The organism is Pseudomonas syringae group sp. J309-1 (genome assembly GCF_032582135.1).
GTDB lineage: Bacteria > Pseudomonadota > Gammaproteobacteria > Pseudomonadales > Pseudomonadaceae > Aquipseudomonas > Aquipseudomonas quasicaspiana.
On sequence record NZ_JAWHNU010000045.1, the window covers coordinates 1 to 57,671 of the forward strand.

Consider the following 57,671-nt stretch of genomic DNA (forward strand, 5'->3'; position numbering starts at 1 on the left):
AAACGGCAAAATGCCCCGAACAGGTCGAGGCATTTTTTTGGTTATGCGGTGAGGCTTGGGTTTTCACACAGTCTGCACAGGAATAGCATTTCAATCCGCTTTACAGCTGCTGCATCATCTTGCGCACACCCGCCACATGCCGACGGCTGACGATCAAGGCATCGCCATTGAGGCCTTTGAGGAACAACTGGAAATGCCCCAGAGGCGTGCGTTGCAGACGCTCGATACGTTCACGGGCAACGAGTGCGTTGCGATGGATACGCACAAAACGGTCGCCGAATTCATCTTCGAGTGCCTTCAAAGGCTCATCCAGAAGGACTTCGCCCCCTTCATGGCGCAAGGTGACGTACTTGTGATCAGCGATGAAATAGATCACATGATCCAGCGGGATCAACTCGATACCTTTACGGGTCCGTGCACTGATGTGGCTGCGTGGTCCGTTGCCGCTTTCTGCCGCAGGTCGCGTCATGGCCGCCAACTGCACGCGGTTTGGGCGCTCGGCTTTTCTCAGGGCATCAATCAAATGCTCAGGCCGCACAGGTTTAACCAGGTAGCCGACCGCGCTGACCTGGAAAGCTTCAAGGGCAAATTCGTCGTGCGCAGTACAAAAGACGACAGCAGGCGGGGTTTCCCGCTCGCACAATCTGGCAGCGACTTGCAGGCCATCAATGCCTGGCATGCGGATATCCAGCAAAACGATATCCGGCTTTTGGCTTTCAATCAGCGCCAAGGCTTCTTCGCCATTGGACGCACCGGGTTCCAGAACCCGATAACCCTCAATTTCACTGACCATCCGGCTAAGCCGTTCGCGGGCCAGGGGTTCGTCATCAACGATCAGGACATTCATATAGCTCTGGCTTCCTGCGTGAGTCTCGCACAAGGATAGCGTAGACAGGTGTAGTGACGACCGTCACGGCGCTCCACGCTCAGACTGGCGTGCGGACCAAAAAGTGCCGTGAGGCGCGCACCGATATTTACCAGTGCTTGCTGAGTGCCGTTGGAAGTCTGCCGACTGGCAACTTCGTCATAGGGATTGCTTACACACAATATGAACTCCCCCCTTTCATAATCTGCTTCTACCTTTACGACACCTCCATCGACCCGAGGTGCAATCCCATAAAGCAAAGCGTTTTCGAGTAGTGGCTGCAAGGTTAGCTGGGGAATTGGAAGGTCGTCTGGAATTCCACTGATCACCCAGTCCAACTGTAGACGCTCGCCAAGACGATATTGCTCAATCGATAAATATCGTTTTGCCAACTCAAGCTCATCGCGCCAGGTGACAAGGCTTCCCGGCTTGGCCAGGCTGGCCCGAAAAAGGTCGGAAAGATCCAGCACCGCCTGCTCGGCCTTGACCGGATTGGTCGCCACGAGGCTCGCGATGCTGTTCAGGGTATTAAACAGAAAATGCGGCCGGATACGCGCTTGCAGCGATTCGATGCGCGCACGCAACTCGCCCTGCTGCTGCTTGCGCCACTGACTCTGCAAATAAAAGTAGCGCAGCATCAGGGCCGACATGATCAGCGCGATAAGGCCATAACGTACGTAGCGCTCGACCATCACGCCAAACGTCACTCTGCCGGTCAGTTGGCAAACGTCGGTGACTGCCGTGCAGAGCAGGGTAATCGCCACAACCAGCAAACAACCGAATACCCCCGCACGCCCCGCAGGCAAGCGTGCCAGCCACGGTCGAAGCCCGCACAACAAAGCCGCTGACAAGAGCACAATCCACTGCACGAACAACGACATGAGCGCCAGCCGCACCCAATCAAAGCCCGGACGCATGGGTTCGACCAGCACCAACACCAGAACCAATAATTCGGCGAGCAGGACCAGTACCAACAGCGCTTGCGGAAGGCACAGCTCAGGGAGGAAAAACTCTTTGCCAGGCCCTTTGGGCGAGGGTTGTTTCAATAAGCTATTTCGCATCAGCCCAGTCTCGACTGTGCGGGGCTGTGCGGCAAGCTGCCCGCAAATAAAAAAATGCCAACCTGTTATGATCGCGAGTGCCCGGCGAGCAGACGCGGGCATGTCATTCTTCAGCAGATCACGAGCGAATCCATGAGCACCGACAAGACCAACCAGTCCTGGGGCGGCCGCTTCAGTGAACCCGTCGACGCCTTCGTCGCGCGCTTCACGGCCTCCGTCACCTTCGACCAACGCCTTTATCGCCACGACATCATGGGCTCCATCGCCCACGCGACGATGCTGGCCAAGGTCGGCGTTCTCACCGATGCCGAACGCGACACCATCATTGACGGCTTGAAGACTATCCAGACCGAGATCGAAGCGGGCAGCTTCGAGTGGCGCGTCGATCTGGAAGACGTGCACATGAATATCGAGGCGCGTCTGACTGACCGCATCGGCATCACCGGTAAAAAACTGCACACAGGTCGCAGCCGTAACGACCAGGTGGCAACTGATATCCGCCTGTGGCTGCGTGACGAGATCGACCTGATCCTGTCGGAAATCACTCGCCTGCAACAGGGCCTGCTGGGTCAGGCAGAGCGTGAGTCCGACACCATCATGCCGGGCTTCACCCATTTGCAGACCGCGCAACCGGTCACATTCGGTCACCATATGCTGGCGTGGTTTGAGATGCTCAGTCGCGATTACGAGCGTCTGGTCGACTGCCGCAAGCGCCTGAACCGCATGCCGTTGGGCAGCGCAGCACTGGCCGGTACGACTTACCCGATTGATCGCGAACTGACCTGCAAACTGCTGGGCTTTGACGTCGTCGGCGGTAACTCGCTGGACAGCGTTTCGGATCGTGACTTCGCCATCGAATTCTGCTCGGCCGCCAGCATCGCGATGATGCATTTGTCACGCTTTTCGGAAGAGCTGGTGCTGTGGACCAGCGCCCAGTTCCAGTTCATCGATCTGCCGGATCGTTTCTGCACTGGCAGCTCGATCATGCCGCAGAAGAAAAACCCTGACGTACCGGAACTGGTGCGTGGCAAAAGCGGCCGCGTATTCGGCGCCCTGATGGGCCTGCTGACCTTGATGAAAGGCCAGCCACTGGCCTACAACAAGGACAATCAGGAAGACAAGGAACCGTTGTTCGACGCCGCCGACACGCTGCGCGATTCGTTGCGTGCCTTTGCCGACATGATCCCTGCGATCAAGCCCAAGCACGCCATCATGCGTGAAGCTGCGCTGCGCGGTTTCTCCACGGCGACAGACCTGGCGGACTACCTGGTACGTCGTGGCCTGCCGTTCCGTGATTGCCACGAAATCGTCGGCCATGCGGTGAAATATGGCGTTGAAAGCGGCAAGGACCTGGCTGAAATGAGCCTGGAAGAACTGCGCAAATTCAGCGATCAGATCGAGCAGGACGTGTTTGCCGTACTGACCCTGGAAGGCTCGGTCAACGCCCGTGATCACATCGGCGGCACCGCTCCGGCACAGGTCAAGGCTGCAGTGGTTCGCGGACAGGCGTTACTCGCTGCGCGTTAATCACCTCTCCTTTGTGGGAGCTGAGCTTGCTCGCGATTGGAACGCCGCGGTTTGAAGTAATACCGCGTTATCGTTCATCGCGGGCAGGCCTCGCTCCCACAGGACCGCGGCTAACCATCACATTTATCCGCTCCGACTAAAAATCCTCAAGGAAACACCCCATGACCGACACTCTCGACAACGATGAAGAAGAATTCGCTGAATCGACCCTGGTTCAGGCTATCGAAAATCAGATTGAAAGCGACAACCCTCCTGCCGCCAAAGCGACGTTCAACAAGCTGACGCTGGTGGGCTATGAGCGTGAAGAAATCCTGCAGTTGATGGCCCATGTTCTGGCTATCGAAATTGACGCACTGCTGGAAGAAGACCGCCCATTCAACACCGAATGGTATGAAACCGCCTTGCGTGCCTTGCCTGAGTTACCGCCAGAGGCATGAGCTGACGCGCGCACCGGCCAACTGACGGCCGGTGGCGAAACCTCAGAAAATCAGGCTCGGCAAAATCCCCAGACCAGGTCTACACTGCAAATGCCTCGCTGCCACTAGAACGACGAGGCTTCCACGCCGAGCCGACTTTAACGGTCATCCAGAACCGACGAGCGCAGCACAGACACGTTGATTCCAGGATTCCGCCAGCCAGTGAGGCGTATTACTAGAAAAAGTCTGGAGCACCTATGTCGTATACCCCTGAGCTGGTTGCCGAACTGGAAATCCTCGCACTCTTCAATCTGGGCAATACCCTTGAAGGACTCAAAGTCCATCACGTGGCCGCTCCGACTGCTGTTGCGGCTGCTAAAAGACTCTTCGAAAAAGGCCTGACCACTCAGGTCGATGGCGGATACCTGACCAGTCTCGGACTGGAAGCCGCCGAACATGCCCAGTCCCTGCTGACTATTCTGAACGTTGCCAAACAAGCCGCTTGATCTCCGCCAAGGCCCGCATTCCAAAAAAGGTCTGACGGGCCCTTCATTTATGAAAATCTGCGCCGATAGTAAAAAGTTGGCGCCAGAACAATAAACGGACTGAAAGCTTCAGGCTCTCACGTCGTCCTGCCCGCCGTCTGACTCACTACTTCCACGCCGCCCCTTTCGAGCCCGGCATCCGGTTTGAGTTGCAATGACGCGTAATTCCGAAATCCGTCCTGACCTGGATGAAGGCATCGACCGTAAGGTGCTTTCCCAGCTCCGTAACCGTTTCCTGACCCTGAACAGCGGGCGGCTTGCGCGTGCCCTCGAGGGGCTGTCCACTCGCCAGCAAACCGTATTGAATTTGCTGCCGCTGTTTTTTCACGTTAACCATCCGCTACTGCCCGGTTATGTTTCCGGCAGCACGCCTGCGGGTGTGTCCCAGTACGAGCCCAGTAGCCTGGCGCTGGCCGAAGCCCAACGCCTGACCCGGTCGTTCTCGTACAAAGCCCGGCGTGGCAATGCGCGCAACCCCATTCACGGTCTGTTTCTGATGGGCAGCCTGGGTACCTTCGCGCAAGCTGAAGAAAGCGACATGGATGTCTGGGTTTGTCATGACTCAGAGCTGAACGCAGACGAAGCCGCCGAGCTGCACAAGAAGTGTCAGGCGCTGGAAGTGTGGGCCGCCACTCAGGGTGCAGAAGCGCACTTTTTCCTGATCGACCTGCAGCGTTTCGCTGCAGGTGAGCGCGATACGCAGCTCAGTTCGGACAACTGCGGCAGCACGCAGCACTACCTGTTGCTGGACGAGTTCTACCGCACCGCCATCTGGCTCGCGGGTCGCACGCCCATGTGGTGGCTGGTGCCGAGCTATGAAGAACAGCGCTACGCCGAGTACACCCATACGCTGCTGTCGAAACGCTTTATCCGCGATGATGAAGTGCTCGACCTGGGCCATATGGCGCTTATTCCGCCCGGAGAGTTTCTCGGTGCCGGCCTGTGGCAATTGTTCAAGGGCATCGAGTCACCCTATAAGTCGGTGCTCAAACTGCTGTTGACTGAGGTGTATGCCAGCGAACACCCCAAGGTCCGCTGCCTGAGCCTGCGCTTCAAGAAAGCGGTGTTCGCCAATCGGGTGGATCTGGATGAGCTGGATCCATACATGGTCGTGTATCGGCGTATTGAGGAGTATCTGATCCAGCGCGGCGAACTGGAACGACTGGAGCTGGTACGCCGCAGCCTGTATTTGAAAGTGAATAAAAAACTGACCGGGACTGCGCGGCTGCGCAACACCAGCTGGCAGCGGCAGTTACTGGAACGACTGACGCGGGAGTGGGGCTGGGACGAACGCCAATTACTCCTGCTCGACAGCCGCAGTCAGTGGAAGGTGCGCCAGGTCGCCCATGAGCGCCGCGCACTGGTCAACGAACTCAACTACAGCTATCGCTTTCTGACCCAGCTCGCCCGCCAGCAAAACGTCGCCAGCTCGGCCAACGCCCGGGACCTGAATATACTCGGCCGCAGGTTGTACGCCGCATTCGAGCGCAAGGCAGGCAAAGTCGAGTTCATCAATCCGGGCATCGCTCCCGATCTGGCGGAAGACACGCTGACGCTGGTGCAGTCACCCAATAAGCGCGAGCCGGGTAAAACTCAGTGGGCTCTGTATAACGGCAGTCTGGGCGCTCATGAATGGATCGACTTCTCGCCAATCAAGCGCAGCCGCGAGTTGCTGGAACTGTTGACCTGGTGCCATCGCAACAATGTGATCGACACCACCACGCGGCTGGCACTGCATCCGGGCAGCAGCGACCTGAGCGAATTCGAGCTGTTCAATCTACTCGGGGCGCTGCAACAGCAGATCCCTGTTCCGCTCCAGGTGGTCAGCGAAGAACGCGTGCTGAGCCCTGCGGTACCCAGCGAGATTCTGTTGCTGGTCAACGTCGGGATTGATCCGCTCAGTCACCATCGTGATCTGAACATCCTGATGACCACTGAGCGAACCGATTCGCTGAGTTATGCCGGGGTCAGGGAAAACCTCGTACTGACTCTGGATCAGATCACGCTGAACAGCTGGAACGAAATCCTCGTCAGCCGCTATGACGGCGCTCATGCGCTGCTTGACTGCCTGAGCGAGCTACTCAGTAATTTGCCCGAGGGCGCGGCGCAACCTGTGGTGAGTGTGCGTTGCTTCTGCCACAACCGCGCTCCCGCCATCGCCCAGCGGGTTGAAGAGCTGGTGGCCACCGCGCAACTGCTGCACGCCGCACGCCTGAACCATCGCTACCTGATCCAGGTGCAACAGCAATACCACGTACTGGAAATGGTGCCGACCCAGCCAGTCACTCATGTGGTGATCAATAGTCTTTCGGGACTGTTCGAATATCTGGGTGAAGAGCTACCGCGCTACAGCCCTCTGCACCTGGATCCGCACGCCCTGAGCGATCACGATCTGGCGCTGATCCTTCCCCATGGCCAGCCCGAATGCATTCAAGTGTTTTACAGGGTCAACGAAAATGAGGCCGATCTCTACGCACTCGATGAACACAATGCGCTCTGGCATCAGCGCCTGCCTTATCACGATGAGTTGAGCCTGTTGCAGCCCCTGCAGCGTTTCTTCCAGGCGTTGGTTTATCGCCGTACCGGGATGCTGCCTGTGGGCGATACCACGGCGGTCGCTTTCCTCGAAACGCTTTATTACCAGGTCTTGCCATCTGGCGCAGGGCGAGCCCGACGCATCGAACCACGCAGTGCGCCAACTGCCGCAAGCAAGCCGTTCTACGACGTGCAGGCGATTGTCGAACAGGCATCACCCGGTCAGGTCAGCGTGACGCTGTACTGCGATAACAACGAGTTCTCCGAGCTGGAGCATGGTGATCAGTTGTTCAGCGTCGTGGCCCGACAGATTCTTGAGCGACGCACCGAGCCCGAACGCTATCGCTGCTACATCACCGACCTGGACCTTTCCGGCTTACTGGACGACGCTCGCGGACAAACCATCCTGTACCTGCGCTACAAGGCGCAGCTGGAAAAATCACTCAACGACGCCATGGCACAGGCCTGAACATGTATCGCCTGAAGCACCGCATTCCCGAATGAATTCGGTCCTACCGGTCCTGCGTGAGTTTGAGATCACTAGCAACCTGTGGGAGCCGGGCTTGCCCGCGATTCAGGCGCCGCAGTATGTCCGTTAACCGCGTTGTTCTTATCGCGGGCAGCCCGGCTCCTACACGGCATTTATGCGTTGTTCGACGATACCGGCTCAGCGCCCGGGATCGCTTCCTTGCTGCGCGCGTGCAGCAGGGAATTCCAGTAGCGCTCACCTTTGGCATCGTCATACATGCCTTCCCAACGCGAGATGACCAGTACAGCCAACGCGTTGCCGATCACGTTCAATGCGGTACGCGCCATGTCCATGATGCGGTCGACACCGGCAATGAATGCCAGACCTTCCAGCGGAATACCCACACTGCCCAGCGTCGCAAGCAGCACCACAAAGGAAACGCCTGGCACGCCAGCGATACCTTTGGAGGTCACCATCAATGTCAGAACCAGCATCAACTGTTGGCCGATGGACAGATCAATGCCGTACAACTGAGCAATGAACAACGCCGCGATGCTTTGATAAAGGGTCGAACCGTCGAGGTTGAACGAGTAACCGGTCGGTACCACAAAGCTGCAGATCGCCTTCGGCGCGCCATAGGCCTCCATCTTTCTGATCACGTTCGGCAGGGCGGTTTCGGAGCTGGCGGTGGAGTAGGCAAGGATCAGCTCGTCTTTGAAGATGCGCATCAGCTTGATCACCGAGAAACCGAACAGACGAGCAATCAGGCCAAGCACCACGAACGCGAAGAAGGCGATGGCGAAGTAAACCAGAATCACCAGCTTGGCCAATGGCAGCAGTGAGGCGAAACCGAATTTAGCGACGGTCACAGCGATCAGGGCAAATACACCAATGGGCGCATAGTTCATGATCATGTGAGTGACCTTGAACATGGTTTCCGACACGCCTTGGAATACCTTCAGCACCGGCTCACGCACCTCAGCGTCCAGGCTCGCCAGACCGAGACCGAACATCACCGAAAAGAAGATGATCGGCAACATATCGCCACGGGCAAGGGCCGCAAAGATATTGGAAGGGATCAGGTTCAGGAGCGTGGAGATGAAAGCATGGTCATGCTGCACTTCTGCCGTGGTCGCCATGTACTTCGAGATGTCGTCAGTACCCAGGCTGCTCATGTCGATACCGGTGCCGGGATGGAAAACGTTGGCCAGCACCAGCCCAACCAGAATCGCGATGGTCGTGACGACTTCGAAGTAGAGGATGGTCTTGAGACCAATACGCCCCAGCTTCTTGGCATCGCCAACACCGGCGATCCCTACGACCAACGAGGCAACCACAATCGGTACGACGATCATTTTGATCAGGCGGATAAAGATATCGCCCGCCGGTTGAAGGATGTTACTGATCCACCAGGCCTTCTCTGCACTGAAGTGGTTAAGTAGCGCGCCCAGCGCAATCCCGAGTGTCAGACCGATAAGGATCTGCCATGCCAGGCTCAGCTTTGCCTTCTTCATGTCGTTACCTTTTTTCAAGTGGCTCGCACTTCTCTAAGCACACATGCACGACTTTGCTGATCCACAGCAGCGGCGAGACATCGGTTACCGTTCAGAGCAGTGCCGAGTAGATGCAGCAAGCGAGCATCCGGCTCTTTAGCTGACGAAAAAAGGCGCAACTATTCCCACGCATGGGCGCGACGTCTAATGCCGTAAACGACTACCCCATGCCGAATCGGCATAATGCAAGCGACAGAAAACATGCCTGAAAACGACCAGAACGTACCGCGAATCGGCTCAAAGGTGGCTAATTCGCCCTCTACAGGCCATTCAGAAATTTAAAACAGGAAATCAGCAGGTAAACGGAGGGGATGAAAAGCAGACAATTCGTACAAGATTTGTCGGATGCTCGGACATGCATCTAATGCAAGTTGAAATGATAAAACGCAACGCAAGACAGCCGACCGTTTCCCGAACATTCGAGATTACAATCATGGAATTGCGTCGCGGTTCTTCCTGACCCGGCCCTCGTCGGAAGCACTCCCTGTACTCCTAGGTCACTCCGATCCAAACGATCAAAGCGTCCCGGCCCCCTGGTCATACGCGGTTCTTCTCGAACCGCGTAGCTAAAGAGCACCCCGAACATGAATGCTCTCTGTTCTCGAATACCGTGAATCAGTACCAGTTCGGATCCTTGCGGAGCTGTTCCTGGAGCATGCCTTGCATTCCCTCATCCGGTTCACCCAGATAACGGTAAGTTGCGTGACGTGTCGGCGACTTGTCCGAAGGCAGGCCAGCTGGCACATCTACCAACAATGCATAGGCTTCATCTTTGTCGAGGCTGAACGCCACGAGTAGACGCTGGCTCTTGCAGGTTTCAGCTTTTTCACACAAAGCACCGACCAGATACGGCTTCTTGTCTTCGGTCACAGCGGTCATCTGCTGCTCGCTGGCACCGGAGAGATTGATCACCCAGTCGGGTAAACGCTCCTCCTTCTTGATTACTGAACTCCAGGTAGACCGGTACTCGGGGTCAGATCCCAATAACTGATTGACCCGAGACTGGCCGTCATTGGCAGCCATCGCCATTGCGCTGCCGCCCATTAACAGGGCGGCTGCGATTGAGTGCAGAGACGTGCGCATGTTTAACCTCGGCCGCGACGGCCAAAGAAGAACGAGACCACGAACATAACCAGGAATACGACGAAAAGGATCTTCGCGATACCGGTTGCGGTGCCGGCAATACCACCGAAACCAAGAACGGCGGCGACGATGGCGATGATCAGAAACGTGATTGCCCAACTCAACATGATGACTCTCCTTATCTGCTTTTAATGGATGCTGCTTTTACTGCTGCGGGTCAAAAAACCCAGGTTTGCTGGTGCGGTACTTCACTTGCAGGCGTTTTACGATCAACCGGCGTGAGACTCAGCGCGGTATCGCGAGCCATCGACGCACTGGCGTTGCTGTACGTCTGGCTGTTGTAAGTCTGGCTGTAAGTGAATGGCTGTTTGATTTGTGCAGCTTCGCGGGAATTTTCCCAATGCTGAAACTGCTGGATTGCAATCAGAGTGATCATCAGCGCCAGGCTGGCGAACAAGCCCTGCTGAATATGCAGAGGCGAAATACGCAATTGAGTAAGACGCTGGCGGTTCATCTGGTTGCTCCTGACACCACGTTGGGCTGTCAAACTTGATCTTGTTGCCGGGGTTTTCACGGCTTCTATAAACAAGATATTGCAGCCTGCATGCCAGCTTTCAATTCAATCAAATAACCTTATAAATCAATAACTTAAAAACGCTAAAATAATTATGCTGGTAGCATCCTGCACGATCAGCCCTGCCGGGTCGTGCAGGATGCACGAACGTACTAGCCCAATTGATCAGCCGGTCGTGCGGGCCATCACTTTCAGGGCATCCGCATTCACGCCTTTAACGCCACGGATATTTCGCGCGATCTCGACGGCGAGTTCTTTTTCCGCATAGTTGGCAACGATGCCGTTAAGGCTGACCAGACCGCTTTTGGTGTCGACCTTGATGTTCAGGCCATCCAGATTACGGCTGTAGATCAGGCTGGATTTGACTTTGCTGGTAATCCACACATCACTGATGTCTTCAGTCGGGCTTGTCGCCTGCGGATCAACCCGTGAGGCAATGGAGTCCGCAGCACTGATGCTGATCAAATTATTGACGCTGACCACACCATCGGTGTTGGTCGCAAGGTTACCGGCCACTTCCTTGGCTTCCGGGCTTTGCGCACGACCTTTAAGCGTCACGACACCGTCTTTGGCGTCCACATCAATGTTGAGTGCTTCAGTGACGCTGCTCCAAAGCAGCTTGGACTTCACAGTCGCAGTCAACGTGGCGTCTTCGAATCGCTGCGCCATATTGGCCTTGGTGCCCGGCTCAGCAGCGACATTGGGGTCGATCTCCAGTTGATTGTCGACCTTGTCGATGCCCTTGGTGTCCAGCGCAATGCGTTCGGCCAGTTCACGATCAACCTGGTTTTCTACCTTGCCCTTGAGGACAGCCGTTCCTTGCTCGACGCTGACGTCGATTTTGAACGGACTCAAATGTTTGTTGAGGGCGAATGCGGTCCAGATCGAACCTTCCTGACGCGCTTCGGCGAGCTGGCTGGGCAAATCGCCCTGAGCAGCACTGGCCATCAAAGGGTTCAGGCCCAGCACGGTGATTGTGGCTGTGGCCAGAGCGAGCTTTTTCAGCGGGTGCATGGCAGTTCTCCATCTTCATAGCTGTGTAAGGGTTTCGAGCCAGTCCTCCGGAGATACGTCTCAATTCAGAGGCTTGCCTGTGTCTGATCAGCAAATGACAAGGAAGTGCGGAACGGGATTCGAGCGGCACGCCGTCGTGAATCGCAAATAGCCGCCGCGCAGCATGCAGGAATCGGCAAAACTGGCTCCGTGCAACGTGAAATGCAACTGAAGCCCGCAAGCTTGGCGCGAGGTATACACAGAGATTATTTCTTATAAAAATCAGATATTTATCTCAAAACCACACAGATAACTACCATCCCCCTCGCATAATCAATCAGAATCAACCATGCAACTTGCCCGATTATTCCGACACTAACGCAAGACAATTCATTAAGGAGCGTAGGAAAAATGGAAGCAGCCACTGAGAATCAGGGCCGTATTCTGCTTGTGGATGACGAATCCGCGATCCTTCGCACGTTCCGTTATTGCCTGGAAGATGAGGGCTACAGTGTCGCCACCGCCAACAGCGCATCCCAAGCGGAAACGTTGCTGCAGCGCCAGGTCTTCGACCTGTGCTTTCTGGACTTGCGGTTGGGCGAAGACAACGGCCTCGATGTACTGGCGCAAATGCGCGTTCAAGCCCCGTGGATGCGGGTGGTGATCGTCACCGCTCACTCGGCGGTCGATACAGCAGTCGATGCAATTCAGGCCGGCGCGGCTGACTATCTGGTCAAACCGTGCAGCCCGGATCAACTCCGTCTGGCCACCGCCAAACAGCTGGAAGTTCGCCAGTTGTCAGCCCGGCTGGAAGTACTGGAAGGCGAAATTCGCAAACCCAAGGACGGCCTGGATTCCCACAGCCCTTCGATGATGGCGATTCTGGAGACAGCTCGTCAGGTGGCGACTACTGACGCCAACATTCTTATTCTGGGCGAGTCAGGCACCGGCAAGGGCGAACTGGCCCGCGCTATTCATGGCTGGAGCAAGCGCAACAAGAAATCCTGCGTGACCATCAACTGTCCATCGCTGACGGCCGAGCTGATGGAGAGCGAGCTGTTTGGTCACAGCCGCGGCGCGTTTACGGGCGCGAGCGAGAGCACTTTGGGTCGCGTCAACCAGGCCGACGGGGGGACGCTTTTTCTCGACGAGATCGGCGATTTTCCCCTCACATTGCAGCCAAAACTGCTTCGCTTCATTCAGGACAAAGAATACGAGCGAGTCGGCGATCCGGTGACTCGCCGTGCCGATGTCCGTATTCTTGCGGCCACCAACCTGAACCTTGAAGACATGGTGCGCAATGGTCGCTTCCGTGAAGACCTGCTGTACCGTCTGAACGTGATCACCCTGAATCTCCCCGCGCTGCGCGAGCGTACGGAAGACATCCTGACTCTGGCGGATCGCTTCCTGGCGCGCTTCGTCAAGGATTACGCACGCCCGGCCAGGGGGTTCAGCGATGAAGCCAAAGCCGCGCTGTTGAACTACCGCTGGCCAGGCAACATTCGTGAGCTGCGCAACGTCATCGAACGCGCCAGCATCATTTGCCCGCAAGAGCGGGTTGAAGTGGCTCACCTGGGCATGGCTGAGCAACCCACCAGCAACGCGCCGCGAGTCGGTGCTGCGCTGAGCCTGGATGAACTGGAGAAAGCCCACATCGGCGCAGTCCTCGCGACCAGCGACACCCTCGATCAGGCCGCCAAGACATTGGGCATCGATGCTTCCACGCTGTATCGAAAACGCAAGCAGTACAACCTATGACTAACCCGGCATGAAACTGGCGATGAAGTTACGCACCAGGCTTTTCTTCAGCATTTCGGCGTTGATAACGGTAGCGTTGTTGGGGTTGGTGCTTGGTCTGGTCAGCGTGATGCAGATGGCGAGCTCGCAGGAGTCGTTGATCCAGCAGAATTTCGTGACCCTGGATACCGGGCTGAAGCTGCGGCAAAACCTGGGCGATCAGCTGGTCATGATGCTGAATGAGACGCCCAATGCTGAGCGTCTGGGCAAACTGCAGGATCAATTCCGGGTATTGCTGGAGCAGGGCGTCGAGAACGATGAACGCAACAACGTCGACAATGGCTTCCACGAAGCCAGGGCGGATTATCAGAAATTCGTCGACGCTTACGAAGCATCCCGCCAGTCCGCACGTTCGATGCGCGACAACACGGAACTGACTGAGGCGTTCAACAACCTGCGCAATAACTTGCTGGTCGCCCACCGCCAATCGCTGGACAACATCAGCAAGGTGGAAATCCATTCCCGCGAACGGGCGTTATGGGTTGCAGGTCTGCTTGGGTTGGTAGGCATTGCAGTGCTGTGCATCGGGTTCATTACCGCTCACGGGATCGCTCGTCGCTTCGGCGCCCCCATCGAGGCCTTGGCCAAAGCTGCGGACAGCATCGGCAAGGGCAACTTCGAGGTGACCCTGCCGATTGCTTCAGGCGCTGAAATGAATTTGCTGACGCGACGTTTCGGGATCATGGCCGAAGCGTTACGTCAGCATCAGGTCACTAACGTCGATGAACTGCTGGCGGGTCAGCAGCGTTTGCAGGCTGTGCTGGACAGCATCGACGACGGGTTGTTGATGATCGACCGCCAAGGTCGTCTGGAACACCTCAATCCGGTGGCTCAACGTCAGCTGGGCTGGGAAGAGCCCAAGCTTGGCCAAGGGCTCGGCGCGGCCTTGGAGCGCCCCGAACTGGACGAGCAGTTGTACCTGACCCTGCGCGGCGGAACGCTTGAGCGTGCGCCGGAAGACCTCTCCATTGAGGTCGACGGGGAATCGCGGCTTCTCACCTACAGCCTGACCCCCGTCAGCCACACCAAGGGGCACATTCTTGGGGCGGTAATGGTGCTTCACGATGTTACTGAACAGCGCGCATTCGAGCGTGTACGTAGCGAGTTTGTCTTGCGCGCATCCCATGAGCTGCGCACGCCGGTCACTGGCATGCACATGGCGTTTGGTCTGTTCCGCGAACGGTCAAAATTCCCGCCAGACTCCCGCGAGTCGGACCTGCTCGATACGGTCAACGAAGAAATGCAGCGTTTGATGCAGTTGATCAATGACCTGCTGAACTTCTCTCGTTACCAAAACGGCTTACAGAAGCTCGCGCTGGCACCTGTGTCCATCGAAGACATGCTGGAAGAGGCGCGCCAACGCTTCGAAGAAAAGGCCCACGAGCAAAACATTGTCCTGTCGATCGAGACCCAGGAGCCACTGCCTCGACTGCATGCTGATCGCGCCCAGCTTGAACGGGTGCTGGATAACCTGATGGACAACGCCCTGCGCCATACCCCAGAAAACGGGCTGATACGCCTTCAGGCACGGCGTCACGGCGAACGGGTCATTATTAGCGTGGAAGACAACGGCGAAGGTATCGCCTACGGCCAGCAGGGACGAATATTCGAACCCTTCGTCCAGGTCGGCCGCAAGAAAGGCGGTGCCGGGCTGGGCCTGGCGTTGTGCAAAGAGATCGTGCAACTGCACGGCGGCCGGATGGGCGTCTATTCCAGACCGGGGCAGGGCACCCAGTTTTATATGGCGTTGCCGTTGTAAACCCAACCGGCACCAGGATCAGACCTGTAGGAGCTGCCGAAGGCTGCGATGTGGAGTATCAGGATGAATGCTTTCGCAGCCTTCAGCAGCTCCTACAGGAAATCCATTTCACCGTTACGCCACATCCTCAGCCCGCCGCCCTTCGCTGCGACGGCCGCCTGTGACCAGTTCGCTGAATTTACGAGCGCTTAGCGGTCTGGCGAATAACCAGCCCTGACCGTATTTCACGCCTTCACTCATGAGCAGCCGGGCCTGGGATTCGAACTCGATACCTTCGGCAATCACCCGCAATTGCAGGGCATGGGCCATACGGATGATATGAGGAGCCACGCCGCTGCTGGCGGCATCATGACCCAGGGCATCGATAAATGCTTTGTCGATTTTCAGGCAATCCACGGGCAGTGTTTGCAGATAAGCCAGGCTGCAATATCCCGTGCCGAAGTCATCAATCAACACTTGGTGCCCCTTGTCGCGCAACGCCTGCAAGTGATTGCGGGCGATCACTACGTCGATCAATCCCCGTTCGGTGACTTCAAAGGCAATCTGCCGGGCCGAGACTTTGTGCACCGCCAGTAATCGGGCCGTGACCCGGCCAATTCGCGGAGCCATCACATCACACGCGGCGAGGTTCACCGAGATATAGAGCTGCGGATTGGCTCGCAGCAGAGACCCTAACTGCTCAAGCAACTGCTGCAACACGAAATCCGTAATCTGCCGAATCTGCCCCGTGTTCTCCGCCAACGGAATAAACAGGTCCGGGCTGGTCAGCGTGCCATCCGGCCTGCGCCAGCGAACCAGCGCTTCAGCCCCTACACATAACCGCGAATGTAGATCAAAAATCGGCTGGAAGAGCACTTTTAATTCGCCGCGCCGCAACGCGCCCTGCAGTTCACCCCCTAACGACTGGCGCTGACGAACGAGTTGCAACACCAGCGCGCCGATAAACAATGCAATCAGCAGGCTCGCGGGGACCAGTAACCACCAGGCTCCCGCTACTTTCTGCTGGAGACCGGCGCGGGGCGCAATCATCACCAGTTGATACACGGGGCTCTCAGTCGGCATGCGATAGATCAACAGGGTATCGGTGATTATCAGCTTTTCAGCGCTGTTCGAGGACCAGCGGACGCTGAGCGGCCAGGGTTGATCAGGACCCAGGACAGTGACGGCTTTGACGCCATGATTCAGCACCACCAGCAGACTGCCGCCGGTGGGCAAATCCACCACATCGGTCAGATGCCCCCGGGAGGTCGACACCCTGAAGCCGCCCCGGCCCAGCACCAACGCTGCGAGGTTGTCGTCGGGTTGAGCTGAGGTATTGAGCCAGTAATCGTAGGTGGGGCCGCGAATATCCGGCTTGCGAGGCAGGCCAGGCTGACTGTCCCGCGATCCGCTGGAACACGCTCTGGCATCGCCCACAAACGCAGCTTCATAGATGAATCGATAGCTGGAGGTAACCTGACGCAATCGGTCGATCATGTCCGGATTACAGCGTCGCAGAGGCTGGGCCTCCAGTTGATCAAGACCGGCACGCAGTTGGCCAAACAGCTGCTCCAGGCGCACCAGAAAGCGCCCGCCCTGAGTATTCATCTGTTCGCTTTCGTTCTGTCGTGCCTGATGCAAAGCCAATGCAAAGCTGCCCGCCAACAACACGGCAGCACTCATCAAGGCGGCGAGCAAAGCCATCAGCCAAGGACGATACAGGGTCGTGCGAAAGGGTGTTGCCGCATCGCGCATCAGTTGATACCCGGAGGAATACCCCTAGGTATAGCAACAAACGCGAAAATAGCCCGCTGGATTGGAGTTGCGGCAACGAATTGGCGAAATCAGCGCTGGCGGTTGAGCACTTTCAGGATAGCGGCGCTCTGCACATCTGGCTGTCCGTCGAAACGCGCGGGTCGGTAATGCATCTGAAAAGCGGCCAGAACATCCCGCGTGGCAACATCCAGTTCACCCGTCTGCGGTACGGTGTAGCCAACGCGAGCAAGCTGCTGCTGAAACCAGGCGATGTCCGGCACGCTATCGAGCATAAGTGCCTGCTGTTCGGCCACCAGACGCTCGTCCGGCCAGACACCCAGCCCAGCCTCGGCCAGTCGTTTCCAAGGAAACAGCGGCCCCGGATCCAGCTTGCGCGCCGGCGCGATATCGCTATGACCGATGATGTGCCGCGGGTCGATATGGTTACGCTTGACGATGTCTTTGAGCAGCACGATCAGCGCCTGAATCTGCCCTTCCGTATACGGATACCAAAGTCTGCCCGTCGGTGTATCGCGGTAACCAGGATTGACGATTTCGATACCAATCGATGCAGAGTTGAGCCAGGTGCGCCCATCCCACTCACTTTCACCGGCGTGCCAGGCCCGGGCGCTCTCGTCGACGAGCTTGTAGATGGTCGGCGGCGTATCACCAATCAGGTAGTGCGCACTGACCTCGCCGTGAGTGAGCAACTCAAGGGAACGCTCAAGCGTCGCAGAGGTGTAATGCACCACGACAAACTGCACACGGTTATCGTAGTTCACCGACGGGTGACTGGTGTCGAGTCGCGGTCCGCTGGTGCAGGCCGTCAACGTAATGAGCAGCAGGGCAGATAAAAACAGCTTCATGAAAACCTGAACATAGAGACAAGAAAGTGGGGAGCATAGCGCACTGCAGTGCAATCGCTTACTGCTGTCGAGTCATCGGTCAACCTTGCTCAACTCTGTTGCGGCCGTTTTCCTTGGCGCGGTACAAGGCCTGATCAGCGCGCTTGAGCGCTACATCACTGCGCTCGCCGGGGCGTAACGCTGTCACGCCCGTGGACACGGTGATGGTGACCGGTTCGCTCTTGAAGTGAAACGGGCACTCCTCAACCGCCGTCCGCAGTTTCTCGAGTAAAGCCAGGCCTGCTGTCACCTGAGTCGCAGGCAAGAGGATCACAAACTCCTCACCACCGAAGCGCGCAATGAAATCCGTCGGGCGTAGCTGCTTCTTCACAACCTTGGCAACAATCTTGAGAACCCGGTCGCCGGCCAGATGCCCGTAGCCATCGTTGATACGCTTGAAGTGATCCAGATCCAGAATACACACCAACAGGTTGGTCTTGTTCTTCTGCCAGACAGCCATTTCATGCCCAAGGCGTTCTTCCCAGGCGGCCCGATTGGGCAAGCCGGTCAATGGATCGATCAGTGCCTTTTGCCGCTGCTCTTCAAGATTGGCCCTGAAGCCCAGCGCCTCCTGCTCCATGGTCGCCACCCGGCTCGCCAGGCCTTGGAGGCGCGCCGCAACGTCCTGCTCACGCTCGTCGCGGGTCTTCTGATGTTGATCCATGGTGCCCAGAAGACCTTCCAGGCGGTTCTCCAGTACCTTTTTCAGGCTCGGCAAATCGGCGGCGTCCTGGACGCTGCTTTGCAAGCCGTCCACTTGCAGACGCAGCTCATTGTTCAACTCACGCGAGGCGGTCTGCTGGCCCACGTAGTCTTCGCTGGCGGCCTGAAGATTGCTCTGGAATGACTCGAGCCTTTCATTGAGCTGCTTTAGATAAATCTCGAACTCATGCTGACCACTGTCCGTGATCGCCAGCATCAAAACGGCAAGATCATCGAGAATGGGCAGCAATTCGTACCAGTTAAGGCCATGTTCGAGGCGCAAGCGCATCGCCTCGGCTTGAGGCCGATGGTGCTCCGGCAGGGTCAGATCGTTGAGCAGGCCCAACAGGGTGTGTTCGATATGCGCAGCCACGGAGCTGTAGCTAGGCTCGGGAGAGCTGGGCAGCGCGTAGGTTGATTCTTCTTCGCCAGACTCTGCTTCTTGCGGCAACTCATAGTCTTCGCCGACAGCGCTGACCGGCTCTGACACGTATTCGTAGGGCACAACCGGGATTGGGGCGAGCAAATCCTCAATCGGGATGGATTCAGTGACTGACGCAACCAGTGGAACAGCGATAGGCTCGACAATGACGTCGGCTTCATGGCCAGGAGCCGGGATCGCGGGCTCGGACACTTCGAGCACGGGCTCGACGTTGGGAGTCTGCACGTCTGGCGGCGGGGCTGCTGGTTCTGGCGGCAGTTGCGGAGTTTTCGGAGGAGCAGGGACCGCTGCAGCAGGCGCAACAACAGCTGGCGACGTAGCTAGATCGACTGGTTTGGGCGGTTCGTCAGGCTCGTCCCACTCATCGACCTCGGTTGAATCAGTCGCACGCTCAAGCATGACTTCCGGAACAGCGGCTGCGGTATCACTGGCGTCCTTAGCCGGAGCATCCCCCGTTTCATGCCCACCAAACAGACGCTGCAGCAACCCCGGCCGGTGCGGCTCTTCAGGCCGTTCAATCACCGTCAGCGCCTGGCCCTGCAGGCCGCTTAGCTCACCGAGCAACAGTGGCAGTTCCCGCACTTGCGAGGCGCGCTCCTCAAGGTCTTTGGCGAAACGCTTGAGCGGCTTGCGTACGTCCTTGGGCAATTGCAGGGACTGTAACTGCGTGACCAGCGACACCAAGGCGCTACTGACCTGTGCAGCGCGCTCTTCGCGGCGCTGCTCGGAATCCAGTACCGCTTTCTCCAGCTTTGGAATCAACGCTGCAAGGCCCGCGTCCATGTCGTCCTTACGGACGATTTCGCGCATTTCCTTCATGCATTGGTCGACAGCCCGGTCCGACCCTTCGGCCGCCAGACTGCTGCGCACCAGACCACGGCGCAGCAAGTCGAGACGGGCATTCCAGCGTTTTTCGAGCTTGTCTTGCTGTTCGACGCCTTTGAGGTATTTCTCTCGCCAGCGTTCGGCTTCGTCGCTCATTCAGAAGATCCGCGATGACTGATAACGGGCAGCGAGTCGCCGCCCAATGAAGCAGGCAGGCGGATCTCCACTGCAACGGGCAAATGATCAGAGATTGGCTGAGCCAATACCTGAACCCGTTCCAGAGTGAGTGTAGGACTGAGCAGAATATGATCAAGGCAGCGTTGCGGTCGCCAACTGGGAAAAGTCGCTTCAATTTGCGGAGCAAGGAGACCCAGGTCACGTAATGGAGATTTTTCCAGCAGGTCGAGGGCGTGGGTGTTCATGTCACCCATCAGTACCTGATGACGGTAACCACCGATCAATTCACGGATATAGGCCAATTGCCGGGTACGGGTGCGTGCGCCAAGTGCCAGGTGCATGATCACTACGACCAGCGCATCCTCACCTTCGCCAAAACGAACCAGAATCGCGCCGCGCCCGGCAGGCCCGGGCAGCGGGTGATCCTCGATCGCCCACGGTCGCAGGCGGCTAAGCACGCCATTGCTGTGCTGACCCAGACGACCCAGGTTGCGATTGAGTTGCTGATACCAGTAAGGAAAGGCACCGAGCTGAGCAAGGTGCTCGACCTGATTGACGTAGCCGGAGCGCAAACTGCCGCCATCGGCTTCCTGCAAGGCAACCAGATCGAAGTCGCCCAGCAAGTCACCTATCTTCTTCAGGTTACTGGCCCGCCCCACGTGCGGCAGCAAATGCTGCCAGCTGCGCGTGACGTAATGACCATAGCGGCCGGTGCTGATCCCGACCTGGATGTTGAAGCTAAGCAAGCGGAGCCGACCGTCCGCCGGCAGACCACTTGCCTGTAGATGATCCTCGTTGACCCGCGGATCATGCAGGCCAACACTTCTTACTGCTTTCTTGCGCAGCATGGCAGGCGCTGCTTACTTGGCCGCTCGCTCTTTTTCGATGAGCTGATCAGCCACTTGCAGGGTTTGCTCCGGACCACCGGCAGAACCCAGGTCGAAACGGTATTTGCCGTTGACGATCATGGTCGGTACGCCCGTGATTTCATACTTCTTGGCCAGTTCCTTGTACTGGGCGATCTTGCCCTTTACAGCGAACGAGTCGAAGGTCTTCAGGAACTCTTCCTTGTCGACCCCTTGGGTAGCGACGAATTCGGCCATGTCGTTCTTGTCGGTCAGACGCTTGCCGCCTTTCTGGATCGCATCGAATACTGCGGCGTGAACCTTGTGCTCTACGCCCATGGTGTCCAGGGTGATGAACAGTTGGCCGTGGGCGTCCCAAGGGCCGCCGAACATGGCAGGAATACGGACAAAGTGAACGTCAGCAGGCAGCTTCTCGACCCATGGGTTGATGGTCGGCTCAAATGCGTAGCAGTGCGGGCAGCCGTACCAGAACATTTCTACAACTTCGATCTTGCCTGGCTCGGAAACAGGAACAGCGCTGCTCAGCACGGTGTACTGCTTACCGGCTTCGATAGGCTCGGCAGCGTGTGCCGTGATACCGAAAATACTGGCGGCAACCAGTGCGGCGCTGAGAATCAGATTACGCATGCTTTACTCCTGAGGCTGATTTGAGGGCCTTGCAACGACCGGACTTCGACCGGCTGACAAGACACGAGTTCGCTAGTGTAACGCTGGCAACACCAAAAAAGGGTAGCCGAAGCTACCCTTTTTTTGAGTTGGAATGCGTTGGAGCGAGGCTTGCACGCGAAGAACTGTAACGCGGTGTATCTGCCCTGCGCGGTGATTGGTTCCTGGGCAAGCCGGATCGCCACCCGCACGCTCCAACAAGATCACCGCATGATCAATGCAGCCCCTGAATGTACTGCGAAAGCGCCTCGATATCCTTGTTACTCAACTTGGCGGCTATTGAGCGCATGACCATAGTGTCGCCGTCATTGGTGCGGTCACCTTCGCGAAAGGCCACGAGCTGCTTCTTGATGTAATCAGCGTGTTGACCGCCCAGATGCGGAAACCCCGCTGGCGCGTTGCCCACGCCATTGGGCGAATGGCACCCGGTACAAGCCGGCATGCCCTCGCTCAGTTTGCCGCCACGGAACAGTGCTTCACCTCGAGCGACCAGGTTCTCGTCAGCGGCACCCACGCTGCCTTTCTGACTGGCGTAGAACGCGGCGATATCGTTGAGGTCCTGCTCGTTGAGACTGGTCAGCAAGCCGGTCATTTCCAGCACGACGCGCTTGCCGTCCTTGATTTCATGCAGTTGCTTAAGCGTATATCGCTGGCCCTGGCCCGCCAGTTTGGGGAAGTTTGGCACCAGACTATTACCATCGGGGCCGTGACAAGCGCTGCAAACGGCGGTTTTGGCCTGCCCAGCAGCCGCGTCGCCGACTACCGTGTCAGCCGCCTGACTCGTGCCGCAGATGCCCAGAGCCAGCAGCAGACTCACGAAAATTTTGTTCATCAGGTAATCCAGATCGGCTAAAGGTGAATAGTTTTATAGAGGTGGACTCGCTCATCCAGACGGACGAAGGTTCGCGAATCCCCGCTATTGCGGTCTCTGCACAATCCACGCAACGGCATCACTTTGAACTCCTGAACACAGGCGACTCCAAAGCCTTCATACTCAGCAACCCTTTCAGGTTAAAAGCGGACTGCGTTCTAATGCGCTTATAGTTCTCGCTTGGCTGATGTAGCTTCCCGGGACCGGGACAAAGCACACACAAAATCTGCGGTAATTATATACTGGCCCCACTGAAACGGAAACGACACCTCTTGCCGCACCCCTTGCAGGCACCGCTCTCACCGGAAATCACATGCAACTCAAGAATCCCATCCTCGGCTTGTGCCAACAGGCAACCTTCATGCTCAGCGCAGCCAAAGTCGACCAGTGCCCGGACGACGACGGCTTTGAAGTGGCGTTCGCAGGACGCTCCAACGCAGGCAAGTCGAGCGCGCTGAATACCCTGACGCACGCCAGCCTGGCCCGTACATCTAAGACGCCAGGTCGTACGCAACTGCTGAACTTCTTCAAGCTGGACGATGAGCGACGCCTGGTCGACCTGCCGGGTTATGGCTACGCCAAGGTACCTATCCCGCTGAAACTGCACTGGCAGCGCCACCTTGAAGCGTATCTGGGCAGCCGCGAAAGCCTGAAAGGTCTGATTCTGATGATGGACATCCGTCACCCGATGACCGACTTCGACCTCCTGATGCTGGACTGGTCCATCGCCAGCCACATGCCGATGCACATTCTGCTGACCAAGGCTGACAAGCTGACTTACGGCGCAGCCAAGAACACACTGCTTAAGGTTCAGTCAGAAATCCGCAAGGGTTGGGGCGACGCCGTCAGCATCCAGCTGTTCTCTGCACCAAAGCGCATGGGCCTGGAAGAAGCCTATACCGTACTCGCAGGCTGGATGGAGCTGGAAGACAAGGCACCCGCCGAGTAAATCGCAGGCAAAAAAAACCCCGGACTTCATGTGGGGGAGGGGAAGTTCGGGGTTCAAGTTCCAGACTTCCATGGAGGGAAGCCGGATATCTGCCAACACTTAACACAACTAGGAGCATGACTGGCTTCTCAGCCAATCGAGTTCTCTGACCGGCGTTTAGAGGCGTAAGTTCCTGGCCTTCGGAAATTCTCCAAACGATCAGTCAGGCACACCGCGTTACCGTTCTTCGCAGGCAAGCCCAGCTCCAACAAACAGCGTGATCCTTGTAGGAGCGCGCTTGCCCGCGATGCAGACGCCTCGGTCAATCAGGCACACCGCGTGGAATGCCGCCCAGAACAAGCTCGGCTCCAACAGGAGATCGCGTGCTTGCCCCGGCCCAGCGCCTGGTCAGTGCGCCTCATCCCAGTTATTGCCCACACCGACCTCAACCAGCAACGGAACATCCAGCTGAGCCGCGCCGCTCATGTGCGGGCGGATCTGCTCGCTGATCTGCTCGACGAGGTCTTCGCGAACCTCCAGTACCAGTTCATCGTGAACCTGCAGGATGACTCTGGCGTCAAGCTTCGACGTCTCCAGCCAGCCGTTTACCGCCACCATAGCCTTCTTGATGATGTCTGCCGCCGTGCCCTGCATCGGCGCGTTGATTGCCATGCGCTCGGCGCCTTTGCGCAAGGCCTGGTTCTTGGCGTTGATGTCCGGTAAATACAGACGACGGCCGAAGATGGTCTCTACGAAACCCTGTTCAGCGGCCTGCGTGCGAGTGCGCTCCATGTAATCCAGCACGCCCGGGTAACGGGCGAAATAGCGATCCACATAGGCCTGAGACTGCTTGCGATCAACACCGATCTGCTTGGCCAGACCAAAAGCGCTCATGCCGTAGATAAGGCCGAAGTTAATCGCCTTGGCACTGCGGCGCATGTCGGTGGTTACTGCCTCAAGCTCAACGCCGAACACTTCTGCCGCCGTTGCCCGGTGAACATCCAGGTCATTACGAAACGCGTGTAGCAAACCTTCATCCTTAGCCAGGTGAGCCATGATGCGCAGCTCGATCTGCGAGTAGTCCGCCGCCAGCAGTTTGTAGCCCTTGGGTGCGACAAACGCCTGACGAATGCGGCGTCCTTCGGCGGTCCGGATCGGGATGTTCTGCAGGTTTGGATCACTGGAAGACAAGCGCCCGGTCACCGCCACCGCCTGATGGTAGGAGGTGTGAATGCGACCGGTGCGCGGGTTGATCTGCTCTGGCAAGCGGTCGGTGTAAGTGCTCTTGAGCTTGCTCATCGAGCGGTACTTCATCAATACCGTTGGCAGCGGAAAACCTTGTTCGGCCAATTCAGCGAGCACCGCTTCGGCAGTCGAGGCCTGGCCTTTGGCAGTCTTGCTCAGAACCGGCATGCCGAGTTTTTCATACAGGATCACGCCCAGTTGTTTCGGCGATCCCAGATTGAATTCCTCCCCGGCAATCTCGAACGCCTCGCGCTCAAGGGCAACCATCTTGTCGCCCAGCTCAACGCTCTGAATGCCCAGCAGCTTGGCATCCACCAGCGCACCCTGGCGTTCGATACCAGCCAAAACGGGCACCAGCGGCATTTCAATTTCATTGAGCACCGGGGCCAGGCTAGGGATCGCAGCGAGCTTCGCCTGAAGCGCTTCGTGCAAGCGCAGCGTTATGTCAGCTTCCTGAGCTGCGTATTGCGCAGCCAGCTCCAGAGAAATCTGGTCGAACGTCAGTTGCTTCACGCCCTTGCCAGCAATGTCCTGAATATTCCCGGCGGCATGCCCCAGGTATTTCAGCGCGAGGCTTTCGCGGTCATGACGGGTTGCGGTGGAATCCAGCACGTAGGATTCGAGCATGGTGTCATACAGCAGCCCCTGAACTTCAATGCCCTGACTCTGATCGCCATCAATGGCGCAGTTAGCGAGGATATTGATATCGAACTTGGCGTGCTGACCGACTTTGATTTTGCTCGGGTCTTCCAGCAGCGGTTTGAGCTGCTTGAGTACGTGATCACGATCCAGTTGCTGCGGCACGCCCATGTAGGAGTGGGTCAGCGGGATGTAAGCGGCTTCGTGGGTCTGCACGGCAAACGACAAGCCCACCAGTTGCGCACGCTGGGCGTCCAGGCCGTTGCTCTGGGTCACGAACGCCACCAGCTTGGCGTCGTTGAGTTTCTTCAGCCAAACGTCGAGCTGGCTCTGCTCAAGGATGGTTTCGTAGCGGGACTCTGCAGGGGCAGGCGCCTCTTCGATGGCGATTTCCAGACCGACACGCTTGGCATCACGGTGCAGGTCTTCAATCCAGCTTTTGAATTCCAGCTCGGCGTAAAGCTCAAGCAGCGCTTCACGATCAGGCTGGGTGCAGTGCAGTTGATCCAGCTCGATATCCAGCGGGACGTCGATCTTGATGGTCGCCAGCTCGTAAGACAGGAACGCCATGGCACGATGTTCTTCGAGCTTGGCAGCCAGGGTTTTCGCGCCACGGATCGGCAGCGTTGCGACCATTTCGAGGTTTTCGTACAGCTCTTTCAGGCCGCCGCCCACACCGACCAACAGGCCTACGGCAGTCTTTTCGCCAACACCCGGCACACCTGGGATGTTATCGACCTTGTCACCCATCAGCGCCAGGTAATCGATGATGTGCTCAGGGCCGACGCCGAACTTCTCTTTCACGCCCGCCACGTCCTGGACGCTGCCGGTCATGGTGTTGACCAGCGTGATGTGCCCGTCGACCAACTGCGCCATGTCCTTGTCGCCGGTGGAAATGATTACCGGTCGGTCCGCTGCGGCGCTGCTGCGCGCCAGTGTGCCGATGACGTCGTCAGCTTCGACGCCGTCAACGCACAGCAACGGGTAGCCCAAACCTTTCACACAGGCGTGCAGCAGATCGATCTGCACGCGCAAATCGTCCGGCATGCTTGGCCGGTTGGCTTTGTACTCGGCGTACAGGTCGTCTCGGAACGTACCGCCTTTGGCGTCGAACACCACGGCGAACGGGCTATCCGGGTATTGCCGACGCAGGCTTTTGAGCATATTAAGCACGCCTTTCACGGCACCCGTGGGCAAACCCTTGGACGTGGCGAGCGGCGGCAGCGCATGAAAGGCGCGGTACAGATAAGAAGAACCGTCCACCAGGACGAGGGGAGCTTGGCTCATGAGCAGAATCAACCTTTTCGGCGGGGTCGGCGCTAGAATGCGAGGACCATTGACGACAAAGGGACAAGGTTATCATGCGCACAACAAATCGCCTGTTGCTGGCCGGCCTGTTTACACTCTGCCCGCTGATTGCTGTTGCTGCTGATGAGGCACCGTCAGGAGACCCGGACGTTACAATCCGCACCGAAGGTGACAGAACGATTCAGGAGTATCGCCAGAACGGCTTCCTGTATGCGATCAAGATCACCCCGAAAGGCGGTAAACCTTACTTTCTGGTGCGCGCCGATGGTACAGACGCCAATTTCATTCGTTCAGATCAACCGGATATGCTGATTCCATCGTGGAAAATATTCGAGTGGTAAGGTCGCACATTCACCTTTTTTGCTGGCAGCCCTGATATGTCCGTATTTACCCCCCTGGCTCGGCCCGAGCTGGAAACATTTCTCGCCCCTTACGGGCTAGGCCATTTACGTGACTTTCAAGGCATTGCCGCCGGAAGCGAAAACACCAACTACTTCATTAGCCTGGAGCAGGGTGAGTTCGTGCTGACCCTCGTGGAGCGCGGTCCGGTTCAGGAAATGCCGTTCTTCATCGAGTTACTGGACACGCTCCACGAGGCTGATTTGCCGGTGCCGTATGCCCTGCGTACTACGGAAGGCGCGGCACTGCGCGAGCTGGCAGGCAAACCGGCGCTGCTGCAACCACGCCTGCCCGGCAAGCACATCAGCGCGCCGAACACGCAGCATTGCGTGCAAATCGGCGAGTTGCTGGGTCATCTGCACCTGGCGACCCGCGACAAGGTACTGGAGCGCAAGACTGATCGCGGTCTGGACTGGATGCTGGCTGAAGGCGCAACCCTGATTTCTCATCTGGAGGCGGCTCCCGGCGTATTGCTCAAAGCCGCGCTGGAAGAAATCGAACGTTTGAAGCCGAAGATCATGGCGCTGCCCAAGGCCAATCTGCATGCGGACCTGTTCCGCGACAACGCGCTGTTCGAAGGTACACACCTGACCGGGCTGATCGATTTCTATAACGCCTGCTCCGGGCCGATGCTTTATGACCTGGCGATCGCGCTGAATGACTGGTGTTCGGACGAAGAGGGCAAGATCGACGCGCCACGCGGGCGGGCCTTGCTGGGTGCCTACGCTGGATTGCGCCCGTTCACAGCGGCTGAAGCCGAATTGTGGCCGACCCTGCTGCGCGTTGGCTGCGTGCGTTTCTGGCTGTCACGCTTGATTGCAGCGGAATCCAATGCGGGGCAAGACGTGCTGATCCATGATCCGATGGAATTCCAGAAGCGTCTGGAACAACGGCAGGAAACGCATTTGCCGCTGCCGTTTGCGTTGTAAACCGCCCTTGTAGGAGTGAACTTGTTCGCGAGGCGATATTCCTGTGTACGCAGGGCCAATGCCTCGCCAACAAGTTGGCTCCTACAGGTTCTCGACAGCCCCTCCAGACCAGTTAAAGACTCTCCAGGCACCCCACCAGATCATCTCCCAGCTTGTTCAGCAGCAGCTCATACCCGGTCGCGTTTGCGGGGGTATCACCGCCCAATGCATCCAGCTCAGCCAGTTTTGCGGGCAATCCGGCTGTCAGGGTCTCGGCAAGGCGTGGGCGCAACGGCGGTTCGCTGAACACACAGGTCTTGCCTACTTCGGTCAAACGCGCACGCATGGCAGCAACATGCTGAGCCCCCGGCTGAACCTCGGCGGCAACGCTGAACACGCCCGCGTGCTTGAGGCCATAAGCGTCTTCGAAGTAATCGAAAGCCTCATGGAAAACGAAGTACGGTTTGCCGGCGATTCCAGCTACACGGCCTTTGATTCGTGCATCCAGCGCGTCCAGACGCGCATTGAAAGCCTTCGCGTTACTGGCATACCGCGCAGCATTGGCTGGATCGACAGCGCTCAAGTCAGTGGCCATTTTTGCCGCGATCACCCGGGCATTGACCGAAGACAGCCACAAATGGGCGTCGAGACTCCCGGGACGATGGTCATGATCATGCTCGTCGTGGCCGTGCTCATCGCCTTCCTCATGGGACGCACTGTCAGCGCCGAAGTGGCGCAACTTCAAGCCCGGCAGGGATTGCACCGCAACGACCGGCAAAGTCCGGTTTTTCAGAACACGAGGCAGGAAGCCTTCCATGTCAGGACCGATCCAGTAGAGCAGATCCGATTGCTGCACGCGCCGTACGTCGGATGGCCGCAGCGCATAGTGATGTGGCGACGCCCCAGGCGGCAAAAGCACCTCTGGCTTACCAACACCGTCCTGCACAGCCGCCGCGATCAGCTGCAATGGCTTGATGCTGGTGAGGACGCGGACATCGGCCTGAACCGGGGAAATTGTCAGCAAACTTGCGGTTAAAGCGACAAATAGAGCAAAAAGACGGTACACGTGGGCCACTCATAGAAGGCTAGAACGGGTAACATAATAACGTCTCTAGCAAATATCGTCTCCGCTCATGCCTATTACACCGTTGGCCAGTCGCCCCCACGACCACTCCCATTGCGTGCATACCGCGCTTTCCGAAGCCGATAAGCTGTGCGCCCAGAAAGGCCTGCGCCTGACTGCCCTGCGCCGTCGCGTGCTGGAGCTCGTCTGGCAGAGCCACAAGCCATTGGGCGCGTACGACATTCTTGCCGTGCTCAGCGAAGAAGACGGCCGCCGTGCTGCGCCGCCTACCGTTTACCGGGCGTTGGATTTCCTGCTGGAAAACGGCCTGGTGCATCGCATCGCTTCGCTGAACGCCTTCACCGGCTGCAACCACCCGACTCACGTGCATCAAGGCCAGTTTCTGATTTGCCGTGAATGTAACGCCGCCATTGAGCTGCAAAGCCCGGCCATCAGCGATTCCGTGATCACTGCGGCCGCTGGCGTCGGCTTCGCGGTCGAAGGCCAGACCGTGGAAATCGTCGGGGTGTGTTCCGGCTGCAAGGCCGCCTGATGAGCAACGCGTTGATCAAGCTTGAGCACGTTGGCGTCGCCCTTTCCGGGCAGAATGTGCTGGAAAACATCCATCTGAGCGTCAAGCCTGGGGAAATCGTCACCCTGATAGGCCCTAATGGCGCGGGCAAGACGACGCTGGTGCGTGCCGTGCTGGGTTTGCTCAAGCCGGACACCGGCAGTGTCTGGCGCAAACCCAAGCTGCGCGTCGGCTATATGCCGCAGAAGCTGCACGTTGACCCGACGCTACCGTTGTCAGTGCTGCGCTTTCTGCGTCTGGTCCCTGGTGTGGACCGCGCAGCCGCACTGGCTGCGCTGGTTGAAGTAGGCGCAGAAAAGGTCATCGACAGCCCTCTGCAAGGTATTTCCGGCGGTGAGATGCAGCGCGTCCTGCTGGCTCGCGCCCTTTTGCGCGAACCGGAATTGCTGGTGCTGGATGAACCCGTGCAAGGCGTAGACGTTGCCGGGCAGGCCGAGCTGTACAGCCTGATCACCCGCCTGCGTGACCGCCATGGCTGCGGAGTGCTAATGGTTTCCCACGATCTGCATCTGGTGATGAGCACCACGGATCAAGTGGTCTGTCTGAACCGCCACGTCTGCTGTTCCGGGCATCCGGAGCAAGTCAGCCACGACCCGGCGTTCGTCGAGCTGTTCGGCAAGAACGCGCAAAGCCTGGCGATTTATCACCACCATCACGACCACGCCCATGATTTACATGGGGAAGTCGTCGAGGGCGCCGCCGATTCGGTCGGCCACATCCATACACATGTTCACGGAGACAGCTGCAAGCATGGCTGATTTTCTTCTCTACGCCTTGCTTGCTGGTCTGGCTCTGGCACTTGTCGCAGGACCGCTGGGTTCGTTCGTGGTCTGGCGACGCATGGCCTATTTTGGCGATACGCTTTCTCACGCTGCATTATTGGGCGTCGCGCTGGGTTTCTTGCTGGATGTAAGCCCGACGCTTGCAGTGACCGTCGGCTGCCTGCTGCTGGCGATCCTGCTGGTGACCTTGCAGCAACGTCAGCCGCTGGCCTCGGACACCCTGCTGGGGATTCTTGCGCCCAGCACTTTGTCTCTCGGGCTGGTGGTGCTCAGCTTCATGCACGACGTGCGCATCGACCTGATGGCGTATCTGTTTGGCGATTTGCTGGCGATCAGCCCCAATGATCTGATCTGGATCCTTGGCGGATCACTGGCAGTGCTGGTATTACTGATAGCACTTTGGCGCCCATTGCTGGCAGTTACCGTGCACGAAGAGCTGGCGAAGGTCGAAGGCCTGCCCGTTGCGGGTTTGCGCATGGCGCTGATGTTGTTGATCGCGGTGGTGATCGCTGTGGCGATGAAAATCGTCGGCGTTCTGCTGATTACATCGCTGCTGATCATTCCGGCTGCTGCGGCACAGCGTCACGCCCGTTCGCCGGAACAGATGGCGCTCGGTGCAAGCGTGCTGGGCATAGTGGCCGTGTGTCTGGGGCTGTCGATGTCCTGGTTCAAGGACACCCCGGCAGGGCCTTCAATTGTGGTTTCAGCAGCGGCATTGTTCCTGCTGAGTTTTGTCCTACCCAAACGAGCGGTGTAGACTTGCTCGTTTTTTGCGCAATTAGAGAATCGCAGGAATGAAGCCGTTCGCATCCCGTTATCTGTTGCTTGCCGCATTTTCCGTCCTGTTGGCAGCCTGTCAAAGCGCGCCAACAGTCGAAGCGCCCGTGCCTGCAACTGAGGCAGACGGCTTCGCACAGCTCGAGCAAAGTATCACCAGCAATGAACTGGCCACTGCCGAAGATCAGTTGGCCAAACTGCAAGCTGCAGCGCCAACGGACATTCGTCTGGAGCCATTCCAGCGCCGTCTGGCAGAAGCATATCTGAGCCGCAGTCAGATTGGCCTGCAGAAGGGTGACGTCAACGCTGCCGCCACGGCCTTGAGCCGCGCAAGGGCCTTGATGCCCAAGGCACCCGCACTGACCAGTGGCGTCAACGGGGCAATCGCCCACGCTCGTAAAGCCGAGCTGGATCAGGCTGAAGCAGAGTTGAAAGCGGCTGAAGCCAAGCGCGTTGCCAAATTGATTGATCCGTCGGCAGAAAGCACGACTATCAAGCTCAAGATCGGCGATATGGCGCAATTACGTCGCCAGCTGGATGCGATCGCCGCCGATACCGTTGCTTTTAACTGCATCGTCCTGCTGCAAGTGCCGCGCACAGACGATTACCCATGGCTGGCCACATTGCTGACCAAACGGGTGAACAAGATCAATCCGGATTTTGAACTGGAACTGCGCCGCAAGATTGAGCGCAATGAGACGGCGACAGTGGTTCTGAAGCCTGCACAGCAATAAGCGCATAGAAAGACGACTGCCGTACAGACTGTGTGAAAACGTAGCGAGCGACGGCAAGACAAGGCAAAAACAGGCGAAAAACGGCCGGGGTCGCGTCCGACTCTAGTGTTCTAAATGAGCATTTTTCGCCTGTTTTTAACGCAGTATTGTGCGCGTAGCACCGAAGGTGCCCAGCCTGCAGTAGTTTTCACACAGTCTGTGTAGGAGCGCGCTTGCCCGCGATGGCGGTGTACCAGTCAAAATAGGTATCGACTGATCTAACGCTATCGCGGGCAAGCGCGCTCCTACAGGGGTTTGTTCTCAGCAGGCGCCATCCATGGCGCCTTTTCGTATCAAGCAGGAATCGCTTTAGCCTTCGGTTCACGATCCCAGACGCGGTGCTGGGCGATCGCAGTAAAGAAAGGCTTGAACGACTTGCTGTCAGACACTTCCAGCAGCCCCGCATCCTTGTCCAGATGCAGCAGATCAATGATCTGTTTAGCCTCACCACTCACAGAAATCGCCTTGAGGTGTTTGTAAGCCTCGAGCACGTAGTGCAGTGCGACACCGTCGCCACTCAGCGCGGTCACCGAAGCAGCACCACCTGGAATGAACACTGCGTCGAACGCTACCGAAGGCAAGCCTTCCATGGAGGCATCAACCGGCAGGCTCGCACCGCTGGCGGTTTTCACCGGCGCAGAAGTCGGACCAAGCACCTTGGCGTGAGCACCTTCAGCTTCCAGCGCCGCTTTCATGGCCGCGACAGCTTTGTCGTCCACACCGTTGGCAACCAGAATCGCCACTTTGCGCGACACGATATCGCCGGACAGCAGGTTCATCTGGCTAAGCAGAGGGGACTCTGCAAGCGATTGCTTCTTCGACGGCACGGTTGGAGCCGTTGGCGCAGGCAGACCGAGGTTCGCAGCTACACGACCTGCCAATTCCAGATCAATGTTGGCAAGAATCTCGTTCACCTGACGGGCACGAATGTGTTCGCGCTCAACCTTGCCCAACTCGAAGCTGTACGCCGCGATGATGTGCTCTTTCTCGGCATGGCTCATGCTGTTGAAGAACAGCGTGGCTTGCGAGAAATGGTCGGAGAACGATTCGCTACGCTGACGGACCTTGTGTGCCTCGATACGCTCTGGATAGCTCTCAAAGCCGCCATCCACCGGACCAGCCGGGGTCTCTTTCGGCCAGCCGCCATCAATCGAGTTCGGCTCGTAAGAAGCGCGGCCCTTGTCGATGGTGGTGCGGTGCTGAGCGTCTCGCTGGCCGTTATGGTTCGGCGCAATAGGGCGGTTGATCGGGATTTCGTGGAAGTTCGGTCCGCCAAGACGGCTGATCTGGGTGTCTGTATAGGAAAACAGACGACCTTGCAGCAGCGGGTCATTGGAGAAGTCGATACCCGGCACGACGTGACCAGGGCAGAACGCGACCTGCTCGGTTTCGGCGAAGTAGTTGTCCGGGTTGCGGTTGAGCACCATTTTGCCCAGTGGCGTCACCGGTACCAGTTCTTCCGGGATGATTTTGGTCGGGTCCAGAATATCGAAGTCGAACTTGTGCTCGTCTTCTTCTGCGACGATTTGCACGCCCAGTTCCCACTCAGGGTAATCACCGGTTTCGATGGATTCCCACAGATCGCGGCGATGGAAGTCGGTGTCTTTACCGGCCAGCTTCTGCGCTTCGTCCCACACCAGCGAGCAAACGCCGAACTTAGGCTTCCAGTGGAATTTCACGAAGGACGATTTGCCTTCGGTATTGATCATGCGGAACGTGTGCACGCCAAAACCCTGCATGGTGCGCAGGCTTTTCGGGATCGCCCGGTCGGACATAGTCCACAGCACCATGTGCGCGGACTCAGGCACCAGCGAGACGAAATCCCAGAAGGTGTCGTGAGCGGAACCACCGGTAGGGATCTCGTTATGCGGCTCAGGTTTGACCGCGTGAACGAAGTCCGGGAACTTGATGGCGTCCTGAATGAAGAACACCGGCATGTTGTTGCCAACCAGGTCGTAGTTGCCTTCATCGGTATAGAACTTCACCGAGAAGCCACGCACGTCACGCACGGTATCGCCGGAACCACGCGGGCCTTGCACGGTGGAAAAGCGCACAAACACAGGGGTTTGCTTGGCCGGATCACGCAGGAAGCCCGCTTTGCTCAGCGCGGCGTGATCTTCGTAAGCCTGAAAGTAGCCATGCGCGCCAGTACCACGGGCATGGACGATGCGCTCTGGAATACGCTCATGGTCAAAGTGCGTGATTTTTTCACGCATGATGAAGTCTTCAAGCAGCGACGGACCGCGGTCGCCGGCTTTCAGGGTGTTCTGGTTGTCGGAGACCTTCACACCATGGTTGGTGCGCAGCGCCTGCTGGGTCGCGTCAGAGCGGAACTGCTCCAGACTTTCCAGCTTGGCGTTGGTGTTGCTGCGGTCCGGGGTATCGGTTCCTGCGAGTTCGCTTTTTGACGGGTCTGGCGTGTTCGTTGGTTTCTTCGTAGCCATTGGAAAAAAACTCCTCAATTACAGGCTGCCCTGTAGCCAGAACTGGCATCGGGCTTATAAACAGAAATCCCCGAAATCGAGTCTGGGGAAATCACGGCACTAAGAAAGTGACTGAGGAGATAAACAGGCGTTCCGTGTTTTTTTTGAAGATCGGGCGGGTGGTGCTCCCAATGGAGCGATTTCCTGCTTGCCCGCGATAAGACTGGAGCGATATGCCTGATATTTGCGGAGCCTTATCGCGAGCAAGCTCTGCTCCTCTCAGACAAACTACAACTATTTGTTTTGGAATACTTCCATCTGTAGGAGCGCGCTTGGTCTGGGCCGCATCCGGACGATTACGTCAGCAGGGACGATACATTCATCGACTGACAGACCGAATCGTCCGGATGCGGCCCAGACCAAGCGCGCTCCTACAGGTCTCCACTTGCTTCGCGACAGCGTGACGTCAGGGACACCGGGGCTCTCTCACAGGAAATCCAGATCATTGCCACCCATCGCCTTATTCCATTTACACAGGTCTGTTATGAAATAAATGCTAAATCGATTCCGGCGGACAGGCTAAAATGCGCGCCCGGCCTATCCAGCCGATGCCAATCAGCCGGTGTGCGTCCTGCCGCTGCGCTGAATTTTTACCGCGCCCCCACAAGGTTCGCTAAGTGATCGAGTTCCATAACGTCCATAAAACCTATCGGGTGGCAGGCAAGGAAATTCCGGCCCTGCACCCTACCAGCCTGCGCGTTGAAGACGGTCAGGTGTTCGGCCTGATCGGCCATTCGGGGGCTGGCAAAAGCACCCTGCTGCGCCTGATCAACCGCCTGGAAACCCCGAGCGGCGGCCAGATCATCGTTGATGCCGAAGAGGTCACCGCTCTTGATGCCAATGGCTTGCGGCGTTTTCGCCAGCAGGTCGGGATGATCTTCCAGCACTTCAATCTGCTGTCCTCCAAAACCGTGGCCGACAACGTCGCCATGCCGTTGACCCTGGCCGGTGATATGTCCCGCGCCGAGATCGATCAGCGCGTGGCAGAACTGTTGGCACGGGTTGGCCTGTCCGACCACGCGAAGAAATACCCTTCGCAATTGTCCGGAGGGCAGAAGCAGCGTGTCGGCATCGCCCGCGCTCTGGCGACCAAGCCGAAAATCCTGCTCTGTGATGAAGCGACCAGCGCGCTGGACCCGCAAACCACCGCATCGGTCCTGCAACTGCTGGCCGAGATCAACCGCGAGCTGAAGCTGACCATCGTCCTGATCACCCACGAGATGGACGTGATCCGTCGCGTATGCGACCACGTCGCGGTCATGGACGCTGGCGTGATCGTCGAGCAGGGCAAGGTCGCCGATGTGTTTCTGCACCCGCAGCATCCGACCACCAAGCGCTTTGTTCAGGAACACGAGCAGATCGATGAAAACGAACAGCGCGATGACTTCGCCCACGTCGAAGGCCGCATCGTGCGTCTGACCTTCCAGGGTGAGGCGACCTACGCGCCACTGCTCGGTACTGTCGCGAGAGAAACCGGTGTGGATTACAGCATCCTGGCCGGGCGCATCGATCGCATCAAGGACACGCCTTACGGGCAGCTGACGCTGGCCATCACCGGCGGTGACATAGACGCCGCCTTCGCTCGCTTCACCGCCGCGGATGTTCATATGGAGGTGCTGCGCTGATGGACGCTCTACTGACTTTATTCCCCAATGTCGATTGGGCCGAGATCTGGATCGCTACCCTCGACACCCTGAACATGCTCGTCGTGTCTCTGGGCTTTACCGTGCTGCTCGGTTTGCCACTGGGTGTGATCCTGTTCCTCACGTCGCCACGCCAGTTGCTCGAAAACAAAGGCCTGTACTCAGTGCTGGCGGTAATCGTCAACTTGCTGCGGGCTTTGCCGTTTATCATCCTGCTGATCGTGATGATGCCCGTGACCGAGATCATCACCGGCACCACGCTGGGCATCCTCGGCACGTTGCCACCGCTGATCGCGGGCGCCACGCCGTTCTTTGCCCGCCTGGTGGAAACCGCGCTGCGTGAAGTGGATCGCGGCATCATCGAAGCGACTCAGGCCATGGGCGCCACCACGCGGCAGATCATCGTCAAGGCGCTGTTGCCTGAAGCGCGCCCCGGCATCCTGGCCGCTGTGACCGTTACAGCGATTGCGCTGGTGTCGTTCACTGCCATGGCGGGTGCCGTCGGTGCGGGCGGGCTCGGCGATCTGGCGATTCGTTACGGTTACCAGCGTTTCCAGAACGATGTGATGTTCGTGACGGTCGTATTGCTGCTGGTGCTGGTGCAAATCCTGCAAACCATTGGCGACAAACTGGTCGCGCACTTTTCCCACCGCTAGTTTTTGGCCGATCCCCCTCGGCAATAGCCCGCCAGATTGGTGGGCTCTCAAAGGAGTTGATGTATGAAGAAGCTGTTGGCCGTATTTGCTGCTGTTGCTGCGTTGTCCGCACACGCTGATGAAACCCTGACCGTTGCGGCCAGTGCCGTACCGCATGCCGAGATTCTCGAATTCGTGAAGCCGACCCTGGCCAAAGAAGGCGTGGACCTGCAAATCAAGGTCTTCAATGACTACGTGCAGCCTAACGTGCAAGTCGAGCAGAAGCGCATGGACGCCAACTTCTTCCAGCACCAGCCGTACCTGGATGAGTTCAACAAAGGTAAAGGTACTGATCTGGTCAGCGTGGCCAAGGTTCACGTAGAGCCGTTTGGTGCCTACTCGGACAAGTACAAAACTCTGGCCGAGCTTCCGGACGGCGCCATGGTTGCGCTGCCTAATGACGCCACCAACGAAGGCCGCGCTTTCCTGTTGCTGGCCAAAGCCGGCTTGATCACCCTGAAAGACCCAACCAGCATCCTCGCCAAACCGAGTGACGTGCTGCAGAACCCGAAAAACCTTAAGTTCCGCGAGCTGGAAGCGGCTACGCTGCCACGCGTGCTGACTCAGGTAGACCTGGCGCTGATCAACACCAACTACGCGCTGACTGCCAAGCTTGATCCAACCAAGGACGCGCTGATCATCGAAGGCGCCGAATCGCCTTACGCCAACATTCTCGTGACGACTCAGGCCAACAAGGATGCGGACGCCATCAAGAAGCTGGTTGCTGCCCTGCAAAGCCCGGAAGTGAAAGCGTTCATCGCCGAGAAGTACAAAGGCGCAGTGGTTCCGGCTTTTTAAGCTGAATCACCGCACTTTCACGCTGCAAACATATGTGGGAGCAGAGCTTGCTCGCGATAAGGCTGGACTCGGCTCACTTTAGATCGCGCCCAGCCTTATCGCGAGCAAGCTCTGCTCCCACATAGGATTGCGCGGTGTCAGTAAACTCCGGTACTCACTCCCGCTCCAACAACCCCGGCAACTGCGCCAGCAGCTTCTGGTTGTTGAACGGCGCACGAATGAACCCACGCTGATTGCCGTCTGGCCCGAGCAACGCAAGGTTGCCGCTATGGTCCACGGTGTAGCCCGGTTTACTGGTATCGGCCGGAATAAACGGAATGCTTACTCCGTTGGCCAGCTTTTGAATATCCGGCACACTCCCCGTCAACCCCACGAAGTCTTTGTCGAAATATCCCAGATACTGTTTGAGCTGCTGCGGTGTGTCGCGATTGGGATCGACGCTGACCAGCACCACTCGCAATTTGCTCAACGTCTCCTGCGGTAGCTCGCTCTTGATCTGACGCAACTGGGCGAGAGTGGTGGGGCAGATGTCCGGGCAATAGGTGTAGCCGAAAAAAAACAGCGTCCACTTGTCCTTGAACCCGTTGACCTGCACTGGCTGGCCGTCCTGATCGGTCATGGTCAGGTCTGGCAGCTTGCGGCTTTGGGGCAGCAGAATGATCCCGGCATCGATCAAAGCGGTCTGGTCACTAGCGCTGTTGCCGGACAACACACGATTGACGGCATAGCCCAAAATCAAAGCGACGAGGGCGACCAGGATGAAAACGGTTTTCTGGGTTCGAGTCATGAGATCAGCAGTAATGGGTCTTGTGGTGGCGGAGCGCAGATTGCAATGGCGTGCCACGTTACAGCACGGACGCCCGAATCAGGAAGAGACCACGATACCTCCAGCAACAGCTAGCCGCCGCTTTTCGAGGCAGGCGTTTTGCTGGAGGTCACGTTGAACAAGGTGTACCCCAGGGTTAGCTGTTCGATATCCTTCGGCAAGTCGTAGTCGACGATGAAACGCACCAGCATTTCCACACGCTCACCCGGCTGCAGCACTTGCTGGGTGAAGCAAAAACATTCTGTCTTGTGAAAGTACGCCGCTGCGGAGCCTGGCGAGATGCTCGGCACTGCCTGAGCTGTCATGGGCTGGTCTGTGGGGTTCTGGGCGATGAACAACATGTCATTAACGGCGCCGGGATGTACTTCCAGTTGATCGGCTTTAGGGTAAAAGCCCCACACCATGTTCACGGCATTGGACGACAGGAACTTCACCCGTACCTGACGGCTTTCATCGACCCGTTGCGAGCGCTGATCATCGCCAGCGTTGCCATGAATGCCCAATACCCGAGACGCACCATTGAACAGCGGAACTGCAGCAATGCCGAGAGCAAACATCACGATAATCACCAGCAGCATGCGGACGATCTGGGACTTGGAAAACCGGGGAGCATTCATACCAATACAGTCAGCCTGGTGAAGGTTTAATACGCGCCATGAGGTGATGGACCGAGACGTCGCGACGCAGCCATGACTCCAGATATCGAACAGCGCCCGATGACCATCAGCACTGCCAAAAACCGAGTATAGACAGGCACCGTAGGCGTGCAACGCGCTGGAAAAATCCGGAAAATGTCGGCCGCGAGTTGCCGCGTCAAAAATTTAAGAGGCAATAGTGGCGCAAATGGCGCTTTTAATAGCCAATACACATATATGTGAACCTGTTATGACAAAAACGTCTTAGCCTTTCGTTCAGGCAGGCTAACGTATGGTCTCCCCCTATCCGTACCCTGGTTTTCCATCCTCAGGAGCATTCATGAACACCGCCGCTTTGCGCGAGCAGATACAACGTGCGCATCAACACGAGGCCGAGACCGGCCAGTTATTGCGTCAACTTGAAACTCAGTTACCGCACCTGCACCCTGCCATTCATCTGCCGGAAGTCGATGCGCGCGGCGTGCTGACGCGTTTTGTCACCGCCTATATCGATCTGGTGCCGGACTTGCTGGACGCGGCTCATGAGGTTGCCGTTGAAGCGGGCATCGAAGGGCAGATCAAACCGGTGCTGAAAATCGCCGAGCACTTCTTCACAGCACCACCCGCCATCATGGACGGCCACGAGGGCCTCGACAGCCTGCTGGATGAAGCCTATTTGGCGCATCGTCTGGTTGAGGAAGTGAATGATCTATACATCAAGCATTTCGCCCGCCCGCTGATCCCGTCCAATACCGTGGTCGCCAGCGTTATCGCCCACCAATTGATTGGTGAGTCGTTCGCCAACCAGTTGGACGAAGCGGTGCATCACGCTGTCGATCAGTTGCTTGATGAGGAAAGCTTTGAGCTGGAATCCGTGGAAGCCTACCGCGACCGCCTGAGCAGCCCGGACACCGAAGCCGCATGGAAACGCTGGCCGTGCCTGTCGCGCCAGCTGGGGCTTGGGCTGGCCCTGGATAGAGGTTAAGAGTTACCCGCAATACCGGGTGCCCCCCTGTGGGAGCGAGGCTTGCCCGCGATAAGAGCACCGCAGATTCTCGGTGAATCGCGTCTGGCCTTATCGCAGACAAGCCTCGCTCCAACAATCAACCCACATTAGCTTTGCGAAGCAGCTGACCCGATCCCGGTAGTTGTCGTCAACCGACCTTCCAGCCTGCGCTTCAATCTCCGTGGCTCGATGATCAAACGCGAGCCCTGAGCAGCGTTGGCGCGGCCCCATTCTTCCAGCAGTTCAAGGCAGGAATGGTCGATGTAGCTCAGGTTGCTCATCGGCACATAAACCTTGCTGCCCGCCGGAATAGTCTCCATCACCTTGGTCAGCGCCGGGACTTTCAGGAAGGTAGCGGAGCCGACCATGCGCAACTCGAACTCGCCTTCAACGTCGGTGGGCACCAGGTTGATTTTCAAACGCGCAGCTTGCAGCGCCAGTTTGACCAGGGTCAGACCGAAACCGACCAGCACACCTGTCAGCAGATCGGTGAAGATGATCGCCGCAGCGGTAGCCGCGTAGGTGAACATCGGCATCCGGCCATAACGGCCCAAGCCACGAAACGCCTTGAGGTCCACCAGTTTGCAACCGGTGTACACCAACACACCCGCCAGACTCGCCACCGGAATGCTTTGCAGCACGCTGGACAGCAGCAACACGAACGCCAGCAACCACAGGCCGTGGAACATCGCCGACATACGTGTCTTGGCACCTGCCTGAACGTTGGCGGAGCTGCGCACGATCACGCCCGTCATCGGCAATGCGCCTACCAGACCGCACAGCACGTTGCCGACGCCCTGAGCACTCAGCTCTTTATCGAAGTCCGAGCGCTGCCCGTCATGCATCCGGTCTACTGCGGCTGCCGAGAGCAAGGTTTCGGCACTGGCGATAAAAGCGACCGCAAAGGCAGCAATCAGAATCGCTGGATCAGCAAGGTTCATCAGGTCGGCAGGACGCAACCAGTCGATGGCTTCAGCCAGGTTATCCGGCACTTCCACACGCTTTACCTGCATCACTAAAGCGATACTGGCAAAGGTTGCCAGGCCGACACCCAGCAGGGCGCCCGGAACGAAGCGCAGCGACTGAGGACGAAACTTGTCCCACACCCACATCACCAGAATCGTACCCAGACCGAGAGCTCCGGCCTGCATGCCGCTGCCCGGGCCGATCGCCTGAATCAGGGTAGAAGGGAAGGCAACGAGGTTATCCAGGCCGGACGGTTTGGGCCCGCCATCAAACATGACGTGCGCCTGAGAGAGCACGATCAGCACACCGATACCGGCGAGCATGCCGTAGACCACCGCCGGGGCTGTGACGCGGAACCAGCAACCGAGCTTGAAGCGCCCGGCAAGGATTTGCAGCACACCCGCCAGCAGCAGGATCGGACCGAGCATGGCCATGCCGTGCTCGCGGACCACCTCGAAGACCAAGACCGCAAGGCCTGCAGCCGGGCCGCTGACTTGCAGCGGTGAGCCTGCCAACCAACCCACCACCAGGCCGCCGATGATGCCGGTGATCAGTCCTTTGGCCGGTGGCATACCGGAAGCGATAGCGATCCCCATACACAGGGGCAATGCAACCAGAAAAACGACTACGGAAGCGAGAAGCTCTCTGGGCAAAACGGATTTCAATTGAGCGAGGCCCATGATGACTCTCCGGGATTCTTCAGACGTGACGACGCCTCACGGCGCGCTGGTAGCGCACCGTCAGGTGTCTGAACGAGGTGAAAGTCGCGTTTTTAGTAGCGAGACTTCGGCGTGGCAACCGGTGTCGGATGGTCGCCATCCAACTCCAGAAAACGACCTTTTTCGGCATCGTAGGCTTTGATGCCACAGGTTTCGATGTCGTACACCCAGCCATGGATGAACAACTCGCCGCTGGCCAGCTTCGACGCTACTGATGGGTGAGTACGCAAGTGTTGAAGTTGCGCGATGACGTTCTCTTCGGTGAGGACATGCATCGTTTCTTTTTCGCCGGTGCAACTGCAGTTGTCTTCAACCACAGTACGGGCGACCTCGGCGTGTCGCAGCCAGGCTTTGACCGTCGGCATTTTTTCCAGCGTGTGCGGGTTGAGTACAGCGCGCATGGCACCGCAGTCGGAGTGGCCGCAGACGATGATGTGGTGCACGCCCAACGCCATGACGGCGTATTCGATAGCGGTGGAAACACCGCCGTTCATAGGACCGTATGGCGGGACTACGTTACCGACGTTACGCGTCACGAACAGGTCGCCAGGCGAGCTGTTGGTGATGAGCTCCGGCACAATCCGGGAGTCGGCACAGGTAATGAACATGGCACGCGGCTGCTGGGCCGTTGCGAGTTTCTTGAACAGTTCTTCCTGCTCAGGAAAAACTTCAGAGCGAAAACGTTTGAAGCCTTCAACAATGTGAGCCAGCGCTACGTCGGAAGTTTCGGCCTCAGGCTTAACGTCTACCGACGTAGCTGAAACCTGCTTATCCATGTCACTCATGTCTAATCCTCTTTGACGGATTGATGTGGATTTATTGCTGCAACCCTGACAACAGGCATCGCGTCCAAATCCATTTGCCCGCGCCCAACGGGGTCATGCAGATTTACAGGCTAACCGTCAAAACTTAACTGAAACTGAATGTAGCGCTCTGGATCAAGGGTTACAGCCCAACGGCACTAGTGGCATTTGAATGGCCTGCAACCCTGATTTTCCGTTATCCCTCGCAAACGCTACTGAAAGCTTCGACAACCTTCGGCAGATTCTGCTCGTTCAGCCCGGCCATGCAAACCCGGCCACTGCTGATCAGATAAACGGCGTGCTCGTTTCTCAGTCGGTCAACCTGTGCACTGCTGAAACCTGTGTAACTGAACATGCCACTTTGCGTGAGGATATAGCTGAAGTCACGTTGTGGCATTTTTTCCTTGAGAGCGGCCACCAGTTTTACGCGCATGTCGATGATACGCAGACGCATGGCTTCCACTTCTGCGAGCCACTGGTTACGCAAAATTGGATCGTTAAGCACGGCGGACACTACCAGCGCGCCGTGTTTCGGCGGACTGGAGTAGTTACGGCGGACGGTGGCCTTGAGCTGGCCAAGCACTTTGTCGGCCATGGCAGCATCAGGGCAGACGATAGACAAACCACCGACCCGCTCGCCGTACAGGGAGAAGATTTTCGAAAACGAGTTGCTGACCAGTACCGTCAGACCCGCATCAGTCATGGCTCGAATGGCGTAGGCATCTTCACTCATGCCAGCACCGAACCCCTGATAAGCAGTGTCCAGGAAAGGAATCAGCTTGCGCGCGCCGATCAGTTCAATGAGCTGATCCCACTGGGCAATCGTCAGGTCCGCGCCTGTCGGGTTGTGGCAGCACGGGTGCAGCAGCACAATGCTGTGCGCTGGCAACTTCTGCAGCGAGGCGAACATGGCGTCGAAATTCACGCCACCGGTCCCGGCATCGAAATACGGATACGTGTTGACCTTGAAGCCTGCGCCGCCGAACAACGCGTGATGGTTCTCCCACGTCGGATCGCTGACCCAGACCTGAGAGTCCGGATAAGCCGACTTCAGGAAGTCCGCGCCGACCTTCAATGCGCCCGAGCCGCCTACGGTCTGGATAGTTGCAATGCGTCCGGCCAGCAGAGCAGGGTGCTGCTCGCCGAACAACAAGGCCTGCACGCCCTGACGGTAAGGAGCAAGGCCTTCCATTGGCAGATACACGCAAGGAGGCTGCTTGCCCTCAAGTAGTGTGCTCTCGGCTTCTACTGCAGAAGCCAGACGCGGGATTTGCCCAAGGTCGTCGTAGTACAGACCGATACTGAGGTTGACCTTTTCGGTGTTGGGATCTTTTTGATAAGTATCCATCAACGACAGGATCGGATCACCGGCATAGGACTCAACGTGGGCAAACATGGCAGACAACTCCTGATGAAAAAGGTGGGCGCGACATAACGGGGTAAGCAAGCCTATGGGAAAACTCCATAGCTCACACAACAAGCGCGCATCCTACACAAAGCATGATGAACACGCATATAAAGCTTTCAGAATGCACAGATCGCGCAATCATTAAACAAAAAACGCACCAAGCGTGTACATAAAGCCAAAGAAACGAGTCAATACTGTGCGAAGCGCCTTAAGCGGTGGCTATATTGTTTTCCTTCAAACGCTCGAGCACTACTGAAGTCTTGAGATGCGAAACGCAGTTTGTCGCAGAAATCCTGCCCATCAGTTGATTGAGGCTGGCGAGATCGGCCACTGCGGTTTTCAGGTTGTAATCGGCATCGCCGGTGGTTTTGTACGCATCGATGATTGCAGCCTCGGTGCCGATGAACGCCTGAAAGCCTTCTGAATGCTCCGGTCGATGGCTGATCAACTTGACCTCGACCATCGCCACCACCTCCAGATTCATGGCCTGTGGGGCCAGCCGCGCATGGTAGCCAAGGATCAACTGCGCCTGCTCCAGAGCGATCCGACGCCGCGAACACTGGGACGCGGACAACCCGATCAGGTCACTGAGCTCCTGATTGGTCAGGCGCCCGTTGGCCTGTAACAGGGTCAGGATCTTCAAATCAAAATCGTCGATCTCGTTGACTTTCATGGTCGAGTAATCCGTCGGAATTCAAAGGCTTCGGACGCAAAGCCTAACAGTTTATGCTTGACGCTTGGCCAATGGCGGGTAGCCTGCGTCATCCTTTTGCAGCACCTGAAAAATCCAAAAGCTGTTGTGTGGCACCTGTTTTGCAAAATGCCACGTACAGCTCGCAATTGGCGGCTTGTATCCACTCGGTATCTTCACCTGGGTCAGAACCTTTTATGAACGAACAAAAATCTGCCGCTCACCTGCATCGCGGGCTCAAGAATCGGCATATCCAGCTGATCGCCCTGGGCGGCGCAATCGGCACCGGACTGTTCCTGGGCATTGCGCACACCATCAATATGGCCGGTCCGTCGGTCATCCTCGGTTACGCCATTGCGGGCATGATCGCGTTTTTCATCATGCGCCAGCTGGGTGAAATGGTGGTGGAAGAGCCTGTCGCGGGTACTTTCAGTCACTTCGCCAACCGTTACTGGGGTCGCTTCGCAGGTTTCATGTCGGGCTGGAATTACTGGGTACTTTACGTACTGGTGGGCATGGCCGAACTGACTGCGGTGGGCCAGTACGTGCAGTATTGGTGGCCTGAGACGCCAACCTGGGTGTCGGCGGCAATCTTCTTCGTGGCCATTAATCTGATCAACCTGACCAGCGTAAAGATCTTCGGCGAGATGGAGTTCTGGTTCTCCATGATCAAGATCGTCGCGATCATCAGCATGATCGTGTTCGGTGCCTGGCTGCTGGCCAGCGGCACCGGCGGGCCTGACGCAAGCGTCGCCAACCTCTGGCAGTACGGTGGCTTCTTCCCGAATGGCATCAGCGGGCTGGTGATGGCCATGGCCTTCATCATGTTCTCGTTCGGTGGTCTGGAGCTGGTCGGCATCACTGCTGCCGAGGCAGAAAACCCTAAGACCAGCATTCCAAAGGCAACCAATCAGGTGATCTACCGCATCCTGATTTTCTACGTCGGCGCGCTGGCCATCCTGCTCTCTCTGTACCCTTGGCAGAAAGTCGTGACTGGCGGCAGCCCGTTCGTGCTGATTTTCCACGCGCTGGACAGCAATCTGGTCGCCACCCTCCTGAATGTCGTGGTGCTGACCGCAGCGCTGTCGGTCTACAACAGCTGCGTTTACAGCAACAGCCGCATGCTCTTCGGTCTGGCCATGCAAGGCAATGCGCCCAAGGCCTTGCTCAAGGTGAACCGTCGCGGCGTGCCATTGCTGGCGCTGGGCGTATCGGCCACCGCCACCGGCCTGTGCGTGCTGATCAACTACCTGATGCCAGGTAAAGCCTTCGAACTGCTGATGGCACTGGTGGTGTCCGCACTGGTGTTGAACTGGGTGATCATCAGCATTACCCACTTGAAATTCCGCAAGGCCAAGCGCGAAGCGGGTGAAACCACTGAATACCAAAGCTGGGGCTACCCGCTGACCAACTACGTGTGCCTGGTATTCCTGCTGGGCATTCTGGTGATCATGTACTTCACGCCCGGTATTTCGCTGTCGGTGTTCCTGCTTCCAGCGTGGTTGATTGTTCTGGGGGTGGCTTACCGGATCAAGATGCGTAAGGCGAAGGCATTGACGGCGAGGGTCTGAGCTGAAATCGCATAAGTCTTGAGTTGCAATGCAGCCATTGTGGGAGCTGAGCTTGCTCGCGATAAACGATAACGCGGTGCGTCTTCTGGCCGTGTCTCATGTATCGCGAGCAAGCTCAGCTCCCACAGGGGATGGCATTCCAATCCGCTATTGCGCCAACTCTCGCTACAACAACGACATCTGCCCACCCGGTGGGCAGAATGCCTCGCAATCCAGGTTGAAGCTTTCCCGCTGGTTAAGCCCCAGCCGCTTGATCGCCATGCGATAGCGCTGCGCCAACAGGTCAGCAAACGGGCCTTCGCCACGCATTCGCACGCCAAAACGGCTGTCGTAAACCTCACCGCCACGCACTTGTCTGACCAGACTCATCACATGCTCGGCCCGTTGCGGGTAGTGCGCCTGTAGCCATTCTTCAAATAGCGGCGCAACTTCCAGCGGCAGGCGCAGCATCACGTAGCTGGCACTCAAGGCCCCAGCAGCCTTGGCTTCGCTGAGCATGGCTTCCAGTTCCATGTCGTTGATCATCGGGATGATCGGCGCGCACAACACGCCCACCGGCACCCCCGCATCGCGTAGCACCCGAATCGCTCGCAGCCTCGCTTTGGGCGCAGCGGCGCGCGGCTCCAGAATGCGTTTGAGTTCGTCGTCCAGCGTAGTCAGGCTGATGAACACCGAGATCAGATTCTGTTTCGCAAGTTCGGCCAGCAGGTCCAGATCCCGGAGGATCAACGACCCTTTGGTAATGATCGTCACCGGATGGCGATAACGCAGCAGCACTTCGAGCACCGCCCGGGTGATTTTGTACTCGCGCTCGATGGGCTGATACGGATCGGTGTTAGCCCCCAGAGTAATCGGCGCGCAGCGATAACCCGGTTTCGACAACTGCTGTTCGAGCACAGCAGCGGCGTTGGTTTTAGCGATCAGCTTCGTTTCGAAATCCAGGCCCGGCGACATGTCCCAATAGGCATGACTGGGCCGTGCATAGCAGTAAATACAACCGTGCTCACAACCGCGATACGGGTTGATCGAGCGATCAAAGGGAATGTCAGGCGAGGTGTTGCGCGTGATGATGCTTTTGGCCGTTTCGCTGGTGACCTGTGTGCCTTGGGTCAACGGCACTTCCTGATACCAGCCGTCGTCCTCAGCCAATGAACGGCTGGGCGCGAAGCGATTATGCGGGTTGCTGGCCGTGCCCCGGCCGCGAGGCGGGAAAATCAGGGACATGGGGGCTCCCCCTATAACTGTATGTGCATACAGTACAAGATATACCCCTTAGATCCCTAGCTTGCCCGATAGAAGGCGCAACACCGGTAGGAGCGAACTTGTTCGCGAGACGATATTTCTGCATGCACAGGAACATCGCCTCGCGAACAAGTTCGCTCCTACCGGTAGTGAGTCACTTCAATCCAAATCAACCGGCTTTTTCAGCTTTGGATTCGGGAAAAACTGCACCCCCTGTACATTCGGATCGATAGCCTTGACCGCGATCTTGTTGACGCGCGTGCCCAGCTCCTTGGGTACCGAATTACCCTGCTCGTTGAGGGTGTCGCTGTAACCGCAGCCCACGCACTCACGATGAGGAACGTCGTTTTCGCTCCACATCATGAGTTTGTCGGGCTCGCTGCACGCCGGGCAGACAGCCCCGGCGATGAAGCGCTTCTTGGTAATGATTACCGGTGTATCGGTCATGCTGCCGCATCCTCACTCAGGCCACTGTGGCGCAAGAGTGCGTCAATCGACGGCTCACGTCCGCGGAAGTCGACGAACAGCACCATCGGCGCCTGGGAACCGCCGCGAGCCAGGATCGCTTCACGGAAGGCGCGACCGGTCTCGGCATTGAGGACACCGTCTTCTTCGAACTTCGAGAACGCGTCAGCGGACAGCACTTCAGCCCACTTGTAGCTGTAGTAACCCGCGGCGTAACCGCCTGCGAAGATGTGCGCGAAGCTGTTCGGGAAGCGGTTGTAAGCAGGCGGACGCATCACCGACACTTCGTCGCGAACGCCATCCAGCACTTGCGCCACGCTGCGGCCGTCGCCGTGAGTGGCATGCAGCTCGAAGTCGAACAGCGAGAACTCCAACTGACGAACCATCATCAGCCCGGACTGGAAATTCTTGGCAGCGAGCATTTTTTCCAGCAGGTCCTGTGGCAACGCTTCGCCAGTCTGGTAATGACCGGAAATCAGCGCCAGACCTTCCGGCTCCCAGCACCAGTTCTCCATGAACTGGCTTGGCAGCTCGACGGCATCCCACGCCACGCCGTTGATGCCGGACACACCCGCGTGCTCGACGCGTGTCAGCAGGTGATGCAGACCGTGGCCGAACTCGTGGAACAGGGTGGTGACTTCATCGTGGGTCAGCAATGCAGGCTGACCCGGCGAGGCTGGAGTGAAGTTGCAGACCAGATTCGCCACCGGGCTCTGCAATTGACCTTCGGCAGTACGGCGACGGTCGCGAGCGCCGTCCATCCACGCACCACCGCGCTTGTTGGCGCGGGCATACAGGTCGAAGAAGAAACGCCCGACGTGCTGACCGTTTTCCTTGATCTCGAACAGGCGTACGTCTGGATGCCAGGTATCGAAGCCTTTCTGCTCGGCGATTTCGATGCCGTACAGACGCTGGACAATGGCAAACAGGCCGCCCAGCACTTTGTCGATCGGGAAGTAGGCACGCAACGCTTCCTGAGAAACGCTGTAGCGCTGCTCACGCAGTTTCTCGCCATAAAAGCCGCTGTCCCAGCTTTGCAGGTCCGGGCAGCCTTGCTCGGCGGCGTAGGCCTTGAGCTGTTCCAGATCCTGAGCGGCAAAAGGCTTGCTGCGCTTGGCCAGATCACGCAGGAAGGTCAGCACCTGATCGCTGGATTCAGCCATCTTGGTGGCCAGACTCAGCTCGGAGAAGCTCGAAAAGCCCAACAGCTGAGCCAGTTCCTGACGCAAGTCGAGGATCTGCTCCATCACCGGGCCGTTGTCGTTCTTGCCCGCATTCGGGCCCTGATCAGACGCACGGGTGCAGTACGCCGCGTAGACTTCTTCGCGCAGGGCGCGGTCTTCGGCGTAGGTCATCACCGCGTAATAGCTCGGGAATTCCAGAGTGATCAGGAAGCCTTCCAGATCCTTGGCCTTGGCGGCGGCCGCCATTTGTTGCCTGGCCGACTCGGTCAACCCTTTCAGAGCTGCTTCATCAGTGACCAGTTTGGTCCAGGCCTGAGTGGCGTCGAGCAACTGGTTGGAAAACTGGCTGCCCAGCTCCGACAATTTGCTCTGCACTTCGGCGTAGCGCTTCTGTTGTTCTGGCGGCAAGTCGATGCCCGACAGACGGAAGTCACGCAGCGATTGCTCGAGAATGGTTTTCTGCGCCACATCAAAGCCAGCCGCTTCAGGGCTGTTGGCCAAGGCTTCAAACGCCTGGAACAGCTGGCGGTTCTGACCCATTTCAGTGGAGTAGGCACTCAACGCCGGCAGGCACGACTCGTAGGCTTCGCGCAGTTCGGCACTGTTGCACACGGCGTTCAGGTGGCTGACCGGGCTCCAGGCTGCGCCGAGGCGGTCATTGAGTTCGTCCATGGCCAATACAAGCCCGGCCCATGTAGGCTGCGAGCCTTGCTTGACGAGGATCTCGGCAATCGCTGCGCGGTTGTCGGCAAGAATCTGTTCAATGGCAGGTTTGACATGCTCGGCACGAATCGCCGAAAAAGGTGGCAGGTCGTAGGATTGCAGAAGAGGGTTGTTCGCGCTCACGGTTTTGCACCTTGGCTGGAAGAAACACCCACGCATCTTAATTACAATCGGCGCGGTCCGCAGCTATCAGCGCCAAAGAAGGAGCCTATCGTGGCGATTCGCACGTTCCAGAACCACACGCCAACGCTTGGCGACCGGGCTTTTGTCGATCATTCGGCCGTTGTCCTCGGCGATGTCGAAATCGGTGCTGACAGCTCGGTCTGGCCGCTGACCGTGATTCGCGGTGACATGCACCGCATCCGTATCGGCGCGCGCACCAGCGTGCAGGACGGCAGCGTGCTGCACATTACCCACGCCGGGCCGTTCAACCCGGACGGCTTTCCGCTGCTGATTGGCGATGAAGTCACCATCGGCCACAAAGTCATGCTGCACGGCTGTGTCATCGGCAATCGCATTCTGATCGGCATGGGCAGCACGATCATGGACGGCGCGGTGGTTGAAGACGAAGTGATCATTGGCGCAGGCAGTCTGGTGCCGCCGGGCAAAGTACTGGAAAGTGGTTTTCTTTACGTCGGCCGCCCGGTGAAACAGGTCCGGGCGTTGACCGAGAAGGAGATCGCCTTCTTTCCGTACAGCGCGGCTAATTACGTGAAGCTTAAGGATCTGCATCTGGCGGAAGGTTTCGATAAGCCCTGTTGAATCCTGTAAACACGTCCCTGTAGGAGCTGCCGCAGGCTGCGAATAGCGGTGTGTCAGATGCATCGATTTCGCAGCCTTCGGCAGCTCCTACAGAAAACGGATTGCGTTTTTACCCAAGGCGATCCCGAAAACCCATGGGAGTTTGCATGCATTACCAAAACATCCTGTTCGACCTGGATGGCACCCTGACCGATCCGCGCCAAGGTATAACCAAGTCAATCCAGTTCGCCCTGAAGCAACTGGGGATCGACGAGCCGGACCTGGCACAACTGGAGCACTTCATCGGCCCTCCGCTGTTGCAGCAGTTCATGCATCAATACGGCTTTGACGAAGCCAGGGCCTGGGAAGCGGTGGGCTTCTATCGCCAACGCTTCAAGGTCACCGGGCTGTACGAAAACCTGGTGTTCGATGGCATCTTTGAACTGTTGGATGAGCTGGTCGATCAAGGTCGCAATTTGTATATCGCAACGTCCAAGCCGTGGGTATTCGCCCATGAGATCGCCCGGCATTTCGACTTTGCCCGGCATTTCAAAGTGATTTACGGCAGCGAACTGGACGGCACCCGCACCGATAAAGTTGAACTGATCGCGCATTTGATTGCGACAGAAAAGCTCGATCCGCAGCAGACGCTGATGATCGGCGACCGCAAACACGACCTGATCGGCGGCCTGCGCAATGGGCTGGATGTGGCTGCGGTGGGCTATGGTTTTGGTAGTCATGAGGAATTGCAGGCTGAGTCGCCGACGTATCACTTTGCAACGCTGGCGGAGCTGCATAAGGCGTTTCTAAAGAAATGACCTGTGGGAGCGTGGCTTGCCCGCGATAAGGCTGCACTCGATTCCAGATAAAAACCGTAGCGCCCCTATCGCGGGCAAGCACCGCTCCCACATAGGGCCACATTCCAGCGCGCCAATGCAGCAAAACCCGCACACCCCCGGTCCAAGCTCCATCTAATAACAAGCCTTGGAGGACCCGATGCCGCAGTCCAGCTCCATTGATCAAGCGGTCGCTCATGTCATCGCCCGGTTGCCGACGCACATCCACATGGGCATTCCATTGGGTCTGGGCAAACCGAACAGGTTCGTCAACGCGCTGTATGAGCGGATCAAGCAAATGCCCGAGCGGCAATTGACGATCTATACGGCGTTAAGCCTGGGTCGCCCGCCCACCGGGGACGGCCTGCAAGGACGATTCCTGCAGCCGTTTCTGGACCGGATATTTGATGATTATCCCGAGCTGGAATTTCTCGCCGACCTGCACCGCGACAGCCTGCCTGCCAACATCCGCGTGCAGCAGTTTTTCATGCAGCCGGGCAGCCTGCTGAACAGTGCGCCCGCCCAGCATGATTACATCAGCAGCAATTACAGCCATGCCGCGCGTGACATCAACGCCGGTGGCTTGAATCTGGTCGCTCAACTGGTTGCCCGCGATGAACAACGGCCCGGCAAGTTAAGCCTGAGCTGCAACCCCGATGTCACCCTCGACTTGTTGCCCATGATTGCCAAGCGGCGCGCAGCCGGAGAAACCATTTTGATGCTGGGCCAGGTTCATGCGGATCTGCCCTATATGCCGGGCGATTCGGAGCTGGATGCCGAGGACTTCGACTTTCTGATCGATGAAGAAGAGCGCAGCACATTGTTTTCCACGCCGAATATGCCGGTGGGCTTTCAGGATCATTTCATCGGCCTGCATGCCAGCACACTGGTACGCGATGGCGGCACCTTGCAGATCGGCATTGGCTCAATGGGCGATGCGCTGACTGCTGCGTTGCTGGCTCGCCAGGCCGATAACGACACTTATCGAGCGCTGCTGGCCGAACTGAACCTCAGCGACTGGCAAACCCTGATCGACCGTGAGGGCGGCGTCGAGCCCTTCGTTTCAGGGCTTTACGGCTGCAGCGAGATGTTCGTCAACGGTTTGCTGGTGCTGGTCGACGCCGGGATCATTCGCCGCAAGGTGTATCCCGATGCAATGCGTCAGCGCGAAGCCAATAACGGCACTCTCGACGAGTCGGCTTACACGGACGGCATCATGGTCCATGGCGGATTCTTCCTCGGACCGCAGAGTTTTTATCAGCGCTTGCGAGAGTTTTCCCTGGAGCGTCTCGGCGACTTCAACATGACTGCCATCAGCTATATCAACGAGCTGTATGGCGATGAACAGCTCAAGCGTCTGCAGCGACGCGATGCGCGGTTCATCAACAGTGCGTTCACCGTCACCCTCATGGGTGCCGCGGTGTCCGATCAACTGCAAGATGGCAGGGTAGTGAGTGGTGTCGGCGGCCAATACAACTTTGTGGCCCAGGCGCATGCACTGGAGGACGCCCGTTCAATTCTGATTCTGCGCAGCTGGCGTGAGTCTGGCGGCGAGACCAGTTCCAATATCGTCTGGGAATACGCCCACACCACCATTCCACGTCACCTGCGGGATATCGTGGTCACCGAATACGGCATTGCCGACCTGCGCGGCAAGAATGATTCAGCGGTCATTGAAGCCATGCTCAATATCAGCGACTCACGCTTTCAGCCGGGCTTGATCGAACAGGCGCAAAGAGCGGGCAAGCTGCCCAAGGATTTCAAACTGGACCCGCGCTTCGCCCACAACACGGCCGAGCGCCTTCAAGCCATCGCTGATCAATATTCGCAACTGTTTCCCGAATACCCATTGGGTTGCGACTTCAACACCGAAGAGCGCGATCTGCTGCGGGCGCTGCACTGGCTGGAGAGCAAATTCAAGCTCACAGAGATCATCGAGCTGGGCAAAGCGACACTGGATGCGCCAGAGCCCGAGGCGTTCCCGGTGCATCTGGAGCGCATGCAGCTTGACCGGCCACAGGGGTTGAAAGAGGAGCTGTATCAGCGGCTGTTGTTGGCGGGGTTGCAGAATACGGCTCGGACTGATGCAGCGCCCGGCGTCTGACACGCCACTTTACCTCGGAGACTCAATGTTCGCCTGCAAGCGCTGATCCTCACCTTGTAGGTTGCACAGATCCTGTGGGAGCGGTGCTTGCCCGCGATAAGAGCAACCCGGTCCATCTGTCGAATCGCGGTGTCTGCATCGCGGGCAAGCCCGGCTCCCACATGAGATTGCGCTCTTCTGTTCAGGCGGGCTTGGTCTGGGCGGCATTGTGACGAGTCAGTCGCTGCGGTGCATCAGGCTTACCGGGTATCGTTCTTCGCGGGCAAGCCTCGCTCCAACAGGTGTCTACAAAGGTCGGGCTCACAGCGTATTCAACGGGATCTTCAAGTAACGCACGCCATTGTCTTCAGGCTCGGGAAGGTGGCCTGCGCGCATATTGATTTGCACGGATGGCAGGATCAGCACGGGCATTTCCAGCGTGGCATCACGGGCTTCGCGCATCTGCACGAATTCGTTTTCATCGATGCCTTGGCGGATGTGGATATTGTCGGCGCGCTGTTCGGCCACCGTCGTCATGTACTGCAACTCGCGACCATCCGGCTGATAGTCGTGACACATGAACAAGCGCGTCGAATCGGGCAGGGCGAGGATTTTCTGGATTGATTGATACAGCGTTCGTGCATCCGCACCGGGGAAGTCACAGCGCGCCGTGCCGTAATCCGGCATGAACAGCGTATCCCCGACAAAAGCCACACTTTCGCCGCCAACGTCGAACACGTAGGTCATGCAGGCCGGAGTATGTCCTGGCGTGTGCATGGCCCGCGCTTCAAGGGTCCCGACGTTAAAGGTCGCACCATCACCCAGCAGCACATCGAACTGGCTGCCGTCCCGGGCGAAGCCACTCGGCGCATTGAACAGCTCGCCGAACACGTTTTGCACCGCGGTGATGTGGCTGCCAATCGCGATTTTCGCGTTGAGCTTGTCTTTGAGATAAGCCGCTGCCGAAACATGATCGGCGTGGACATGGGTTTCAAGGATCCATTGCACAGAGGCGTTCAGTTCACGAACGCGGGCAATCAGCTGATCGGCGGATTCAGTGCGGGTGCGTCCCGATTTGGGATCGAAGTCGAGCACGCTGTCGATCAGCGCGCAGTGCCGGGTCTGGACGTCCATCACCAGATAACTGAGCGTTGATGTGTGGGTGTCGAACAGGCCTTCGATGTGAAGACGGTCGGCGATGATCATGGGTTCTCCGACAGTATGTGGGTTTGCTGTAGGAGCGCGCTTGCCCGCGATAAGGGCCGAAGGACCTTCAAAGCCAATCGACAAATATCTGCGACAGACGAATCGTCATCGCGGGCAAGCGCGCTCCTACGTTAAGTATCAATTTACTTCACCTGCACCTTGAAGAAGTCCTGACGACCAAACGGGCTGACCTGGTAACCGCTGACATCTTTGCGGGTAAGGACGGCTGCGGTTGGGTGTGCCAGTGGCAACCAGAGTGCCTGTTGCTGAATCTGCTGCTGAGCCTGGTGATACAGCTTGCTGCGCGCAGCCTGATCGCTGGTGGCTTTGCCGTCGCTGATCAGCTTATCCAGCGTCGCATCACAATAGCGGGCGAAGTTAGTACCGGACTTCACGGCCGCGCAGGAGAACTGCGGGGTCAGGAAGTTATCCGGATCACCGTTGTCACCCGCCCATCCCATGAACAACAGGTCATGCTCGCCAGCCTTGGCGCGGCGGATCAGTTCGCCCCATTCGATGACTTTGATTTCAGCGTTGATGCCGACTTTAGCCAGGTCCGCCTGCAGCAACTGCGCGCCCAGGTTCGGATTGGGGTTGAGCAGGCTGCCACTCGGGCGGGTCCAGATAGTCGTTTTAAAACCGTCCTTCACGCCCGCCTTTGCCAGCAGCGCTTTAGCTTTGGCGACGTCCGGCTTATAGCCGGGCAGGTCTTTCGCGTAGCTCCAGGTGTTCGGCGGATACGGGCCATTGGCGGCTTCAGCGGTGCCTTCGAATACCGCTTTCAGGTAGCTGTCCTTGTCGAATGCCAGATTGACCGCTTGCCTCACTTCAGCCTTGTCGAACGGCGGGTGCTGGCTGTTGATCGCCAGAAACGCGGTCATGAACGCTTCGGTTTTTTCGATTTTCAGATTCGGATCTTTGGCGGCTTCCTGAATATCCAGCGGCTTGGGCGAAAGAGTGATCTGGCATTCGTTGCGACGAATACGCTGCAAACGCACATTGGCGTCCGGGGTGATTGCGTAGATCAATTTGTCGACGCCCGGCTTGCCCGCGAAATAATCCGCGTTGGCTTCGTAACGCACCACGGCATCTTTCTGGAAGCGTTCAAACACGAACGGCCCTGTACCAATCGGCTGGCTGTTGAGTTTTTCCGGAGTGCCCGCTTTGAGCAGTTGCGCGGTGTACTCGGCCGAGTAGATCGAGGCAAAGCCCATGCTCAGCGTCGCGAGGAACGTGGAGTCCGGATGATCAAGGGTAAAGCGCACAGTCAGCGGGTCAGGCGCGTCGATCTTCTTGATCAGCGCAGGCAACTGCATCGATTGAGCGTGGGGGAAGCCGCTCTGAGCAACCTTGTGCCATGGGTTTTGCGGGTCAAGCATGCGCTGGAAGCTGAACACCACGTCATCCGCGTTCAACTCGCGGCTGGGCGTGAAATAGTCGGTATGGTGAAACTTCACCCCCGGGCGCAATTTGAAGTCGTAGGTCAGGCCGTCAGGCGAAACGGTCCAGCTTTGCGCCAGGCTGGGCACCAGCTTGCCGCTCTGGGCGTCGAAATCCACCAGCCGGTTCATCAGCACGTCGGCGGAGGCATTGGTGGTGGTCAACGAGTTGTACTGCACCACGTCAAAGCCTTCCGGGCTAGCCTCAGTGCAGACGCTCAACGACGTCGCGGCGCTGGCCATTGCCGGGAACAAAAGAGGAGCTAACAAAAACGGTATCGCAGCAAGACGCATGGCTATATTCCTGTCAGAAAGGGCCCCATCTGCTGGCGCAGTCTGGTAAGGGAGTTACCCTAGACCATGCTTGGACACAGAACAATGGTTACAACCCGACCGGCGGTAGATTTGCCAGCACCCCCGCAACGGCCTGACCATTGGGCTGAACGCGTCGCCTGATGTTGGGCTAAAGTGCTTTGCCTGTTGTGACACCAAACCCTTTCTGGTATAAAGCAGCGCTCTTTTCTAGGGGCCCGGTTCCTTCACTGTAGGTGTAGCCGGTAAGACCCTTAAAGAAACGCGGCGCCTGGCGCCAAATGACTGAGAGATTAAGCGGCCAACCCATGCCGGGTTGGGCATGAGGTTTTAGAGGGCTGAGGCATGTCGAGAGTATGTCAAGTTACCGGTAAGGGTCCGGTGACTGGGAATAACATTTCCCACGCAAACAACAAAACCCGTCGTCGTTTCCTGCCAAACCTGCAGCATCACCGCTTTTGGGTTGAAGAAGAGAAACGTTTTGTTCGTCTGCGCGTATCTGCTAAAGGCATGCGTATCATCGACAAGCGTGGCATCACTGTTGTGCTCGCTGAACTCCGTCGCGACGGCAAAATTTAAGGGAGAAGATCATGCGTGAATTGATCCGATTGATTTCTAGTGCTGGCACCGGTCATTTCTACACGACCGACAAGAACAAGCGCACCACTCCGGACAAAATCGAAATCAAAAAATTCGATCCGGTTGTTCGCAAGCACGTGATCTACAAAGAAGGCAAAATCAAGTAATTGATTTTTTTCTTGTGAAAAAGGCCCGTATCTCACGATACGGGCCTTTTTTATTTGCATTTGAATCTGGCACCGAAGGTGCCCGACTCCTGGCTCAGCCAAAGCTGAAGCCCTGAACAAGGTTGGCGCCATCGACATCAACCGTTACGCGGTCGATGTCGAACTCTTTGGTCACGAAGTCCTTTGAACTGACAACGTGTTCACGGCCCGTCAACTCACTGATGTGAGTCTTGATGGTTGGCTCGTAACGGCTGCCGATCAGATACTGAAGCTGCTGAATGATCTCTTCATTGGTCATGAATTTATTCCTTTATAAAAGTTGAATGTCCTCCTTGGACGTCATCAGCATCCTCCACGCAAACTGATCATGTGCACTACATAGTTATACTTTCTGCTCAAACACCACATAGACCTTGCGGCAGTGCTCCAGCACCTCCCACGTGCCTTTAAAGCCTGCTGGAATCACAAAGCGATCTCCCGCACGCAGGGTTTTCGACCCGCCCGCGTCATCACGCAAAACCGAAACACCCTGCACGATTTCACAGTATTCATGCTCGGTGTAGTTCACGGACCATTGGCCAACCTCACCCTCCCAGACGCCCGCGTTCATCTGTCCGCAAGGGCTGTTGTAGTGGTTGTAGATTGTCTGCTCCGGATCGCCCTTGAAGATT

At 57.6% G+C, this 57,671-nt stretch carries 52 protein-coding genes (1 of these 52 running past the window's edge); 23 read left to right on the forward strand and 29 right to left on the reverse strand.

Annotated elements, in window-relative coordinates:
* Positions 1–100: 100 nt before the first annotated feature.
* Both RX972_RS20900 and RX972_RS20905 read right to left on the reverse strand, forming a co-directional pair.
* On the reverse strand, positions 101–847 hold the full coding sequence (locus tag RX972_RS20900; protein ID WP_027899425.1) for a LytR/AlgR family response regulator transcription factor: 747 nt from the start codon (positions 845–847) through the stop codon (positions 101–103).
* Complete coding sequence (locus RX972_RS20905; protein WP_027899426.1) at positions 844–1,926, reverse strand: sensor histidine kinase; 1,083 nt, start codon at positions 1,924–1,926, stop codon at positions 844–846. Before RX972_RS20905 ends, RX972_RS20900 begins: the two co-directional genes overlap by 4 nt.
* A 132-nt stretch (positions 1,927–2,058) precedes the next feature.
* Here RX972_RS20905 and argH point away from each other — a divergent pair, with 132 nt between their 5' ends.
* From argH to RX972_RS20925, 4 genes are all read left to right on the forward strand, one after another.
* The gene (argH, locus tag RX972_RS20910; protein WP_122396899.1) at positions 2,059–3,453 is read left to right on the forward strand and encodes an argininosuccinate lyase; all 1,395 of its coding nucleotides are present in this window, start codon (positions 2,059–2,061) and stop codon (positions 3,451–3,453) included.
* A 161-nt stretch (positions 3,454–3,614) separates the two neighbouring features.
* Complete coding sequence (locus tag RX972_RS20915; RefSeq protein ID WP_027899428.1) at positions 3,615–3,890, forward strand: hypothetical protein; 276 nt, start codon at positions 3,615–3,617, stop codon at positions 3,888–3,890.
* 236 nt (positions 3,891–4,126) lie between these two features.
* Positions 4,127–4,375 carry a TIGR02647 family protein gene (locus RX972_RS20920; protein WP_099270258.1) on the forward strand — a complete coding sequence of 83 codons (249 nt, stop codon included), beginning with the start codon at positions 4,127–4,129 and terminating at the stop codon, positions 4,373–4,375.
* A gap of 193 nt (positions 4,376–4,568) precedes the next feature.
* Positions 4,569–7,418, forward strand: coding sequence for a class I adenylate cyclase (locus RX972_RS20925; protein WP_316878077.1), 2,850 nt, complete (start codon positions 4,569–4,571; stop codon positions 7,416–7,418).
* A gap of 173 nt (positions 7,419–7,591) precedes the next feature.
* Here the strand turns inward: RX972_RS20925 and gltP are convergent, their stop codons facing one another.
* The 5 genes from gltP to RX972_RS20950 form a co-directional block, all read right to left on the reverse strand.
* Positions 7,592–8,932, reverse strand: coding sequence for a glutamate/aspartate:proton symporter GltP (gene gltP / locus RX972_RS20930; RefSeq protein ID WP_231677152.1), 1,341 nt, complete (start codon positions 8,930–8,932; stop codon positions 7,592–7,594).
* 654 nt (positions 8,933–9,586) lie between these two features.
* A complete protein-coding gene (locus RX972_RS20935) occupies positions 9,587–10,054 on the reverse strand; it encodes an inhibitor of vertebrate lysozyme family protein (protein ID WP_316878080.1) in 468 nt (155 codons plus the stop codon).
* 2 nt (positions 10,055–10,056) lie between these two features.
* Entirely contained in the window at positions 10,057–10,221 is a 165-nt protein-coding gene (locus RX972_RS20940; RefSeq protein WP_002555679.1) for a DUF1328 domain-containing protein, read from the reverse strand.
* A 50-nt stretch (positions 10,222–10,271) separates the two neighbouring features.
* The gene (locus tag RX972_RS20945; protein WP_316878169.1) at positions 10,272–10,568 is read right to left on the reverse strand and encodes a hypothetical protein; all 297 of its coding nucleotides are present in this window, start codon (positions 10,566–10,568) and stop codon (positions 10,272–10,274) included.
* 225 nt (positions 10,569–10,793) lie between these two features.
* Positions 10,794–11,642 carry a BON domain-containing protein gene (locus RX972_RS20950; protein WP_316878172.1) on the reverse strand — a complete coding sequence of 283 codons (849 nt, stop codon included), beginning with the start codon at positions 11,640–11,642 and terminating at the stop codon, positions 10,794–10,796.
* Between the two features lie 390 nt (positions 11,643–12,032).
* Between RX972_RS20950 and algB the strand changes: the two genes are divergently transcribed.
* Positions 12,033–13,379, forward strand: a complete 1,347-nt coding sequence (gene algB / locus RX972_RS20955; RefSeq protein ID WP_099270254.1) for a sigma-54-dependent response regulator transcription factor AlgB — start codon at positions 12,033–12,035, stop codon at positions 13,377–13,379.
* 10 nt (positions 13,380–13,389) lie between these two features.
* Complete coding sequence (locus RX972_RS20960) at positions 13,390–15,177, forward strand: KinB sensor domain-containing domain (protein ID WP_122705233.1); 1,788 nt, start codon at positions 13,390–13,392, stop codon at positions 15,175–15,177.
* 114 nt (positions 15,178–15,291) lie between these two features.
* On the opposite strand, the gene RX972_RS20965 is transcribed toward RX972_RS20960, so the two are convergent.
* The 6 genes from RX972_RS20965 to RX972_RS20990 form a co-directional block, all read right to left on the reverse strand.
* Positions 15,292–16,911, reverse strand: coding sequence for an EAL domain-containing protein (locus tag RX972_RS20965; RefSeq protein ID WP_316878177.1), 1,620 nt, complete (start codon positions 16,909–16,911; stop codon positions 15,292–15,294).
* Positions 16,912–17,000: 89 nt separating this feature from the next.
* The gene (locus RX972_RS20970; protein WP_027902786.1) at positions 17,001–17,777 is read right to left on the reverse strand and encodes an N-acetylmuramoyl-L-alanine amidase; all 777 of its coding nucleotides are present in this window, start codon (positions 17,775–17,777) and stop codon (positions 17,001–17,003) included.
* A gap of 79 nt (positions 17,778–17,856) precedes the next feature.
* Positions 17,857–19,941, reverse strand: coding sequence for a diguanylate cyclase (locus RX972_RS20975; protein ID WP_316878179.1), 2,085 nt, complete (start codon positions 19,939–19,941; stop codon positions 17,857–17,859).
* Positions 19,938–20,810: an endonuclease/exonuclease/phosphatase family protein gene (locus RX972_RS20980; protein WP_316878181.1), complete on the reverse strand. Its 873-nt coding sequence runs from the start codon at positions 20,808–20,810 to the stop codon at positions 19,938–19,940. The genes RX972_RS20975 and RX972_RS20980 overlap by 4 nt, the downstream gene beginning before the upstream one ends.
* A gap of 12 nt (positions 20,811–20,822) precedes the next feature.
* Entirely contained in the window at positions 20,823–21,455 is a 633-nt protein-coding gene (locus RX972_RS20985) for a thiol:disulfide interchange protein DsbA/DsbL (protein ID WP_122705242.1), read from the reverse strand.
* Positions 21,456–21,708: 253 nt separating this feature from the next.
* Entirely contained in the window at positions 21,709–22,326 is a 618-nt protein-coding gene (locus RX972_RS20990) for a c-type cytochrome (protein ID WP_027902790.1), read from the reverse strand.
* Between the two features lie 352 nt (positions 22,327–22,678).
* On the opposite strand from RX972_RS20990, the gene yihA reads away from it, so the two are divergent.
* Positions 22,679–23,314, forward strand: a complete 636-nt coding sequence (gene yihA, locus RX972_RS20995; RefSeq protein WP_027902791.1) for a ribosome biogenesis GTP-binding protein YihA/YsxC — start codon at positions 22,679–22,681, stop codon at positions 23,312–23,314.
* A 387-nt stretch (positions 23,315–23,701) separates the two neighbouring features.
* Here the strand turns inward: yihA and polA are convergent, their stop codons facing one another.
* Complete coding sequence (gene polA, locus RX972_RS21000) at positions 23,702–26,464, reverse strand: DNA polymerase I (RefSeq protein ID WP_316878187.1); 2,763 nt, start codon at positions 26,462–26,464, stop codon at positions 23,702–23,704.
* Between the two features lie 74 nt (positions 26,465–26,538).
* On the opposite strand from polA, the gene RX972_RS21005 reads away from it, so the two are divergent.
* Both RX972_RS21005 and RX972_RS21010 read left to right on the forward strand, forming a co-directional pair.
* Positions 26,539–26,826 carry a DUF2782 domain-containing protein gene (locus tag RX972_RS21005; protein ID WP_027902794.1) on the forward strand — a complete coding sequence of 96 codons (288 nt, stop codon included), beginning with the start codon at positions 26,539–26,541 and terminating at the stop codon, positions 26,824–26,826.
* Between the two features lie 36 nt (positions 26,827–26,862).
* Complete coding sequence (locus RX972_RS21010) at positions 26,863–27,813, forward strand: homoserine kinase (RefSeq protein ID WP_316878189.1); 951 nt, start codon at positions 26,863–26,865, stop codon at positions 27,811–27,813.
* 112 nt (positions 27,814–27,925) lie between these two features.
* On the opposite strand, the gene RX972_RS21015 is transcribed toward RX972_RS21010, so the two are convergent.
* Positions 27,926–28,858, reverse strand: coding sequence for a zinc ABC transporter substrate-binding protein (locus RX972_RS21015; RefSeq protein WP_406643669.1), 933 nt, complete (start codon positions 28,856–28,858; stop codon positions 27,926–27,928).
* A gap of 67 nt (positions 28,859–28,925) precedes the next feature.
* Here RX972_RS21015 and RX972_RS21020 point away from each other — a divergent pair, with 67 nt between their 5' ends.
* Genes RX972_RS21020 through RX972_RS21035 form a run of 4 tightly spaced genes read left to right on the forward strand, consistent with a single transcriptional unit; the run spans position 28,926 to position 31,740 of the window.
* On the forward strand, positions 28,926–29,408 hold the full coding sequence (locus tag RX972_RS21020; RefSeq protein WP_316878193.1) for a Fur family transcriptional regulator: 483 nt from the start codon (positions 28,926–28,928) through the stop codon (positions 29,406–29,408).
* Positions 29,408–30,205 carry a zinc ABC transporter ATP-binding protein ZnuC gene (znuC, locus tag RX972_RS21025; RefSeq protein ID WP_027902798.1) on the forward strand — a complete coding sequence of 266 codons (798 nt, stop codon included), beginning with the start codon at positions 29,408–29,410 and terminating at the stop codon, positions 30,203–30,205. The genes RX972_RS21020 and znuC overlap by 1 nt, the downstream gene beginning before the upstream one ends.
* Positions 30,198–30,986, forward strand: a complete 789-nt coding sequence (gene znuB, locus RX972_RS21030) for a zinc ABC transporter permease subunit ZnuB (protein WP_231674838.1) — start codon at positions 30,198–30,200, stop codon at positions 30,984–30,986. The genes znuC and znuB overlap by 8 nt, the downstream gene beginning before the upstream one ends.
* 37 nt (positions 30,987–31,023) lie before the next feature.
* Positions 31,024–31,740, forward strand: a complete 717-nt coding sequence (locus tag RX972_RS21035) for a PA5502 family lipoprotein (RefSeq protein ID WP_099270240.1) — start codon at positions 31,024–31,026, stop codon at positions 31,738–31,740.
* Between the two features lie 332 nt (positions 31,741–32,072).
* Here RX972_RS21035 and katE read toward each other — a convergent pair whose 3' ends face one another.
* Positions 32,073–34,223, reverse strand: a complete 2,151-nt coding sequence (katE, locus tag RX972_RS21040; protein WP_316878197.1) for a catalase HPII — start codon at positions 34,221–34,223, stop codon at positions 32,073–32,075.
* Between the two features lie 656 nt (positions 34,224–34,879).
* On the opposite strand from katE, the gene RX972_RS21045 reads away from it, so the two are divergent.
* The 3 genes from RX972_RS21045 (at position 34,880) to RX972_RS21055 (ending at position 37,398) form a co-directional block, all read left to right on the forward strand.
* The gene (locus tag RX972_RS21045) at positions 34,880–35,887 is read left to right on the forward strand and encodes a methionine ABC transporter ATP-binding protein (RefSeq protein ID WP_316878198.1); all 1,008 of its coding nucleotides are present in this window, start codon (positions 34,880–34,882) and stop codon (positions 35,885–35,887) included.
* Positions 35,887–36,561: a methionine ABC transporter permease gene (locus RX972_RS21050; RefSeq protein WP_099270238.1), complete on the forward strand. Its 675-nt coding sequence runs from the start codon at positions 35,887–35,889 to the stop codon at positions 36,559–36,561. The genes RX972_RS21045 and RX972_RS21050 overlap by 1 nt, the downstream gene beginning before the upstream one ends.
* A gap of 63 nt (positions 36,562–36,624) precedes the next feature.
* Positions 36,625–37,398: a MetQ/NlpA family ABC transporter substrate-binding protein gene (locus RX972_RS21055; RefSeq protein WP_231674840.1), complete on the forward strand. Its 774-nt coding sequence runs from the start codon at positions 36,625–36,627 to the stop codon at positions 37,396–37,398.
* Between the two features lie 154 nt (positions 37,399–37,552).
* Here RX972_RS21055 and RX972_RS21060 read toward each other — a convergent pair whose 3' ends face one another.
* Both RX972_RS21060 and RX972_RS21065 read right to left on the reverse strand, forming a co-directional pair.
* Positions 37,553–38,185 carry an SCO family protein gene (locus RX972_RS21060; protein ID WP_316878204.1) on the reverse strand — a complete coding sequence of 211 codons (633 nt, stop codon included), beginning with the start codon at positions 38,183–38,185 and terminating at the stop codon, positions 37,553–37,555.
* 110 nt (positions 38,186–38,295) lie between these two features.
* The gene (locus tag RX972_RS21065) at positions 38,296–38,841 is read right to left on the reverse strand and encodes a cytochrome c oxidase assembly protein (protein ID WP_316878206.1); all 546 of its coding nucleotides are present in this window, start codon (positions 38,839–38,841) and stop codon (positions 38,296–38,298) included.
* 358 nt (positions 38,842–39,199) lie between these two features.
* Between RX972_RS21065 and RX972_RS21070 the strand changes: the two genes are divergently transcribed.
* The gene (locus RX972_RS21070) at positions 39,200–39,844 is read left to right on the forward strand and encodes a hypothetical protein (RefSeq protein ID WP_027897974.1); all 645 of its coding nucleotides are present in this window, start codon (positions 39,200–39,202) and stop codon (positions 39,842–39,844) included.
* A 128-nt stretch (positions 39,845–39,972) separates the two neighbouring features.
* Here RX972_RS21070 and RX972_RS21075 read toward each other — a convergent pair whose 3' ends face one another.
* The 4 genes from RX972_RS21075 to RX972_RS21090 form a co-directional block, all read right to left on the reverse strand.
* Positions 39,973–41,511, reverse strand: coding sequence for a SulP family inorganic anion transporter (locus RX972_RS21075; RefSeq protein WP_231674843.1), 1,539 nt, complete (start codon positions 41,509–41,511; stop codon positions 39,973–39,975).
* 92 nt (positions 41,512–41,603) lie between these two features.
* Positions 41,604–42,335, reverse strand: a complete 732-nt coding sequence (locus tag RX972_RS21080; protein ID WP_027898489.1) for a carbonic anhydrase — start codon at positions 42,333–42,335, stop codon at positions 41,604–41,606.
* A 214-nt stretch (positions 42,336–42,549) separates the two neighbouring features.
* A complete protein-coding gene (locus RX972_RS21085) occupies positions 42,550–43,749 on the reverse strand; it encodes an amino acid aminotransferase (protein ID WP_316878211.1) in 1,200 nt (399 codons plus the stop codon).
* 220 nt (positions 43,750–43,969) lie between these two features.
* On the reverse strand, positions 43,970–44,434 hold the full coding sequence (locus RX972_RS21090; protein WP_027898491.1) for an Lrp/AsnC family transcriptional regulator: 465 nt from the start codon (positions 44,432–44,434) through the stop codon (positions 43,970–43,972).
* A 215-nt stretch (positions 44,435–44,649) separates the two neighbouring features.
* Here RX972_RS21090 and RX972_RS21095 point away from each other — a divergent pair, with 215 nt between their 5' ends.
* A complete protein-coding gene (locus tag RX972_RS21095; protein ID WP_122806525.1) occupies positions 44,650–46,023 on the forward strand; it encodes an amino acid permease in 1,374 nt (457 codons plus the stop codon).
* A gap of 165 nt (positions 46,024–46,188) precedes the next feature.
* Here the strand turns inward: RX972_RS21095 and RX972_RS21100 are convergent, their stop codons facing one another.
* The 3 genes from RX972_RS21100 to prlC form a co-directional block, all read right to left on the reverse strand.
* Positions 46,189–47,247, reverse strand: coding sequence for a PA0069 family radical SAM protein (locus tag RX972_RS21100; protein ID WP_122396918.1), 1,059 nt, complete (start codon positions 47,245–47,247; stop codon positions 46,189–46,191).
* A gap of 177 nt (positions 47,248–47,424) precedes the next feature.
* Positions 47,425–47,712 carry a YheV family putative zinc ribbon protein gene (locus tag RX972_RS21105; protein WP_263269448.1) on the reverse strand — a complete coding sequence of 96 codons (288 nt, stop codon included), beginning with the start codon at positions 47,710–47,712 and terminating at the stop codon, positions 47,425–47,427.
* Positions 47,709–49,760, reverse strand: a complete 2,052-nt coding sequence (prlC, locus tag RX972_RS21110; protein ID WP_316878215.1) for an oligopeptidase A — start codon at positions 49,758–49,760, stop codon at positions 47,709–47,711. The genes RX972_RS21105 and prlC overlap by 4 nt, the downstream gene beginning before the upstream one ends.
* 90 nt (positions 49,761–49,850) lie before the next feature.
* Between prlC and RX972_RS21115 the strand changes: the two genes are divergently transcribed.
* The 3 genes from RX972_RS21115 to RX972_RS21125 all read left to right on the forward strand — a co-directional run bounded on the left by RX972_RS21115 (position 49,851) and on the right by RX972_RS21125 (position 53,318).
* On the forward strand, positions 49,851–50,399 hold the full coding sequence (locus tag RX972_RS21115; RefSeq protein WP_027898496.1) for a gamma carbonic anhydrase family protein: 549 nt from the start codon (positions 49,851–49,853) through the stop codon (positions 50,397–50,399).
* A gap of 146 nt (positions 50,400–50,545) precedes the next feature.
* The gene (locus tag RX972_RS21120) at positions 50,546–51,196 is read left to right on the forward strand and encodes an HAD family hydrolase (protein ID WP_316878217.1); all 651 of its coding nucleotides are present in this window, start codon (positions 50,546–50,548) and stop codon (positions 51,194–51,196) included.
* Between the two features lie 178 nt (positions 51,197–51,374).
* Positions 51,375–53,318: an acetyl-CoA hydrolase/transferase C-terminal domain-containing protein gene (locus RX972_RS21125; protein WP_316878219.1), complete on the forward strand. Its 1,944-nt coding sequence runs from the start codon at positions 51,375–51,377 to the stop codon at positions 53,316–53,318.
* Between the two features lie 300 nt (positions 53,319–53,618).
* On the opposite strand, the gene RX972_RS21130 is transcribed toward RX972_RS21125, so the two are convergent.
* Positions 53,619–54,503 carry an MBL fold metallo-hydrolase gene (locus tag RX972_RS21130; RefSeq protein ID WP_027898499.1) on the reverse strand — a complete coding sequence of 295 codons (885 nt, stop codon included), beginning with the start codon at positions 54,501–54,503 and terminating at the stop codon, positions 53,619–53,621.
* Positions 54,504–54,646: 143 nt separating this feature from the next.
* The gene (locus RX972_RS21135; RefSeq protein ID WP_231674847.1) at positions 54,647–56,236 is read right to left on the reverse strand and encodes an ABC transporter substrate-binding protein; all 1,590 of its coding nucleotides are present in this window, start codon (positions 56,234–56,236) and stop codon (positions 54,647–54,649) included.
* A gap of 363 nt (positions 56,237–56,599) precedes the next feature.
* On the opposite strand from RX972_RS21135, the gene rpmB reads away from it, so the two are divergent.
* Complete coding sequence (rpmB, locus tag RX972_RS21140; protein ID WP_007920377.1) at positions 56,600–56,833, forward strand: 50S ribosomal protein L28; 234 nt, start codon at positions 56,600–56,602, stop codon at positions 56,831–56,833.
* Between the two features lie 11 nt (positions 56,834–56,844).
* Positions 56,845–57,000, forward strand: a complete 156-nt coding sequence (gene rpmG, locus RX972_RS21145; protein WP_007894709.1) for a 50S ribosomal protein L33 — start codon at positions 56,845–56,847, stop codon at positions 56,998–57,000.
* 94 nt (positions 57,001–57,094) lie between these two features.
* Here rpmG and RX972_RS21150 read toward each other — a convergent pair whose 3' ends face one another.
* Positions 57,095–57,298, reverse strand: coding sequence for a hypothetical protein (locus tag RX972_RS21150; RefSeq protein ID WP_122395708.1), 204 nt, complete (start codon positions 57,296–57,298; stop codon positions 57,095–57,097).
* An 84-nt stretch (positions 57,299–57,382) separates the two neighbouring features.
* Positions 57,383–57,671 carry the 3' portion of a cupin domain-containing protein gene (locus RX972_RS21155; RefSeq protein WP_122395707.1) on the reverse strand. The gene runs 74 nt beyond the window's last position, so only the last 289 of its 363 coding nucleotides appear in the window; the start codon falls outside the window, past its right edge — the gene reads right to left on this strand; it ends in the stop codon at positions 57,383–57,385.

Bases quoted from the DNA above. Each gene is read 5' to 3' on its own strand.
- RX972_RS21010 (WP_316878189.1), top strand. From the start codon at position 26,863: ATGTCCGTATTTACCCCCCTGGCTCGGCCCGAGCTGGAAACATTTCTC.
- RX972_RS20935 (WP_316878080.1), bottom strand. From the start codon at position 10,054: ATGCGCACGTCTCTGCACTCAATCGCAGCCGCCCTGTTAATGGGCGGC.
- RX972_RS21120 (WP_316878217.1), top strand. From the start codon at position 50,546: ATGCATTACCAAAACATCCTGTTCGACCTGGATGGCACCCTGACCGAT.
- RX972_RS21005 (WP_027902794.1), top strand. From the start codon at position 26,539: ATGCGCACAACAAATCGCCTGTTGCTGGCCGGCCTGTTTACACTCTGC.
- RX972_RS20975 (WP_316878179.1), bottom strand. From the start codon at position 19,941: ATGAGCGACGAAGCCGAACGCTGGCGAGAGAAATACCTCAAAGGCGTC.
- RX972_RS20965 (WP_316878177.1), bottom strand. From the start codon at position 16,911: ATGCGCGATGCGGCAACACCCTTTCGCACGACCCTGTATCGTCCTTGG.
- RX972_RS21070 (WP_027897974.1), top strand. From the start codon at position 39,200: ATGAACACCGCCGCTTTGCGCGAGCAGATACAACGTGCGCATCAACAC.
- RX972_RS20945 (WP_316878169.1), bottom strand. From the start codon at position 10,568: ATGAACCGCCAGCGTCTTACTCAATTGCGTATTTCGCCTCTGCATATT.
- RX972_RS21125 (WP_316878219.1), top strand. From the start codon at position 51,375: ATGCCGCAGTCCAGCTCCATTGATCAAGCGGTCGCTCATGTCATCGCC.
- RX972_RS21105 (WP_263269448.1), bottom strand. From the start codon at position 47,712: ATGACCGATACACCGGTAATCATTACCAAGAAGCGCTTCATCGCCGGG.
- RX972_RS21085 (WP_316878211.1), bottom strand. From the start codon at position 43,749: ATGTTTGCCCACGTTGAGTCCTATGCCGGTGATCCGATCCTGTCGTTG.
- znuB (WP_231674838.1), top strand. From the start codon at position 30,198: ATGGCTGATTTTCTTCTCTACGCCTTGCTTGCTGGTCTGGCTCTGGCA.
- polA (WP_316878187.1), bottom strand. From the start codon at position 26,464: ATGAGCCAAGCTCCCCTCGTCCTGGTGGACGGTTCTTCTTATCTGTAC.
- RX972_RS20970 (WP_027902786.1), bottom strand. From the start codon at position 17,777: ATGAAGCTGTTTTTATCTGCCCTGCTGCTCATTACGTTGACGGCCTGC.
- argH (WP_122396899.1), top strand. From the start codon at position 2,059: ATGAGCACCGACAAGACCAACCAGTCCTGGGGCGGCCGCTTCAGTGAA.
- RX972_RS20915 (WP_027899428.1), top strand. From the start codon at position 3,615: ATGACCGACACTCTCGACAACGATGAAGAAGAATTCGCTGAATCGACC.
- RX972_RS21035 (WP_099270240.1), top strand. From the start codon at position 31,024: ATGAAGCCGTTCGCATCCCGTTATCTGTTGCTTGCCGCATTTTCCGTC.
- RX972_RS20980 (WP_316878181.1), bottom strand. From the start codon at position 20,810: ATGCTGCGCAAGAAAGCAGTAAGAAGTGTTGGCCTGCATGATCCGCGG.
- RX972_RS21130 (WP_027898499.1), bottom strand. From the start codon at position 54,503: ATGATCATCGCCGACCGTCTTCACATCGAAGGCCTGTTCGACACCCAC.
- RX972_RS20925 (WP_316878077.1), top strand. From the start codon at position 4,569: ATGACGCGTAATTCCGAAATCCGTCCTGACCTGGATGAAGGCATCGAC.
- RX972_RS21075 (WP_231674843.1), bottom strand. From the start codon at position 41,511: ATGGGCCTCGCTCAATTGAAATCCGTTTTGCCCAGAGAGCTTCTCGCT.
- rpmG (WP_007894709.1), top strand. From the start codon at position 56,845: ATGCGTGAATTGATCCGATTGATTTCTAGTGCTGGCACCGGTCATTTC.
- RX972_RS21055 (WP_231674840.1), top strand. From the start codon at position 36,625: ATGAAGAAGCTGTTGGCCGTATTTGCTGCTGTTGCTGCGTTGTCCGCA.
- RX972_RS20950 (WP_316878172.1), bottom strand. From the start codon at position 11,642: ATGCACCCGCTGAAAAAGCTCGCTCTGGCCACAGCCACAATCACCGTG.
- RX972_RS21060 (WP_316878204.1), bottom strand. From the start codon at position 38,185: ATGACTCGAACCCAGAAAACCGTTTTCATCCTGGTCGCCCTCGTCGCT.
- RX972_RS21080 (WP_027898489.1), bottom strand. From the start codon at position 42,335: ATGAGTGACATGGATAAGCAGGTTTCAGCTACGTCGGTAGACGTTAAG.
- RX972_RS20985 (WP_122705242.1), bottom strand. From the start codon at position 21,455: ATGCGTAATCTGATTCTCAGCGCCGCACTGGTTGCCGCCAGTATTTTC.
- gltP (WP_231677152.1), bottom strand. From the start codon at position 8,932: ATGAAGAAGGCAAAGCTGAGCCTGGCATGGCAGATCCTTATCGGTCTG.
- RX972_RS21090 (WP_027898491.1), bottom strand. From the start codon at position 44,434: ATGAAAGTCAACGAGATCGACGATTTTGATTTGAAGATCCTGACCCTG.
- znuC (WP_027902798.1), top strand. From the start codon at position 29,408: ATGAGCAACGCGTTGATCAAGCTTGAGCACGTTGGCGTCGCCCTTTCC.
- RX972_RS20960 (WP_122705233.1), top strand. From the start codon at position 13,390: ATGAAACTGGCGATGAAGTTACGCACCAGGCTTTTCTTCAGCATTTCG.
- rpmB (WP_007920377.1), top strand. From the start codon at position 56,600: ATGTCGAGAGTATGTCAAGTTACCGGTAAGGGTCCGGTGACTGGGAAT.
- algB (WP_099270254.1), top strand. From the start codon at position 12,033: ATGGAAGCAGCCACTGAGAATCAGGGCCGTATTCTGCTTGTGGATGAC.
- RX972_RS20940 (WP_002555679.1), bottom strand. From the start codon at position 10,221: ATGTTGAGTTGGGCAATCACGTTTCTGATCATCGCCATCGTCGCCGCC.
- RX972_RS21020 (WP_316878193.1), top strand. From the start codon at position 28,926: ATGCCTATTACACCGTTGGCCAGTCGCCCCCACGACCACTCCCATTGC.
- RX972_RS21135 (WP_231674847.1), bottom strand. From the start codon at position 56,236: ATGCGTCTTGCTGCGATACCGTTTTTGTTAGCTCCTCTTTTGTTCCCG.
- RX972_RS21050 (WP_099270238.1), top strand. From the start codon at position 35,887: ATGGACGCTCTACTGACTTTATTCCCCAATGTCGATTGGGCCGAGATC.
- RX972_RS21150 (WP_122395708.1), bottom strand. From the start codon at position 57,298: ATGACCAATGAAGAGATCATTCAGCAGCTTCAGTATCTGATCGGCAGC.
- RX972_RS20990 (WP_027902790.1), bottom strand. From the start codon at position 22,326: ATGAACAAAATTTTCGTGAGTCTGCTGCTGGCTCTGGGCATCTGCGGC.
- RX972_RS21100 (WP_122396918.1), bottom strand. From the start codon at position 47,247: ATGTCCCTGATTTTCCCGCCTCGCGGCCGGGGCACGGCCAGCAACCCG.
- katE (WP_316878197.1), bottom strand. From the start codon at position 34,223: ATGGCTACGAAGAAACCAACGAACACGCCAGACCCGTCAAAAAGCGAA.
- RX972_RS20900 (WP_027899425.1), bottom strand. From the start codon at position 847: ATGAATGTCCTGATCGTTGATGACGAACCCCTGGCCCGCGAACGGCTT.
- yihA (WP_027902791.1), top strand. From the start codon at position 22,679: ATGCAACTCAAGAATCCCATCCTCGGCTTGTGCCAACAGGCAACCTTC.
- RX972_RS20905 (WP_027899426.1), bottom strand. From the start codon at position 1,926: ATGCGAAATAGCTTATTGAAACAACCCTCGCCCAAAGGGCCTGGCAAA.
- RX972_RS21095 (WP_122806525.1), top strand. From the start codon at position 44,650: ATGAACGAACAAAAATCTGCCGCTCACCTGCATCGCGGGCTCAAGAAT.
- RX972_RS20920 (WP_099270258.1), top strand. From the start codon at position 4,127: ATGTCGTATACCCCTGAGCTGGTTGCCGAACTGGAAATCCTCGCACTC.
- RX972_RS21065 (WP_316878206.1), bottom strand. From the start codon at position 38,841: ATGAATGCTCCCCGGTTTTCCAAGTCCCAGATCGTCCGCATGCTGCTG.